Here is a 57,671-nt window from a genome sequence, read left to right as displayed (position 1 = left end):
AAGCTACACCTGATTGGGTAGCACCTATTACACCAGACTATTCTGCTACGGCTAACGGTCAAGAATCATCAGGGTTTTATTACCTACTTCTCGATGATCAATATCACGCAGGCGAAGAGGCTTATTATGAAAGATACGCCTATAAAATCACTGCAAAAGCAGGGATACAAGAAATGAGTGACATCTCTATAGAGTTTGATCCCGAATATCAACGAGTTATAGTTCATAAGCTCAATGTCATACGTAATGGTAAAATCATCAATAAGCTTATCATAGATGACTTTAAGATTATTCAAAGGGAAGAAGATCTTGAACGCCACCTTTATAATGGTCGTGTTACTGCCATAAATCATCTCTATGACATACGAGAAGGAGATATAATCGACTATGCATACACCACAATAGGCCGCAACCCAATACACAAAGGTAATTTTGGGACTACATTTTACTTGCAACATACAGTACCTATTGCTCAAATTCACTTAGCCATTTTTAAACCCAAAGATTATTTTTTGGATTATAAAACTAAAAATGGCGCTCCACAGCCAAAGATCAATCAAATTAAGGATCATACTCGATATAGCTGGTCTGCAACCAATACTGAAGCTATTTTATATGAATCTAATACACCTATATGGTATTTTCCTGCAGCAACAGTTGAGTTATCTACCTTTAAAAGCTGGGCGGCTGTTGCAAAGCACTACAATAGTTTTTATAAAATTTCTTCGCAAGAACGTTCTAACATTAAAAGAGAAGCAAATCACTTAATTAAGGATGCTCAAACTAGATCTGATAGCCTAACAGCTTTAATCCGATTTGTGCAGGATGATATTCGTTATTTAGGGTTTGAGAATGGCCTCAATTCATTTAAACCAAGTAAACCCATTGAAGTTCTCAAACGGCGTTTTGGTGATTGTAAAGACAAAGCCCTTTTGTTATCAACATTATTGCAGAGCTATGGCATAGCCGCTAATCCCATTTTAGTCAACAGCACTTATGGAAAAAATATTGATGAAAAATTACCTTCGCCCTTTGCATTTGATCACTGCATAGTACAATACAAAACTGAACAAGGTAAGTACGCTTATATTGACCCTACTATAAGTGATCAAGGAGGCGATCTACAAACCATCTATTATCCAAACTATTACTATGGCTTAGTATTAGACGAAAGCACAACAACCCTCACTAAACTAGAAAAAGCTAAAAAACCTAAAACCTCACTTATCGAAACATTCTCCCTAGACCAAATAGGAGGCGGCGCAGTACTCGATATAGAAACCGTTTATTATGGGGGCGATGCTGATGATATGCGCCCTTATCTATCTACGAATAGCACGGCATCGATACAGAAAGATTACACCGAATTTTACAGTAAACTCTATCCAAATATTAAAGTAAATAAAGAAGTAGAAATCTTTGACGATCGTAAAAACAATATGATTAAGGTTGTCGAAAACTACAAAATAGATAGCCTATGGCAACCCTTACTAGATAACGAACAAATTATTTCTACGAGCTTTTATCCATCAACTCTCGAGAATATGCTCTATCCGGTGACTACATCAAATCGTACAATGCCTTATCTAGTTAATGAAACAGCCAATTTTGAGCACAAGACAAAAGTCTATTTTCCAGAATCTTGGAATATTAAAAATGAATCTTTTAATATACACAACCCAGGTTTCAGTTATTCTTATGATATAAAATATAAAAATGCTGCTTTAGAGATCATTCATAACTACGAGGGTAAAAAAGACTATCTAGAACCTAATCAAGTCTCAAAATACCTTGAAGCCCATAAAAAGATTCAAAATCAAATCAACTATCAACTTACCTATGACCGTTCGGCCTTAGACTTATCAAAAGTTGCCAATGCAGGGTACACTTTAACAATTTCAATAATAATTTTCGGAATTCTATTAAGTGCTATTGTATGCTGGTTTCTATTTAGCACTTATGATGTGCCCTGCAATGTAAAGGAACGCTGGCATCAACCTATTGGTGGATGGGTCGCCTTTTTTGGCATAGGAATAGTGCTTACACCAATAATTTTGCTAAGTACTTTAATTTTTAATCAGGACCTACATTTAACTTCATCCGAATGGGAATTACTATTCTCTAATAATTTGGGTTATGGAATACTTGGAGTTTTGGAAGTTCTTTATAATTCTATCTATTTTGTTTTCTCCCTTTTTGTAGCTATTCTCTTTTTTAAGAAGCGCAGTATTGCTCCACGCATGATCATAATTATGAATACCGTTGCAATAATATTCTTTGCTATAGACAGCCTCCTTATTTTAGAATTCAATGAAGAATTAGCTACTGCCCCTGCTAAACAGCAAGCTTTTCTTGAAATAGGCGTTAATGCAGTAAGAGGCTTGATTGTAATCTTATATTTTTCACTTTCAGAAAGGGTAAAACACACTTTTGTAAAAACGCTTCATCAACAAGAAAACAAACAAGAATTTGTTAACGTCTCTGAGCCAGAAATGAGTTCTTCTTAAGTAAGATTAAACTAAAAACCCGAAGCCTTACAGCTTCGGGTTTTGTATTAAATACAATAAACATAAGTATAGCTTGCGCTATAAATTATACTTCACCGAAAACATCACAATACGCGGCATCACAAAATACTCTGTAGTGGTGCTGAAGGTTTCATTAAAGCTGTCGTTATTCAAAGAATCTACATTGAATAAGTTGGTTCCATCCAATCTAAATTCCCATTTACTTTCCGGTTTTTGATAGCGCAAACTAGCCTCAAAAAAGGAATATTCGTTTTGCACCGTATCATCTTTGTCCTGATAATTGTAATAACTCCAATCTGCAGTAAACGTAAATCCGTTTAAGAATTTAACATCCATATTGGCAAACGGGCGGTCTGTATAGAACACACGATCGCTGTTTCCGTTTTGGTAATTATTAATGCTTCGGTTGTAACCTACTTCAAAATTGGGTGCGTTTTTAAAATTGGTTTCCACGCTTCCCTGATAATTCTGTGTGAAGTTTTGCGACAGGGTAGGTTGCGTATTGATGATGTTATTCAATTCGCTGTACGAAACATTCGCACTCAAGTTAGCCTTCCACTTTCTAAAGGTTTTTTGAAAACGCCCGTTAGCACTCAATACCTCATCTACAAAATTGCTATTGATAGGCGACGAAGCCTGATTGATCTGATCTATTGCAGTACTGGTTTTGATCGCATCTACCCGCTTGGTGTAACTCACGCCCCCGTTTAGGTTCGTGAAGTTGAACATATTAAAATTGAAATAATTCAACCGAGCGGTATGAAAGATCGCATTCTCAATATTTCGGTTACCGCGAAACATCTGATTGTAGTTGTTAAACACATAACCTTCAGCAAAATTATTCACGTCTGTATAATCTGCGGTCATCTGATAATTGAGGCGTAAACTTTCGCTTTGCTTAAACTCGGCGATCGCATAGAGATCAGGTAACAGCTTCCACTCATTCTCGCTGGTTTCAATCCCTAATTGCTCAGAAGCTACATTGTAATTATGCAAAGTCACTCCTGGTGTAAAGGTGAAAATACCAGTTTTAAACTTATAATGCGCTCCTAAAAACACATCGCTAAAGCGATAGACAACGTCGTTATTCAAGCTTGCATCGGTGAACGCATTTTGATTCCCGTTATCAAGAATCTGAAAGATAGCCGAGTTGAAATCCTGGCGACTTTGGGTAGTTCCTAAAGTTAAATTCAGATTGCTTTTGTCGTTGATCACATAGTAGTAATCAATCTTACTGTCCAATTTATTGGTCTCGATCATTTTATCCTGATTGATATTGAATCGATCCTGATTGATATCCAAAGGAAGAATCTGCGCAAAAGGTTGCTGCGTTACGATCGCCTGATAGAACGGATCTTCTTTTTGATACAAATGCTGCACAAAACCGGCAAAAATATTCTTCTCATTCAGCGTATAATACGCGTTAAGGTTTTGATTTAAACTGAACGGATTGTTGTCTTTATTCTCGTCGATCGGGTTGTTGGTCACGCCATTCTCATCAGTAAAAACAGAAAGTGCATCGGTCATTTCTTCTTGCTGCGATTTTTTTGCAAGCACATCATAATCCAACTGAAGCTTATCGCTAGGCTTGTATATGGCACTGAATTTTACCATCCCCAATTGATTGCTTTGATTGCTATTTTGAGTATTTACCTCGGTCGCACCGGTAGCAATATAGTTGCGTAAGCTACGCTGAATAAAATCGGTTGAATTATCGCTGAAGAGTAAAAACCCGCTTAAATCTAATGCGTCTGAAGCTTCATAACTGAAGTTTGCCGCGCCAAAATTGGTTTTGATCTCATTAGCTCTATTGTTTTGAGAAACCAAAAATCCGAGTCCGCTATCTGAAATATTAAACGAAGTTCCGCCACGCGAATTGAAATTTCTAAATCCACCAGTAAAATTGAAGTAATCTCTAAACGTAAACGGCACATCGCCGGTATTGTTGGAATTCCCGATCAAGTTGATGCTTCCTTTGGGGCTATAGTAAAACAATTTGGCACTACCCAGATAGCGCGTTTGTTCGCCATCTCCGATTCCGCCTTGCAGTTCTCCAAACCAGAAATTCTTTTTACCTTCTTTCAGCTTTAGGTTGATCGCGATATTATCCTGATCATTACCCAAACCGCGCATTTGATCTACTTCGTTGTAATTTTTAAGTACTTCAACCTTTTTTAGTGCGTCTGCAGGAATGTTTTTGGTTGCTAGTTTAGAATCGCCGTCAAAAAAGTCTTTCCCCTCGATCATTACTTTAGAAACGGTTTGCCCTTCAACTTCGATCTCGCCGTCATCGGTCACGGTAACGCCGGGAAGTTTTTTAAGAACGTCTCCTAATTTCTGCTCGGTTCCGTTAGTGAAACTATCGGTATTATAAACAATGGTATCGCCACGAACCACCACCGGCATTTCATAAACGATCTCTACATCATCCAACTGATTTTCTGCCGGAAGCAACACAAAGTCTAACGAAATATCGTCGGCTCCGGGTGCAACATCAAGTTCTTGCGTAGTAGGCGCCAGTCCTAAAAAACTCGCTACCAACGAATATTTTGCCCCTGTAGGAAGATTGAATTGATAACGCCCTTGTGTGTTGGAGATCGCATACGATTCCATCTCTCCGGTATCGGTACGGGTAGCGATCACATTGGCTAATTCAAGCGGCGTGCCAATACTGTCTTTGACCACACCGCTTACTTTTATACTCTGAGCAGTCGTAGCAAGACTGAAGAGTAAAAAAAGAACAAAAAGGTTTTTCATAAAATTTTAGTTGTTGGTTGTTTTAATGCAGAATGCCGCTGTAGACTTAGCCGCGACCGCCGGAACCACGACGTCTGCCGTTACCAAAGCGCTCTGCCATTTCTTTAGTTTTCTCGACCACGATCGCCTCGTATTCTTCACGAGAGACCTCATCCCCTTTTTTAGGCTTTTCAATCTCAAGACCTTCTTTAGGATTGATCACGATTTTATTACACAAGATTACCGTGCGGCCGGCACTTACTTCAAGTATTAAACCGGGTAGTCCCCAATATTCATCAGGACCTTGACTTACGGGAATTTGCGGCGTGTACCATGCGGTGATCACTTCTTCCTTTGGAGCTGCAACTGCGGAAGAATCGGCATCTTGATCACGGCGGCGACGCATAGCTTCAAATGGATTTTCATCTATTTTCCTGATGGCAGTAGCTTTAAAAGCTGCATACTGGCCTATCATTTTGCTTTCTTTCTCTAATTTCCAGTCCAGTTTATTTAAGGTATCTTTTACCAGAAAAGATTTTCCCATCAGGTCATTCTCACGGGCATAGGTATCTTCTGCTATATTTTTGTAGATTCCGCCTTGTGCAAAACCACCTCCCATAAAACGCATACCACCTCCAGCTCCGGGAGCATCGAGTTTTTCTTCTTCCTCGTAAATAGACTCGTCTTTAGTAAACGTAAGCGTGAAGGTTTTTTCCAGACGGCTTTTCATGCGCTCGGCAAACTGCTTTTTCATTTGCTCGCTCATCTCGCGACCACCGAAGTTTTCAAAATCGAATGAAGTTTTAGAAAAGTAGGTCGCTACTCCTCCATCAAATTGTTGCGCATTAACAACACAGGTACCAAAGCTTAACGCCAGAACCAGAAATAAAGATTGAAGTTTCATAAGTCAAATAGTTTATCGCTTTTTGACTTCACTGCGCTTCAAAGGTTTAACGGTCTTTAAAATATTATCCGCCTATTTTTATCGTAAAAGTTTGACCATCTTCCCGGTTGCTGCTGTTGCGCTCGATCCACTCTTTCATCTTCTCATCCTGAATGGTTTTCATTTCGGCTTCGCCCACTACTTTACCGTTTTCAGGAGCTTTGATCTCGATTTTTTCTTCAGGATTGAGCACGATTTGACTGCATAAAATTGTTTGATCTCCGTCTTGTACTTCTAAAATTAAGCCCGGCAATCCCCAGTTCATCCCGGGCCCGTGGCTTACCGGGATTTGTGGTGTATACCAAACCGTAACAGTTTTAGTAAACGCAGTGTCTACCGTTTTCATAGTCTCTGAAGAAAAGGTTTGTGATACCACGTCTTCAGTGCGCGTGGCTTTAAAACAGGTATAATCACCAATAGATTTTGTTTCTTTCTCCAGTTTCCATTCTGGTTTTGGCAAGCTATCTTTTACCAAAAATATTTTTCCCAGCACATCTTCCTGGCGTTCGTAACGTTGCGCTCCCGTGTTTTTGTAAAGAATGTCCCGACTCTGACTTATTTTGATCTGTATGCCACTAGAGGATGCAACATCTGGTGTGGCAAGTTTCTCATCTTCTTTATACAAGGACTCATTACGGTTAAAGGTAAGCGTGTAGGTTTTTTCAAATTGCTTTTTGAGTTGAGCGGCGATTTGCTCCCGCATCGCATCGGTCATATTCTCACTTTCCATTTTAAGATCGACCTTGCGTCTGCTTTTATACGTCGCAACACCTTGAAAGTCCTGTGCCATTACTGCTTCCGCGAAAGCGAGAAAAAAGACAACGATAGTTAAAAATTTAATGTTCATAACGGTTTGATTTGTGATTGATTAATCTTTATAGCTTTCAATAAATTGAACTAAGCTTTCTGTAACTTCTGAAATTCTTTTCTTTAAATCTTCGAGCTCTTTAGTGTTTCCTTTAAGAGATGCTGACATTCCTTTTAAAGTCTTCCCCTCTAATGATTTTTCCTCTACAAATTCTACAGAAAGTTGAATATCGCGTGCAAGTAAAGAGTCTTTCTCAAACTCCTGCAACATTAACTCCCAGTCTAAATTTCGTAATTCTTCCAGATCATCTGTTGAGATATCTAGTTTAGAGGTATGCACTTTCCACTTTGATTGGGTTGAATCTGAATATGATGCGGTTTTAATAGTCCAAGATGACTTTTGATTTTGACCGTAAGTAAACATGCAAATACTTAGAAAAATGGTAGTGAATAGAGTTTTCATCTTCAATTATTTAAATTCAACTCAAAATTGAATATTTGTTCATTTTAAAAGCGTTAACCACTGTTAACGAGTGTTAACCGTAGAAACTGTTCTGAGAATTTGAATTTACATTTGAATTATGAAAAATAGACGCTATAGTATACTCATCTATTTTATTAGTGCGGTAATACTCATTACACTTTCCATTCAGTTTTACTGGAATATCAAAAATTATGAAACTGAACGCTTTAGACTAATTGATGAAATGCAGGCAAGTCTTGATAATGCGGTTGATAACTACTACACTATCTTGGCTCAAAATAACACCGTTGGTTTTTTTCTAGATCAGAAAACCGCTCCTAAAAATGCATTAACAAATCAAATGGATAGTCTTATAAAACGTATTGACCTTAGCAGTCAAGGGTTTAAAGGCTTAGATAGTCTGGATTCAAAAAAGATAAAAGGGATCAAAGTTTTACGTGGGACTGCCATAGACAGCTTTATTCAGATAGAGGATTCAGTCTCAGAATTAGACAGTCAAAAAGCAATTGATTCTTTAATCATAACAGCCAAAAACTTACAAGCCAATGATAGTATTGAAAAAAATCCTTGGTCTATTTTCACCTCAAAAGTGGTCATCTCAATTACCGAAGATACCATTCAAATGAAAAAAATGGATAGTCTTCTCAATATTGAGTTAATGCGCAGAGACATCAATATTGACAAATCCCTTGAGTTTGTAAATTCCAACGGAAAAAAACAAACAACACTTGAGGATATAAAAAGTCGTTCAGGTCAAAGCACATACTCTACAAGTAGCCTACTCCCCAAAGGCAGTTCGCTAAATTTGTATTTTACAAATTACAAAAGTACTCTGTTCAAAAGGATTCTAGGTGGAATTATCTTATCGACAGTTTTAATCGCTTGCGTCATCGCGTGCCTCCTGTTTTTACTTAAGATCATCAACCGCCAAAAGCAACTTGCCGAAGTTAAAAATGATCTCATCAGCAACATCACACACGAGTTCAAAACGCCTATTGCAACCATTAGTGTCGCACTCGAGGGAATCAAAAATTTTAATCGTGAAAATGATCCCATTAAAACGGGTAATTATGTAAATACCTCCACCGCCCAACTCGACAAACTCACGATGATGGTCGAAAAACTTTTAGAAACCGCAACCTTAGACGGTGACGACCTTGCACTTAACAAGGAAGAGATCAACCTAAACGAGATCCTGGAAAATTTGGTTCAAAAGCATCAAACCCTTGCGCCTGAGAAAAGCATTCGTTTTACAGCGTTACGAGAAAACAATTGGATTTTGGGTGATGCTTTTCATCTGGATAACGCCTTGAACAATTTACTGGATAATGCCGTAAAATATGGCGGAGATACCATCGAAGTCACCCTGAATTCCCGCAACGGATCTTACCGTATTCTGGTTTCAGATTCCGGTACTTCGCTAAGCAAAGCTGAAGCAAAACAAATCTTTGAGAAATTCTATCGCGTTCCTAAAGGGAACACGCACGACGTGAAAGGCTTTGGGATCGGACTCTATTACACCCAGAAAATTATTGAAAAACACGGTGGAAGCATCGATGTTTCTGTAACTTCTCAAACCACTTTTAAAATCGAATTGCCCAATGCCTAATACAACTCATTTACTTTTAGCCGAAGACGAAGCTGCACTGGGACAAATCGTAAAAGAGAGTCTGGAAACGCGCAAATTCACAGTAGACCTTGCCGAAGATGGAGAAAAAGCGTTAAAACTTTTTGAGCAAAAAAGCTATGACGCGTTAGTACTCGATGTGATGATGCCCAAGAAAGATGGTTTTACGCTCGCAAAAGAGATCCGGGCAAAAGATGACAGCATTCCTATTATATTTCTCACAGCAAAATCACAGACCAGCGATGTTGTAGAAGGCTTTAGCATAGGCGGAAATGATTATCTTAAAAAACCCTTCAGTATGGAAGAATTGATCGTGCGCATTCACAATCTGGTCGCGCGTAAAAAACTCCAATCGCAATCTGAAGTGCTAAGCTTAGGTGATTATAAATTTAATTTCCCAAAACAAACTTTACAGTTTCAAGCCGAAGAAGCGATTTTACTAACCCACAGGGAAGCGCATTTGTTATTTCACCTTATTAAAAACAAAAATCAAGTACTCGATCGAAGTCTGATTCTCAACAAACTTTGGAATTCAGACGATTTCTTTGCGGCACGCAGTATGGATGTGTTCATCTCCAAACTGCGTAAAAAACTAGCAAAAGACGAGCATATTCAAATCATAAACGTGCGGGGTTTTGGATATAAACTTACCTGTTGAATTCCGAGTTATAGACCTTTCTAAAACGGCTTTATTTTGTATTTTTCAAGAATGCGAAGCCTTATACTTTTTATTTTCTTTTGCGCTTGTACGTTACAGGCTCAAGACAGTCTTAAGGTTTCAGCAGCACCTTTAGACACAGTCATATCGCTTAAAGCAGACACTTTTATTGGTGTTGATTCATATAACAACTTCTATTACGTAAAAGGCCGCGCGCTATATAAAAAGAGTCAAGACAAAACCATTCAGTTTAGTGATTTGCGATTGGGTGCGATCAGTTCGGTAGATCTTTTAAATCCGTTACGCATTACAGTTTTTTATGCCGAAACGAATACTGCTGTGATTCTTGACAACACCTTGAATGAAATTACCCGAGTTAATTTTAACGCCATCGAAAACTTCAGAAATGTAAGTCATGCGCGCACGGCAAGCGATCGCCGACTCTGGATCTTCAACACCGATTTGCAGCGTCTGGAGCTTTTTGATTATCAAAACAATCGTGTAGTCAGCAATTTTACTCCACAACCCGATATTGCTTTAGAACTTGCAAGTGATTTTAATACGTGTTGGGTACTTTCAGAAGACAATTTATATCACTACAATCAATACGGAAGTTTACTTGAAAAACTTCCGTCAGGAGCAATTGAAAGCCTTGCTGTATATGATGAAAAGCTCTTCAGCATTCAGAATGAAAAGCTTTATATAAAATCGAAAACCAAGCCCTTCTGGCAAGAGATAAAAAACATTCCGCAAGGCATTCAAGCGTTTTATTTGAAAGCAGGAAACCTGTATCTTTACCGTTCTGAATTAATCTCAATCTACAAATTAAAGCTACCTAAATCCTAATCTCATGCACATCGCGATTGCAGGCAATATTGGCGCCGGAAAAACCACACTTACAAAACTTCTAGCAAAGCATTATAACTGGCAACCGCAATATGAGGATGTAGTAGACAACCCTTATCTTGATGATTTCTACAACGCGATGGAGCGCTGGTCTTTTAACCTGCAAGTTTACTTTTTAAACAGCCGATTTAGACAGCTTTTAGAGATTCAGGAAAGTGGTAAAGACATCATTCAAGATCGTACGATCTATGAAGACGCCCACATTTTTGCTCCTAACTTGCATGCGATGGGTTTACTTACCAATCGTGATTTTCACAACTACGCCTCGCTTTTTGAACTTATGGAAAGCGTAGTTCAAGGTCCGGATTTACTCATCTATTTACGCAGCAGTATACCTAATCTGGTAGCACAAATTCACAAACGCGGGAGAGAGTACGAGAACTCGATTTCTATCGATTATCTAAGCCGACTGAATGAACGTTATGAGGCCTGGATTCACGATTACAACAAAGGCAATTTGCTTATCATAGATGTAGACAACATCAATTTTGTAGATAATCCTGAAGATCTGGGAGGCATCATCAACAAGATCGATGCTGAGATCAATGGGCTTTTCTAAAATTCTGACAGCTTATTTCAGCCAACTTCGCTAAGGCGATGTTAAAGCACTATCGCATCCTGCCAAAGTTCTCTTAAACCTTGATGCATTCCTGCGCAAACGTTTGCTAGCCGTTCTTCTTTCTGCTAATTTGATGAGTCAAATGATGTAGAACGGAAAACATGATTGGTCAAACCGAAGAACTTTTAGCTGATTTAGAACCGGGTAAACGCACGATGAGCGACTTGCCACACGGCGGATTTTTAGTGCTTGAACATGATGTCCCTGCCTTGCTCATTTACCGTAAAAAACCAAACGACAAGGCCACCTTGCGCTTGGCACGAACAGGTGCTTCTTATCTGATTATTGGGGATTCTCATTTTGAGTATTTCCGGGAGTTTATCACTCAACTAACGACTAAAATGGCAGAACGTTTTGGTTCTTTTATTTTGGTCGAACTCTACAAAGGCGAACCGGGAAGTACCGATTTTATCATCAAAGGACCATCTCATAAATTACCGGCATCTCTTGAAACCCTTTCTGAAGAGCTTTCTGCAATAGACAGCCGCAGGTACAACCTCAAGCTAGGCGCAAACATTAAACATACCAAAAACAGACAAAAACCCGGTGATGAAACTTTGTTTGATCTTGATGACCTCAAAGCCGCCGGTGGAACACTTCTGGGGCTAGAATTGCCTCCGGTATATTGTAATAAAAGCGGTAAAATGTTTCCGCTGTATTTTAGAATGTTCCGAGATAAATTGGCAAAAGCCATTCAGAAAACGATTTATGAATTTATACGCGTACAGACCACTTCAGACATTCATAGTTACCACACTTTAGGCCGCCGCCGAATACACAAAGAGGTTTTAAAGATTGACCGACAGATCACCGAAATTCAGTCAAGATATCAATTTTTATTGTTGGTCGCTCCGGTAAATATTCAGGCATTACGGCACAAATTCTTTGAAACCAATTTTGAAGAAATCGACACCTATCACTATCGCTTGCTTCCGGTAGATCCAGATTTACTAAAGCGAGAACTCTATAATCTGCGCATTGATGAGATCGATGATCCTTCACTGTCGTATTTATATAACGAAAAGCGGGAAGAGTTAGATAAGGAACTCACCATGCTCAAAGAGCGAGGGTCAAAAAATTTCTTTTACAGCAGCATCAGATTGTATCAAGGGGTGCCCAGAAATGTTTTAGCCGAAGCAAAACTCATCCTAGAAACTATTCCTGAAAATCACGAAGAACACGCAGAAAAAACCATTGATGCACATCAATTTAAAGAACTTGCTGAGGTAGAATTTGAGTATTTCAAAGAGCAAGCGCCGCATTTTGAAAGCAGCATTCACATTCGTGAAGATGTAAATATTATTATGGTTTCTAACGGTGAATTGTATTTACCTGCAGATTATAAAATGACTGAAAATGAAGCGCAAGCATTGATTCAGCACGAACTGGGAACACACGCGCTCACGCATTTTAACGGTAGTCAGCAGCCTTTGAGTCAGCTCTCTGCAGGCTTTGCCGATTACGACGCCACTCAGGAAGGTATTGCTGTACTTTCAGAATATCTGGGAGGCGGTCTAACCGGTAACCGATTGAGAATATTGGCCGGTCGCGTAGTTGCCGGCGAAGATTTGATGAACGGTGCAGATTTTAAATCGGTCTTTCACCACCTCTACACCGATTATGGTTTTACTAAAGAGCGCGCTTTTAATATCACCTCAAGAATGTTTCAAGGTGGTGGTTTTCTAAAAGATATTATTTACCTCAAAGGTCTTGTTGAACTTAGGGATTATCTGGGAAGCGGCGGTGATCTGAAGCCCCTGCTTGCCGGGAAATTTGCGCTTAAACACGTAGATATCATTAATGATCTTACCCAGCGCGAACTGCTGAGTTCACCAAAAATCATCCCTAGATATTTTAACAACGACAATTTTACAACCAAACTGAACGCCTTTAAAGAAGGCATCACACTATCTAAAATGATCTAATCATGAAAATATGTTTTGTAATAAGTGATGTTGCTACTGAACCGGTAGGGACATCTGTAGTTTTAATGCGGAAAGCGCACCAGCGCGGCCACGAAGTTTACGTTATGAACGTAGGCGGTTTTAATTTTTATCAGGGCGGCCCAATCAAGCTTACCTGTAAAAAAATACCTGAAGATCTAAAGTATAAAACGCCTCAAGAATTCTGGGAACAGGTTCAAGATGAACAATTGGCTTGGACCAAAGCTGATTCTTCAAAAATTGATGTGGTATTCCTTAGAAATAATCCTACCGAAGAAACCGATGACAGGCATTGGGCAGAACATTCTGGTATTGCCTTTGGGCGTATGCTTCAAGAGCAAGGCGTTCTTGTCTTGAATGATGCCAATGCCATGTCTAATGCGTTTATAGACAAGCTATATTTTGAAGAACTGCCTCCTTCTATAAAACCTAAAAGTTTGATCACACGGGACAAAGACGAGCTATTAAAGTTCTGGAAAAAGTGTGATAAAAAGATGGTTCTCAAGCCACTTGAAGGTTCGGGAGGGCAAAATGTTTATTTAATCGATGAAGAAAAAAAGAACTTCAATCAGATCGTCACAAGCTTAACGGAACTGGGCTATGTTATCGCACAAGAATTCTTACCAGAAGTGAGTAAAGGTGATGTGCGTATCATTCTGGTAAATGGCCGCATTCTTGAAGAAAAAGGAGAGCTTGCGGTTATACGACGCGTTAATAAAGACAAGGCAGAATTTAGAAGTAACCTGTCTCTGGGTGCCACAGCTAAACCTGCCAAACTTACCAAAGCAATGGAGCGTATCGTAGAGATTACAGCACCTAAATTGATCAAAGACGGCTTCTTCTTTGTTGGTCTAGACGTCGTAGACGATAAACTCATTGAAATCAATGTCCTAAGCCCAGGAGGTCTGGATTATTGCGAAGCCATAGGCTTACCAGAATTTACAGATCCTGTGATCGAAGCTATTGAGCGAAAAGTAGCATACAAGCAGCATTACAACCACGGTTTTTCAAATCGTGAATTAGCTTCCATGCATTAAACTAAAATTATGTCTTTAGAAAAAAAATATCCCAGAATTCTGGGCCAATATACGTGCAACAAACCCGGACCATTACTTTTTATAAGTGGTGGAGTTCACGGTAATGAACCCAGCGGCGTTCAAGCCTTGCAAAAAGTGTTTGCCCAATTAGAATTAGAAAAACCAAACATAAAAGGTACCGTAGTAGGTGTTTCTGGAAATCATAAAGCATTACAGGAAGATGTGCGCTTTATTGATGAGGACCTCAACCGAACCTGGACGGAAGAAAACATAGCAAGCAAAAAACAAGACACGCACGAGAAGAAAGAAATGTTCTCGATCATCGAAGTTCTAAAAAAGTTTCCGGAAGCTGATTTTGAAAAACGCTATTTTCTCGATTGCCACACCACCTCCTCCGCCAGTAAACCTTATATTTCGGTACAAGAAGTTAACGATAATGACGCTTGGGCACACTGCTTCCCACCTTACATTATAAGAGGCTTTTCAGACATTGTTTATGGTTGTATCGATCATTATTTAAGCCGAATTGGCGTCACCGGTTTTGTTTTTGAAGGCGGTCAACATACCAGCCCCGATGCGGTAAAACATCACGAAGGAATGATCTGGCTTGCTTTGTCAAAGGCATGTGATTTAGATCTAAACGGTTTAAAACACTATCCCGAAGCGGCAACCTATATGGAAGCCATGCGTGATGAGCAAAAAACCTTTGAGATCGAATACCGACACGAAATTAAAGACGAAGATTCGTTTAAAATGGAACCCGGTTATGAGAACTTTCAGCCTATTAAAAAAGGGGAACTTCTAGCCACACACAACGGCTCTGAAATTAGAAGTGAATGGGATGCTTTTATTTTTATGCCGCTGTATCAAGATCAAGGTAATGACGGTTTCTTTGTGGTACGCGAAGTCTAAGTCTTATTTAATAAGTTCTAAAGCTCTGGCATGTTCTAATGCCGCAGCACTGTCTTTGACCAATAACGCAGGCGTTACTTCAAAACGCTCGAGTAAGCCACGTACGCGAAATGCGCGTTTCTCGTGGTTTACACTGCGTAAATAAATTGCTTTAATACGCTCGGGAAACTCTTCAGCAATTTCAATATAAATATCGGCATCGTGTTCTCCGCTATCGCCAATAAGTACAAATTGTAAATCTGGATAGGTCTTTAAAATATTACGTATTTCACGCTGCTTGTGTGGCTTTTCAGGTTTTGGAGTTCGGTCAAAAGGGGTTCTAAAATCCCGTAAAAGAATCGCTCCTTTAGGAAAGTTATTATGTTTAATGAAGGCTTGCAGGTAATGGTATAAATTCCACGGACTATTACTCACATAAAACATTGGGTTGGCGGCGGTTCCACTGCGTCCCAAATGCAATTTGTTGTAAAACGAAGACGCTCCTTTAAAAGGCGTTCGATTACCAACATTGGTAAACAGCGTATTAAAGATCACCCGCCATTTTAAAATTGAAGTAACTCCTGTTTTTAGAATCGTATCATCAATATCGCTAATAACGCCATATTCTGCTTTTTTTGAAGGAATCAACATTTGCCCAGAAAAGCGATTGTTGTTTTTAATGAAACGTTTTTGATTGGCATCGTCATAACCCAACTCGAGCTGCAACCAACCTTCGTCATTTGTTAATGCTTCAAGATTTTCTACGCGTTTATCGATCTTAAAATAGCCTTCCTTATCTGTTACTGCATAAAACACGCGATCATCCGGCAGCCGGATTTTCAATTTAGCGTCGGCCAGTTCATCGCTTTTAAATTGTTTGTATGCATTTTTAAAAGCACTGGCAAAACCCGTTTTATCAAGATCAACCCCTTCATCCTCGAGGGCTCGCCCCATCATATACAAATGATTTGAGGTGCCATAGGTCTGGTACCCGTGAATTTGTAACGGATCTTTAGGGTGTAATCTTAATTTTTGTAGAACGTCCTTCAGCATATCTTTAAATTAGAAAATCCCGATGAAGTCACCGGGATTTTAAATGATAAAGTTGTCTTAAGGATACGTTATTCTTTTTCTTCAAATTTTATCTCCTTGATGACATGTTTTTCTTCTGCGTTTTCAGAAGCATTATACTTTTCAAGTTCTTGTTTAACTTCTGCTTCAGTGCCTTCTAAACGCTTTTCAGTAACCTGAATTTTTCCATCTACAGTGGTGGTTTCAGTAACCAGAGCGCTGAAAAGTCCGTTAGACTCCTCTTGCATTTGCACTTCAAGCTTTATTTCTTGATTTGTAACCAAACCTTCAGAATGATCTCCCAAGATGGGCGCAATGACAAGACCAACCAAACACGTAAGTTTGATCAAAATATTCATAGAAGGTCCTGAAGTATCTTTAAATGGATCTCCCACGGTGTCACCTGTAACCGCTGCTTTGTGTGCATCGCTACCCTTGTATTCTACTTTTCCGTTAATTTCAACACCTGCTTCAAAAGACTTCTTTGCATTATCCCAGGCACCCCCGGCATTATTCTGAAAAATCGCCCACATCACACCAGAAACACAAACACCAGCCATATATCCGCCAAGAGGTTCAGCGCCAAAAAGGAGTCCGATGATGATGGGTACAATTATGGTGATCAATCCCGGCAGAATCATTTCACGTAAGGCCGCCTGAGTAGAAATCGCGACACATTTACCGTATTCGGGTTTACCGGTTCCTTCTAAAATTCCGGGAATTTCTTTAAACTGACGACGTACTTCCTGTACCATTTGCATCGCCGCTTTCCCCACAGATTGCATGGCCAATGCCGAAAAGATCACGGGGATCATTCCGCCCACAAAAAGCGCAGCAAGCACATCTGCTTTAAAAATATTGATTCCGTCAATTCCTGTAAATGTTACATAAGCTGCAAAAAGCGCTAAAGCCGTCAAAGCTGCTGAAGCAATCGCAAAACCTTTACCCACCGCAGCCGTTGTATTTCCTACAGAATCTAAAATATCGGTACGTTCGCGAACGTGATCTTCGAGTTCGCTCATTTCGGCAACACCTCCTGCGTTATCTGCGATGGGGCCAAAAGCGTCTATCGCCAACTGCATCGCGGTGGTTGCCATCATTGCCGAAGCAGCAAGCGCTACGCCGTAAAACCCTGCCAATTCATACGAACCGTAGATCGCCGCAGCAAATAATAAGACAGAAAGAAACGTTGATTTCATCCCTACGGCGAGACCGGCAATAATATTAGTCGCCGCCCCGGTTGAAGAGTTCTTTACAATATCAAGCACAGGACCTTTTCCTAAACTTGTATAGTGTGCGGTCACAACAGAAATAAGCGCTCCAACTGCTAGACCAATACAGGCCGACCAGAACACATTTATAGAAGCGATGTCTTTATAACCTTCTCCAAAAAATTGCATCGACATCACCTCGGGCAGCATCCAGTCGATGAGAAAATAACTCGCGATCAAAGTCAAAATGATCGCTACCCAATTCCCCATATCTAAGGCTTTTTGCACCTGTGACTCTTTGGCCTCATTATTTTTAATACTCACTAAAAAAGTCCCGATGATCGAAGCTAAAATACCAACCCCAGCAATAACCACAGGCAGCAAAATAGGCCCCATATTGTTAAACGCATCGGTAAATTGAGCTCCTTGAGACATATCTTGTACGAGGTAATTCCCCAGCACCATAGCTGCTAATACCGTTGCAACATAGCTTCCAAACAGATCAGCGCCCATACCGGCAACATCACCCACATTATCTCCAACATTATCTGCAATCGTGGCGGGGTTACGAGGGTCATCTTCCGGAATACCAGCTTCTACTTTCCCCACGAGGTCAGCGCCCACATCTGCAGCTTTAGTATAAATTCCACCGCCTACACGCGCAAATAAGGCAATAGATTCGGCTCCCAATGAGAAGCCAGCGAGCGTCTCGAGTACGATGGTCATTTCGTTATAAAAGTTTCCTCCTTCGGTAAGAAAACTTCCCATCAAAAACAGGAAGATCAAACTGAGTCCAAGAACGGCGAGCCCGGCCACACCGAGTCCCATTACAGTACCGCCACCAAAACTTACTTTGAGGGCATTAGGTAAACTCGTTTTTGCAGCTTCGGCGGTTCGTGCATTCGCATCTGTTGCGATACGCATACCGATGTTTCCGGCTAGCGCCGAAAAGAACGCTCCAATGATAAAAGCGGGAACGATTAACCAACTCGTCGTAGCTACAACGTTTGAGATAACATATAAAAGAACAGAAGCAATAACTACAAAAACAAGAAGTAACCTATATTCTGCAGCCAGAAAAGCCAATGCACCTTCTTTAATACTTTTTGAAATGCTTTGCATTTTATCGTTTCCGGCAGGTTGTTTCTTAACCCACGCCATTTTAATGAACATAAAAAGCAAGCCTAATACCGCCAGAACAATTGGCACATAAATAATGTTTGATTCCATAAAAAGTGAATTTTTTAAGTCGTACTAATGTACTGAAATTGATATGAATACAATTATATCCTCAAATTACAGAAAATAATCCATAAAAAAAGACTGCTCATTAGCAGTCTTTTAAATAATCTTTATAAACCTTATCAATTAGTCGATACTTACTTCCTCTTTAGGAACATCGCTATTGGTATAACGGTCGATACATTGTTTGATGATCTCTTTGGCTTCATTTACGTCACCAAAACCACCTACATCTACTTTTTTCTTTTCTAGATCTTTATAAACTTGGAAAAAATGACCGATCTCTTTGATCAAATGTGGATTTAATTCGCTTAGATCTGTAATTCTACTTGCAATAGGATCACTTACCGGCACACAGATAATTTTTTCATCTGGACCTTTCTCATCGGTCATATGGAAAACACCAATTGGTTTTACTTCCATAACACAACCCGGGAAAGTAGGCTCTGTAACCAATACCAAAACATCAAGAGGATCACCGTCAAGGGCTAAAGTTTCAGGAATGAACCCATAGTCTGCCGGGTACATCATTGAAGAAAAGATCATACGGTCGTATCTAATTTTCTTCAATTTAAAATCGTACTCATACTTATTACGACTTCCCTTTGGGATTTCAATTAAAACATCAAATGTTGAAATGCTATCTGCTGTCATAGTTGTTCTGGCTTTATATTTTCTATTGCTTTTTAACCTATTTTGGGCAACAAAAATACTCTAAATGTCAAGCTACCACAAGAAAAAGCATTGAAAAGAAGTAAACTACAAAACATATAACGTTTTCGTTTAATAATCTCTAATTTCAGTTAACAAACGAAATTAAATCCCTTAAAATGAAAACTCTAACGCGCCTGTGACTCCAAAACTTCTGGCGTCTGGGGTATCAAGGTAGTTTCCTCTGAAGTTAAAATCGATACGTAAGACTTTTAAAATGTTCCCCACACCAACACTATATTCATAATAAGGCTCTTCATTGGGCGCGATATAATCAATATTGGAAGCATTGATCAATTGGTTTTCTTCAGAAATTGAACCCCAAGCTCCGCGAAAGCCAATGATCTCTCTAAGATTGAGCTTTCTCAAGAATGGAATACGTCCAAAAAGTCGGCCGCCAAAATTATGCTCAAGATGCAAGGTCGCATACGTATCGGTCACAAACTCGTAGTAATTCAACTGCGGAAACGTACCATATATTGAAAATAAGTTTTGGTTCCCGGGAACGACACTCAACAATCCCAACGGCACTTCGCCAAAGGTTTTACCTGCTTCAATCGTTGAACTGAACGTACCCAGACCTCCCATACGCCACGGTTGACGGTAAGAAAACTGTAATTTCTCATAGTCAAAATCACTGTCAAACAAGCCTTCAACCCCTTTGGTATAGCCAAAATAAATCGTAGGAAACCACTCGTTAGTCACCGTGCGTTCTACCCCATAACCCGAAGTATGTTTTCCCGGCTCAAAAATTCCGCTTAAAACCAATTCGGTTTGCTTGATTTGAGATTTGACTTCGGTTTGTGTAAAATCGGTGTAATAATCTAAGTTGAACGTAGGAGAAGCCGATTCTAAGGTTCGATAAGAAATATCAGAACGGACTTTAAAGTTCTTGAAAAACTCTGCTTCGATAGCAAAATTTGCCAATTTAATGCTCGTAAGCTGGTCATTATTCCCCACTGTAACCAACGAGGAAGATGCTAAGTTACGACCTAACACATCTGTTGAAGTGGTTAAACTCGCAGCAATTTGTTCAACATCCTGACGATAACCTCCGGAAACGATCAAACGTGCTTTATGATCAAGTAACACTTTACCCGAAAGTCCAAACTTAAACTTTTTATCTTTAAAACCATAGGCTCCAAAACCTTCTAAACGCCAGGGATCGTTCTGATCAAAATAGGTACGCGCTCCTCCTCGTAACCGCAAGCCTTCAACATCATTAAAACCAAATGCCGAGAATAGTGGTCCAATATCTAAATTGGCTTTATCCCACTCATAATACCCGCTCACCATCGCTGAGCTCACATTGTAAAACGCTTGAAATTTGGGAACTTTCTGTAATGAGTCGAGCATTACATAAACGCCTTTTTCGTCTTTACTTAAAGGCTCCATTCGGTTTTCATCCCAGAAAGAATCAGGTTGTGTGTATACTTGCTCATTGTAGCGCGTTACGCGCTCATCATAAAAGTCTTCCTGCTTTGGTTGATCAAAAACATAGTTATCGTAAAGCGTGGTTCGCTTTCCATAAACGCCGCGACTTCCTTCTTTTTTCCGCAAAGCGAAATCTGATAAAAAGTAATCTCTGGTAATTAAGAAAACTGAATCGTTAAGAACGTCATATTCTTGCTCAATATAGATCTCTTTAACCCAGTTAATATTTGCGCTTTTATTAACCTGAAGATTGATCTCTTTGATCGCCCAAGTGGTGTCATTTACCCAAAAATCACCTTTAAATGTGAGTTCGTTAGAGCGTCTGGGATAATAAATAATGTTATAGCACCACTTATCTTTGATGTACGAACTGTCGGCAAGCACATAATTGTAGGTGTCTATTCCTGTAGTCGACAACGGACTCACAAAGCTTTTATCAAAAAACTTCAGGTAGTTATCATAAATATTAAACTCATTATACAACTCCTGAATAAACGCGATCAAGGTTTGATTGGTGCTAAAACCACTATTTCGGTTTCCTTTTAATTCTTCTTTCTCTTTGTCTAAAATATTATCCCCAAAAACCTCACTACTACGTTCATTGATAAAAATAGGTAAATAGGTTTTTCCGGTTATTCGCGAGGTATCCATCTGGTCAAAGATGAATTCCATCTTATTGAAGATCTTACTATTGATCAACGAACTATCGATCGTGTTTAGATCAAACTCAACCTTCTCATATTTATCGTATGCATATTGGTCAAATTGATTCAATCCGTTCGAGCGTTTATTGGCCCAAATCTTTCGAAGGATATCTATCGCAGGATTATTCTTTTTAGGTTGCTTCCCGCTATACACTACGACCTCGCTAAGACTTTCGGTTTCTTCTTCAAGCGTGATCTCAAGATCATAATTAACGCGTTGCGGAAGCGATACCTCTTTTGCCTTAAACCCAACGAAAGTTACTTTTAACGCATCGTACGTGTTCTCTGACTGCAAATAGAACCTTCCGTCTTCATTGGTGATCGTTCCTTCTGAAGAGCCTGCAAATACAACATTTGCAAAAGGAACCGGGTTACCTTGAGCGTCAAATACCAAACCACCTGCTTTGGTTTGACCTAAGACAATTATTGGGAAACAAATGAGAAAAAGTAGGAATAAGAATTGCCTCATATAAATAGATAACGATCTTGGCGCTTTTAATCTAACTCAAAATCTATTGAATTAGTATTGCTAGAACTGCGCAAACACGGTATTCGTCGCAAATAAAATGACTACTAACAAAAAAAAGCTTCATTAGTCAATTATTTAATGACCAATGAAGCTTCAAAGATAGTAGTATCTAGTTATCTGTACAGTACTTTTTTAACCGCTTTAACAACATCATTGCTGTTGGGTATCCATTCTTTTAAAAGAACTGGAGAATACGGTGCAGGAGTATCTGCAGTGTTTATTTTAATAATAGGAGCATCTAGATAATCAAAGGCTTTTTCTTGAACCTGGAACGTGATCTCTGTAGATACATTTCCAAAAGGCCAAGCCTCTTCAAGAATCACCAATCTGTTGGTTTTCTTTACAGATTCGATTACCGTATTAATATCTAAAGGTCTTACAGTACGTAAGTCGATGATCTCACAAGAAATCCCGTCTTTTTCTAATTCTTCAGCAGCAGCATAAGCTTCTTTGATGATTTTTCCGAAAGAAACAATAGTTACATCGCTTCCCTCACGCTTCACATCAGCCACACCAATCGGAATTAAATATTCTCCTTCTGGCACTTCTCCTTTATCACCATACATCTGCTCACTTTCCATAAAAATAACCGGATCGTCATCGCGTATTGCCGACTTTAATAAGCCTTTTGCATCAGCAGGATTTGAAGGTACAATTACTTTTAAACCGGGAGTATTAGCAAACCAGCTCTCAAATGCCTGCGAGTGCGTCGCACCCAACTGACCTGCAGAAGCGGTAGGCCCTCTAAATACAATAGGGCAGTTAAATTGGCCACCAGACATCTGACGGATTTTTGCCGCGTTATTTATAATTTGATCTATACCTACAAGTGAAAAGTTGAAGGTCATATACTCTACAATAGGACGGTTACCGTTCATAGCACTACCAATGGCAATACCGGCAAAACCTAATTCTGAAATAGGAGTATCGATTACACGATCGGGACCAAACTCATCAAGCATACCTTTTGACGCTTTGTAAGCCCCATTATATTCTGCAACTTCCTCACCCATAAGATAAATGGCCTCATCACGGCGCATTTCTTCACTCATAGCTTCACAAACCGCTTCCCTAAATTGTATTGTTTTCATAAATAAAAGTGGATGTACGTGTACTGTTAAATCAAGTAAAATCCCCAATTTTGCGGGGACAGCAAAAATAGGAATTAAATCTTCGCTAGGAAATCGGATTTAACTAAATTTTGTTATGCACGCATAGCAAATTTCCGATTTTAATGCTTATTTTCGTAACGAAAACGAAATAGTTCACAAGATAAAAGTTTGATATATGAAAATATTAGTATGCATCAGTCACGTACCTGATACGACTTCTAAAATCAATTTTACAGATAATGATACCAAATTTGACACCAACGGCGTTCAATTTGTGATCAACCCAAATGATGAATTTGGTCTTACCCGCGCAATGTGGTTCAAAGAAAAACAAGGCGCAACCGTAGACATTATAAATGTAGGTGGTCCTGAAACCGAACCTACACTTAGAAAAGCGCTTGCTATAGGAGCAGACTCTGCGATTCGCATCAACACTGAAGCGCTTGATGGTTTTCAAGTAGCCAAAGAACTGAGCGCAATTGCAAAAGAAGGAAACTACGATCTGATCATCGCCGGCCGTGAATCTATAGACTACAATGGAGGGATGGTTCCCGGGATGTTAGCAAGTTTATTAGGTGCTAGTTTTGTAAACACCTGTATAAGTCTGGAGGTTGATGGCGATACAGCTACCGCTGTTCGTGAAATTGACGGAGGTAAAGAAACCGTAACCGCAAAATTACCATTAGTGGTTGGAGGCCAAAAAGGAATCGTTGAAGAAAGCGATTTACGCATCCCAAATATGCGTGGTATTATGATGGCGCGCAAGAAGCCATTGGAAGTAAAAGAACCACAAGGCGCTTCTACCGAGACTAGTGCAGTTTCTTTTGAAAAACCGGCACCTAAAGGAGATGTAAAACTTATCTCTCCAGATAATTTAGATGAGCTGATTGACCTTTTGCATAACGAAGCAAAAGCAATCTAGAAAGCTCCTAAATTCAAGTTTAATTCTTTCGCATACGCGAAAATACAAAAGCAAAAAATATGTCAGTTTTAGTATATACAGAATCAGAAGAAGGAAAATTTAAAAAGACAGCTTACGAGGTGGTAAGCTATGCACGTGGTATTGCAGATATGATGAGTACCACTGTAACTGCCGTAGCCGTAAATGCTGAAGAAACCGCATCATTAGGCACTTATGGTGCAGATAAAGTAGTACACATAAAGAGTGATAAACTCAATGCATTTACAGCCAATGCTTATGCTGCTGCACTAACCGAGGTCGCAAAAAAAGAAGCTTCAAAAGTGTTGGTTTTAAGCAGTAGCGCAAACGCCAAATATTTAGCTCCGCTCCTCGCTGTTGATCTTGAAGCAGGTTACGCATCTAATGTGGTTGCTTTACCAGAAAGCGAAGCTCCATTTAAAGTAAAACGTACGGCTTTTACCAATAAAGCCTTTAATCATACTGAAATCACCACCGATGTAAAAATCATAGGTTTGTCTAAAAACAGTTTCGGTCTTAAAGAAGCTCAAAAAGATGCTACTGAAGAAACTTTTGAGCCTAGTCTTGATGATTCGCAGTTTAAAGTTGAAGTTCAATCTGTTGATAAAGTAAAGGATAAAGTTACCATCGCTGATGCAGAAATCGTAGTTAGTGGAGGTCGCGGATTAAAAGGACCAGAAAATTGGGGCATGGTTGAAGAAATGGCCGATATTCTTGGCGCTGCAACCGCTTGCTCAAAGCCGGTTTCTGATATGGGATGGAGACCGCATAGCGAACACGTAGGACAAACCGGTAAACCGGTAGCCTCAAATTTATACATCGCAATTGGTATTTCTGGAGCCATCCAGCACCTTGCAGGAATTAACGCTTCTAAGACCAAAGTGGTTATCAATACAGACCCGGAAGCACCTTTTTTCAAGGCCGCAGATTACGGTATTGTGGGGGATGCTTTTGAAGTTGTACCGAAGCTAAACGAAAAATTAAAAGAGTTTAAGGCGAATAACTCTTAAATTTAGTATTTTCGACCGCTCAAAGGGCTGTTTAAATTTGGATATCTGTCCTCTTTTAAACAGCCTTTTTATATTTTTACAGCTTATGAGTTTAGTGCGTTTGAATATTAAGGGAATATCGTATAGCCAGACACAAAATGGCGCATACGCTTTAATACTAAGTGAAGTTGATGGTGACCGCAAGCTACCCATAGTCATTGGTGCTTTTGAAGCACAATCTATAGCTATTGCTTTAGAAAAAGAAATCAAGCCACCTCGACCCCTTACTCACGATTTGTTTAAAAACTTCGCAGATCGTTTTGACATTCAGGTCAAGCAAGTGATCATCCATAAACTGGTTGACGGTGTTTTTTACAGTAGTATTATTTGTGAGCGCGATAGTATCGAAGAGATCATTGATGCCCGCACTAGTGACGCTATTTCTTTAGCCTTGCGTTTTAACGCTCCTATTTTCACCTACAAAAACATTCTGGATAAAGCTGGTATATACCTTAAAGGTACCGAGCAAAATCAGGAAGAGGATGAAGACCATGTAGATGATGTATTTGTAGATCAATTGGTTGTTGAAGAAGAGGAGGAACAAACCACATCAAGCACGAGTGATTACAAAAAACTATCCCTTGGAGAGCTTAATTCACTTTTAGAACAGGCCGTGGCTGCCGAAGATTACGAGGCTGCAGCCAAAATCAGAGACGAAATATCTAAACGCAATTAATATAGATGCGAAAATTACTCTTATTCCTAATTGTCACCCTATCTGCAAGCCTAAACACATTTGCTCAAAGTGCACAAGAAATTCTTCCTGTAGCAGCGAGTAAAACTATAATTCCTAACGCCGGTTTTTCTTTTGACAGCCTATGGCGCGGTGTTTTGGGAATGGTTTGTTTACTGGTAATTGCTTACCTGTGCAGCACAAACCGAAAAGCAATCAATTGGAAAACCATAGGGATAGGTCTTGGAGCCCAGCTCTTGTTGGCTATTGGCGTTTTAAAAGTTCCCTTTGTTCAAAAATCTTTTGAATTTGTAGGAAAAATCTTTGTCAAGATTCTTGATTTTACTGCTGCTGGTAGTGAATTTCTCTTAGGCGGAATGATGGATGTCGATAGCTATGGCTTCATTTTCATATTTCAGGTGTTACCAACTATCATTTTCTTCTCGGCTTTAACTTCGGTTTTATACTATTTAGGCATTGTACAAATCGTGGTTAAAGGTATGGCTTGGGTACTCACTAAACTTTTAGGGATTTCTGGTGCCGAAAGTTTATCGGTGGCAGGAAACATATTTTTGGGTCAAACTGAAGCACCATTGATGATTAAAGCCTATTTAGAACGTATGACGCGTTCTGAGATCCTTCTGGTTATGGTGGGCGGCATGGCAACCGTAGCCGGCGGAGTATTAGCAGCTTACATCGGGTTTCTAGGCGGTGACGATGCTGCACTTCGGCTTGAATTTGCCCGTCATTTATTGGCTGCATCTGTTATGGCAGCGCCGGGAGCCATTGTCATCTCAAAACTTTTGTATCCGCAGCAAATGCCTATCGACTCTAGCGTTGAAGTTTCTTCAGATAAAATAGGCTCTAATATTCTAGATGCTATTGCTACCGGTACTACCGAAGGTTTAAAACTTGCTGCCAACGTAGGCGCGATGCTTCTCGTATTTGTTGCGTTTATTGCAATGATCAACTACGGTCTTGGTAAAATAGGCGAAGTAACTGCTTTAAATGATGTTCTTGCCACTCACACTCCCTACTCTAGCTTTTCTTTAGAAGCGGTACTGGGAACCATTTTCGCACCACTCATGTGGCTCATAGGCGTTGCTTCAGAAGATATTATGCTTATGGGGCAATTGCTCGGTATTAAATTGGCTGCCAGTGAATTTGTAGGCTATATTCAGCTTGCTGAACTTAAAAATCCACTTAACGAGTTGAGTTTCACCTATCAAAAATCGGTGATAATGGCAACCTATTTATTATGTGGTTTTGCCAATTTTGCTTCGATAGGAATTCAAATTGGAGGAATAGGATCGTTAGCACCCGGACAAAGAAAAACACTTTCAGAGTTTGGCCTTAAAGCTGTTTTGGGAGGAACCCTTGCGTCATTACTTTCAGCAACAATCGCCGGAATGATTATTGGTTAAGAACTTTTATTCAAAAGTTAGCGCCCATTCTTCAGCAGCCTTATACGTTGTAAAAAAAGCAAAAGATCCTTTATAATAACCTTGCTCTATAATGAGTTCGTCACGACGCACTGTTCCCTCTGGCGAAACGACAGCAAGCCCCTGCATTTTAGAAAGGTTAAGCGATTTCATATTTATGGGGTTGAAACTTGTGTTAAGACCACGTTCTGAGATCACAACGTATTTTGCCCCGTCATAAAACGCTTCAATATCCTTAAACACCTGCTTAGAATACTCAAGCTTTACATCATCTAGATCTTCACGAAATTTAACATGTATGAAACTTGGATAATATTTGGCCTCTCCAAATGGATAAGGAATTGTTTTTAATAGCATCGAACTAAAATAAGCTTTTTTTTCTAAGGCGAAAGTAATCATAATTAGTTAATAAATTATTAATTAAAAAAATCATATTCACAATTTCGCTCTCCTGCAAACCCTTATTTTTACCAAAAATCGAATAAGCTGCTATGCAACAGTATCATGATCTCGTCAAACATATTTTAAACAACGGCGCACAAAAAGGCGACCGCACCGGAACAGGGACCTTAAGCGTTTTTGGGTATCAAATGCGTTTTGATCTAAGTGAAGGCTTCCCTATGGTCACCACCAAAAAACTACACTTAAAATCGATCATTTACGAATTGCTCTGGTTTTTAAAAGGTGATACCAATATTGAATACTTAAAAGAAAACGGCGTTCGTATCTGGAACGAGTGGGCAGATGAAGATGGAAACTTAGGTCCGGTTTATGGACATCAATGGCGCAATTGGAACAGTGAAGAAATCGACCAGATCAAAGAAGTAATCGAATCTTTAAAAAACAACCCTAACAGTAGACGTATGCTCGTAAGCGCCTGGAATCCCAGCGTTATGCCAGATACTTCCAAATCTTTTGCTGAAAACGTAGCCAATGGTAAAGCAGCATTACCCCCGTGTCACGCGTTTTTTCAATTTTATGTTGCTCCGGGAGATCCAGAGGCTGAGGATAAACGCCCCAAACTCTCATGCCAACTTTACCAGCGCAGTGCAGATGTGTTTTTAGGAGTACCTTTTAATATCGCATCCTATGCATTGTTTACCATGATGATGGCTCAAGTATGCGATTATGCACCTGGTGATTTTATTCACACCTTTGGTGACGCGCACATCTACAACAACCATATTGAACAATTAAATTTGCAATTGACCCGCGAAATACGCAAATTACCCTCAATGACACTTAACCCGGAGGTAAAGGACATTTTTAGTTTTTCATTTGATGATTTTAAACTAGAGAATTATGACCCACATCCTCATATTAAGGGTAAGGTCGCCATTTAAATTAATCCCCAAATCTTCAATTATTATGAAATCAATTCTATTCATTGCCGCCCTACTTTTAACCTCGATTACTTTTGCTCAAGAAGGAGTGACAGTTTCTGGCAATGCAATCTCCATCAAAGAAATACCACCTGTTTGGCCAGGCTGCGAAGGCTCAATTGCCGAAAAGAAAGCTTGCTTTAAAAAGCAATTGGTAAAGCACGTCGTATCTAATTTTAGATTTCCTGAAGGCTATACCAAAGGAAGTGTCAAAGAAAAAGTTATTGTAGACTTCGTTATTAATGAAGAAGGAAAACCCCAAATTCTTGGCGTAAAAGGTGGTACCAAAGTTTTGCAGGAAGAGGCAAAACGCAATATTATGGCTATCCCTGAAATGACTCCCGGAATGGCTGGAGGCAAACCAAGAGCCATTAAATACAGCATGCCTTTTACCTTTTAACTAGGGCTTAACGTATTGCAAGCTAAAGCGTAGCAGGAATTCTCGTAAATTTGAGAATAACCACTGGTTATATCTCATTATTATGATTGCTACTTCTACTACGCTTCTAGACTTTTTAAAAGAAACTCGTGCGCATTCTGAAACTATTTGTAAGTCTCTACAGATAGAGGATTATGTTGTGCAACCTATTGTTGATGTCTCTCCACCAAAATGGCATTTAGGGCACACTACATGGTTTTTTGAGGATTTTATTTTAAAAAAGCACAAGTCAGACTATCAAGAGTACAATTCTAATTTCTCTTTTGTTTTTAATAGTTATTACGAAAGCATGGGCGCCAGAGTGGTGCGCACCGATCGCGGGAATCTCTCACGCCCCACTGTAGCTGAAGTTTATGCATATCGCAAATATGTAACTCATCATCTTACAGAATTATTGGAGCAAACTGAAGCTTCAGAAGAACTGCAGTCTCTTATAGAAATAGGAATACATCACGAGAAACAGCACCAAGAATTGTTACTCACAGACATCAAGTACATTCTTGGAAACAATCCGCTGCAACCGATGTACACTTCAGATTTTTCAGAATACACCCCTTCAGAAAATAAGCAAGAGTGGATTTATAAAGCAGAGGGCATTTATGAAATTGGTCATCAAGACGATTCTTTTTGTTATGACAATGAGTTGGGAAGGCACAAAGTATATCTCAATGCTTTTAAAATTTCAAACCAACTCGTTACTAATAAAGAATATCTAGAATTTATTGAAGACGGTGGTTACGAGCAGGTGTTGCTGTGGCATAGTGAAGGCTGGGAATGGGTAAAAAGTCTTGCTACCAAAGCGCCCCAATACTGGCAGAAACAGGAAGGCAATTGGTTTTATTACGGCTTAGACGGTGTAAAGCCTTTAGATTTAAAAGCCCCCGCAACACACTTATCATATTACGAGGCTTTTGCTTATGCACAATGGAAAGGTTGCCGTCTCCCTACCGAATTTGAGTGGGAAGCTTCACAAGATCAGTTTAACTGGGGACAGCGCTGGGAATGGACAGAAAGCGCTTACCTTCCTTACCCTAATTATCAAAAAGCTCCCGGTGCCTTGGGCGAATATAATGGCAAATTTATGGTGAGCCAAAAAGTCCTGAGAGGTGGTTCTGTTGCCACATCAGACAGACACACCAGACCCACTTATCGCAACTTTTTTCACCCACAGCTTCGCTGGCAATTTACAGGAATTCGTCTAGCGCAATAACACCACTATGAAAACTACTACCAAGATTGAATTTCAAAATACCTTTGAAAAAGAAGTTTATGAGGGCCTTACAGCTTTTCCTAAGCGCTTGTCTTCAAAATGGTTCTACGATAAAAAGGGAGATAAGTTGTTTCAGAAAATCATGGAGCTTCCGGAGTACTATCTAACCTCTTGCGAATACAACATCATAAAAAAGCATCAGGAAGAAATCGCTAAGTTGTTTGATGAACCACAGGGATTTGATCTGGTCGAATTAGGCGCTGGTGACGGTAAAAAGACAAAAATTCTTCTGGAAAAATTTTATGAGGAAAGATTAGATTTTACCTATCGGCCCATCGACATTAGTGCAAGTGTACTTGAAGAACTGGAGGAAAGCATTCAGGAAAAATGGCCACAACTCGACATTCAAACTGAACAAGGAATGTACTTTGACGTGCTCAAAAAGCTAGGGAATCGCGATACAGCACGCAAAATGGTGATTATGGTGTTAGGTTCAAACATTGGTAATCTCACACATCCTCAGGCTATAGATTTTCTAGTAAATATTAGAAAATCGATGCAACCGGAAGATTTACTGTTTATGGGACTAGATCAGAAAAAAGACCCTCAACAAATACTAAATGCTTACAACGACACCCAGGAGATTACAGCAGAATTCAATAAGAACATCCTAAGACGCATCAATACCGAATTAGACAGTAACTTCAATACGGAAGCCTTTAAACATTGGCCTGTTTATGATCCTGAAACAGGAACTGCAAAGAGCTTCCTAGTAAGCACAACCCAACAAAAAGTCACACTCAAAAAACTCAACATTGAGGTTAATTTTGCCCCTTGGGAAAGCATACATACTGAAATTTCCCAGAAATACGATGATGATGTCGTGCAATGGCTCGCGCAGGAGGCTGGACTAGAGATCACAGCTCAATTCAGCGATACGCAAAAGCAGTTTACAGACTATGCTTTTAAACGAAAAGCCGAGTAAAATAAGCCGCCTCTAAAATTATTAAAGCGTAAGCACACTGTTATCGGCACCTGCAAAGTCATTCCATTGGTAACCGTCTGCTTCCGGCTCGTTCATCCACTCCCCGTCTACGGCATATTTGAATTCATAAGAAGCTTCAACAGGAATATTTATAGCACCTTTAAAAGAACCGTTTTTCAGTTTTTTTAATTCTACTTTTTCCCATTCGTTAAAGTCACCGGCCACAGCTACCGAATTAGCATCGATATCTAAAACAGTGAACGTTACTTTACATTCTGGTTTTGACTTTAAAAATTGTTTGGTGATAGGCATAACGATTTTCTTTTCGATTTAAACAAATTTAAGACTGAACATCCGATAAAATTCATTAAACCAGCATTTTAGCTTAATTTTTTTTGAATATCCAGTTTTATAAGCTTTTGAAAATCAATACTTAAACACGAAAACGATTTCAATTTAAATAATCGCACATAATTAACAACCTGAACGATTGGTTTAATGCTAAATTAACTTCAGAAGCTTCTCCAAATCACTTTCCGTATTAAAATAATGGAAACTTACACGAATACCTGATCCACGTTGTGAACAAATGACATCGTGTGACCGAAGCTTTTCAAATAATTTTTGATCTCCCGTAATGTTAAAGATCGATGAATGTATTTTACGCTCAAGCACCACATCATCTAATAAATTGCGGCTAGAAAATTCTTCTATGGCTCTTCGTTTCAAAAGCTCAATCTGTGTTGAAATAGTGTCATACCCCACTTTTTTAACCAACTGAAGCGCCGCCTGCAAGCTACCTAAGTTAAGCGTATCAATGTGACCCGGTTCAAATTTACCAATCAAAGAGTGCTCATTTTCTTTGTACAAGCCGCGTACCGAACCAAAACCTACAGCTTTTGGTTTTAGCACTTGTTCCACACCTTCTTTAAACAAAAAGAAACCATTACCATAACCCGCATTCAACCATTTATAAGCACTTGCCCCCAAAATATCTAGTCCGTTAGCTTCAAAATCAAAAGGCTCCACGCCGCAATACTGGGTTCCATCACCACAAATCAATAAATCTGGATACTGCTTTTTTAAGGCTTTAAGAAATTCAAAATCCACTTGCACACCACTCACATACTGCACAAGACTCAGACAAAAAACATCAGGCTTATGCTTGGCTACTGCTTCTAAAATATTTTCCTCAAGATTAGTATTGATCTCAGCATAACACACTTCAAAATCACGCGCTTCAACAGGCCAGTTGATCGAAGGATAATCTTCAGCAAGCAATAAAATCTTGCTTTTTGCAGGTAAAGCTTCAAGCATCATATTAAAACCCATAGAGAAACTTGAAACCAGTGCCACACGAGCTGGATCACACTTAAAAAAAGCACCTACATCTTTCCGTACGCTCGTAATAAACTTATCTTGATTATCTTTTAAAAGACTTCCCATCACGAGATAATCTAGATCGTGATTCTGTCTAAAATCCAGTAGTGTTTCTGAGAGCAAGCCTGAACCTGCAGTATTGAGATGTGTGTAATTTGCCGTAACCGGAAATTCCTTTTTTAAGTTTTTCATAAGGGAGTATAGCGATTAAATCTTGTAAATTTGATTCTCACACAATTTACTTTTTCTTATGTTCTCAAAAAAGCAGGAAACGACAAAAATAGACCGCGAGCAGCGAGAACTTATTGAATATGCTCAATATAGGATCAAACAAAAAAAGAATCTTTTCAGACATTTTATTGTCTTTCTTGCCGGTGCTGTACTGTTTATCATTCTGAATAAATTTCTCGATTTTGGTGTCAATTTTAGACCTGCACAGGTAGATTGGTTTGTGTGGGCGACGCTCATTTGGTTTTTCTTCTTTTTAATTCATTTTTTGAATGTATTTCTGTTCAGCAGTTTTATGAATAAAAAATGGGAAAATGAACAGCTTGACAAACTTGTAGCCAAACAGCAAGCAAAAATTGAAAAATTAAAAACAAAAGTTGAAAAAGAACATCCTTTACCTACAGCCTCAAAACCTGAAATCACCAGACCTAATACGCCCTTAGAACCATAAATGATGAGAATAACCTTGATCGCTGCTGCCGCAGAAAATAATGCTTTAGGAAAGGATAATGACTTAGTCTGGCACTTGCCTGATGATTTTAAACGCTTTAAAAAATTGACTTCGCACCATCATATCATTATGGGAAGAAAGACGTTTGAATCATTTCCTAAACCTTTACCTAATAGAACGCACATCGTTATCACGAGAAAAAGCGATTATGATGCTGGAGAACCTATTATCGTAGTTAATAGCATCGAGGAAGCTATTAAAACTGTGGTTGATGATGAGAATCCGTACATTATTGGCGGCGGCGAAATTTACAAGCTTGGGATAAAATATGCCACGCATATAGAACTCACTCGCGTTCACGGCACGTTTGAAGCTGATGCATTTTTCCCGGAAATTGATGCTGATACTTGGGAGTTGCTTGAAGAATCTTATCACCCAAAGGACGAAAAACACGACTATGCTTTTACTTATCTAACATATGCTAAACGCTGATTTTAAAGCCCATCTTGAATCTATACTAAACACCACCCTAACCGAAATACATCCTTTATCAGGTGGCGATATTAACGATGTTTACCTTTTAAAAACCGAAAAAAAGCGCTTTGTCATCAAAGTCAATGATGCAAAACGCTATCCCAATATGTTCGACCTTGAAGCAAAAGGTCTTCAGGAACTTCGACAAGCTGAAAGCTTCCAGATCCCGAAAGTTATACAAGTTGGAAACTTCGGCACAGATAGCTTTTTAATTCTTGAGTATATTGATGCCAAACCGAAACATCCAAAGTTTGCAGAAATTTTTGGCAATAGCTTGGCAAAAATGCATCAAGCTACTGCTCCTTTTGGGTTTGCTGAAGATAATTACATCGGGAGCCTACCTCAATACAATACGCAAAAAACGGATGCAGCGAGTTTTTATATAGAGCAACGTTTGCTGCCACAGTTTGAAATGGCTTCCGAGCAAGGTTATTCTTTCAAAAATCTAGATGGCTTTTATAACACGATAACCGATCTCATCCCGCTTGAGCCGGCTTCCCTGATTCACGGTGATTTATGGGGAGGCAATTATATCATTAATGAACAAGGTTTCCCGGCACTTATAGACCCCGCGACCTGTTACGCGCCCCGGGAGATGGATCTTGCAATGATGCAACTTTTTGGCGGTTTTGAAGCTGAAATTTTTAACGTGTACAATGAAGCATTTCCGCTGGCTGAAGACTGGCAAAGCCGAATAAAACTCTGGCAACTTTATTACATTCTGGTTCACGTGAACCTTTTTGGGGGGCATTACTACAACACAGCAATATCGATTCTAAAGATCTACAGCTAATCTTCAACGGTTTGTGTGGTTATCAAAATAAGCATTCGTCTACGGTGAGAGGGATATCCCATAACACTGTCTATTCTTTTTACAAAATTGATGGCACGAGCTTGCTTCAATATGCTTTCTTTATATTCTTTAAAATCATTTACAGGTAAAACCTGACCATCAACAATGTAGATGTAGTTTTCAGCATCTTTCTGTTTTAAATAAAAATCAACCTGCATTTTAGCCTCTTTTATAGAAGCCCTTTTGCTTTCATTAGCCCATTGATATGCAGGATTTTGCTTGAGTGGAAGATTACTGATCGCATCATATTGCGCATACATAGCAGTAGTTGAAAAAACCCAGACTAAAAAAACGAGTATTTTAAAATATTGATTGTGTTTCATCATTAAGATCATTTCCTATATCATTCAAAATAAGCAACTTTACAAGAATAAATACCGCACTTTGTATTTATAATTTCTGAATCCATATGTGTATGTGTATTTTTGCAGCACTATTTAGAAAAATCTATTTATGAAAGCATATGTTTTTCCCGGTCAGGGAGCGCAGTTTACCGGAATGGGTAAAGATGTTTATGAAGCCTCAGCCACTGCTCGCGAATTGTTTGAGCGTGCCAATGAGATCCTTGGCTTTGATATAACCAAAATTATGTTTGAAGGCACTGCCGAAGAACTGAAAGAGACCAAAGTAACACAACCGGCGATTTTCTTGCATTCGGTTGCTTTATTTAAAGCTTTGGGAGCGGAAGCGGTACCCCAAATGGTTGCAGGACATTCTTTAGGTGAAATTTCTGCACTTGTAGCTAATGGTGTATTGAGTTTTGAAGACGGTCTTCGCTTAGTCTCGCAGCGTGCACAAGCGATGCAAAAAGCTTGTGACCATGAGCCTTCTACAATGGCTGCTATTTTAGGGCTTGAAGACGAACTTGTAGAATCGGTTTGTGCAGATGTTGATGGTGTGGTGGTTGCAGCAAACTACAATTGCCCGGGACAATTGATCATTTCTGGAGCAATTGATGCGGTAAATGAAGCTTGCGAGCGTTTGAAAGAGCGTGGTGCAAAGCGCGCTTTAGTACTTCCTGTGGGTGGAGCATTTCACTCCCCTCTTATGGAACCTGCTCGAGAGGAGCTTGCTGCCGCAATTGAGAAAACCACTTTTAGTGAACCTACCTGTCCTATTTATCAAAACGTAAGTACCACTGCTGTAACAGATCCTGCTGAAATTAAAAAGAATCTTCTTTTTCAATTGACAGCACCGGTAAAATGGACGCAAAGTGTGAAAAATATGCTAGCCGATGGTGCTTCAGAATTTATTGAAGTGGGTCCCGGAAAAGTATTACAAGGCTTGGTTAAAAAAGTTGACCGCCAAGCTGCAACAAGTAGCGCCAGCGTTTAACCTATAGTATTACAAATCATAAAAAAAGCCCCGAATTTTCATTCGGGGCTTTCTTATATAAATCTCAATTTGAGATTACATGTCGTCGTTTCCTTCAACTTCGTCCTCAACTTCTTGAGCACCTTCTTCAACTGCTGCTTCAGTATCTTCTGCAGCTTCTTCTACAGCATCACCTGCATCTTCCATAGCATCACCCATATCGTCAGCAGCGCTTTCCATAGCGTCTTCAGTTTTTTCTTCGGTAGTTTCGCGACAAGCAGAAACAGAAACCATTAATAAAAGTGCAAATGCACTAAACATAAATTTTTTCATAATTGATGTAATTTTAATTAGCGTTAATTAGTGTCAAATGTATATAAATTAACATCGCTTATTCTTAAATTTTATTAAATATTTTGTCATTTTACGTTTTTGCTAAAAATAACGCAACCCACACAACAAATTGATTATCAATATCTCTTCAATTTTTGGATTTTTCAAAAAAAAAAAGTACAGAGACCTATAAATAATCTAACCCGGATAAGTTCTTGAAGCATTCGCTAGCAAAAATTCAATTTAGATGCATCCCGACGGCTATAGAAACAAATTATCAAAGTCTATGTCGATACCAATAAACTAACTCAGGGAAAGCCTCGGAATATTAAACCCTTTGGCGGAGCCAATAAAAAAGCATCTTAAAATTTCTTTTAAAATGCTTTAGCGATATTCGATTGAAATTCTATTTAGTTATCGTCGTTCCCTTGAATCTCGTCATTGAGTTCATCTGCTCCCTCTTGAATGGCCTCACCTGCCTCTTCTGCCGCATCTTCAATATCTTCTCCCATCGCTTCTACAGCTTCTTCTGTTTTTTCTTGCGTGGTCTCTCTACACGAATAAACACTACCTACTAAAGCGATCATTGCTAAACTTAAAAAAATACGTTTCATCTTTGGATTTTTATTGGTTACATAATTAAAAATAATCATTTAATCCTAAAGCGGATTTTTTTCATTCAAGTATTTCCAATACCGTTTGGGAACGTGTTGTAAGTGCAATTTTTTATTGATTCTATTTTTAATCCCTGTACTTACAAAATAATCCTGCCACATTTTATCGTAGTGTTTTTCTTCTTGATGTAATGCCTCTTTTAACTGCTGATCATCAAAATCTAAAGTAACAAACTCAACCCGTTCCAGATCATAGAAAATACCATAGCTACGTTTTTGATCAAAAATTAAAAACTGTTGATCTGCGTATCTGCTTTTAAAATGTTTAGCAATAAGCGGAAGCACATTAAAATCTGGTTCGATCAAGGCAACATACAAATCGTCTTTGGTGCGCTTAAAACGTACAAAAGCTTCCATACGGTGTTTTTCACGGCCTACTTGTTTGGTCAATTGTGCCAATTTGAGAACTGAAGGCTGACCATAATCTTTATCGTTTTTGGTTTTAAGCACATACCGTACCGCATCAAGAATATAGATTTCTTTATCGGGCAGCTCTGTTAAAAACGAGCGGTAAACCGAAGCACTAAACTGCGGAAATTTTCTTAACCCCTCCCATACGCGTGTAGCTTTAGTATCATCGGTATAAACCTGTTGCGCTTCAGCAAAAAAATCGGGCTCATAAAAACGTTCTTCTAGAATTTCGGCATCATCAAGTTGCTCTTGATAAACTATAAAAATAGCGTTGAGCAAGCCTTCAAAACTTCCATCATAAATGAGTTTTTGTAAAGCCATCTTAAAATAAACGCAATTGATCGTTGTACATTTTTTGATACTTACTCTGCGAACTTTGAAGTATTAAACTTTTGATCCTGTGTGGCTCGAGGTCACGCTTTTCCCAGGTTTTAGAATCGCAAATCATAAAATACCTGGCTCGATTGAGTGCTACGCCAATGGTTTTAAGGTGTTCCCAATTGAGTTTTCTGTATTTGCGCGCATTTAGAATCTTGTACATTGACTTCATCCCCAATCCCGGAATACGTGCAAGCATTCGTTTATCTGCAGTATTAACATCAACCGGAAACAAATGCATATTACGCAAAGCCCAACTCAATTTAGGATCGATATCTACATCGAGATTGGGATACTCCTTATTTAAAATTTCGCGTACATCAAAGCCATAAAATCGAAGTAGCCAATCGGTTTGATACAATCTGTTTTCACGCAACATAGGCACTTCGGTTCCCAAAGCCGGTAGTCGCTCATCCTGAAGAACCGGGACATAACCCGAGTAATATACCCGCTTCATATTATAGGTGCTATAATAATGCACTGCAGAATACATAATATCTTTATCGCTTTCGCCGGTAGCTCCCACGATCATTTGCGTACTCTGACCTGCCGGGGCATACACCGGTGTTTTTCTAGAAACTTTTCTATCAGCTTTAAACTGCAGGATCTCATTCTTCACCTTTTCCATCGGCTTGATAAAATCTTTATGATCTTTTTCTGGTGCTAAAAGCTTGAGTCCGGATACAGTAGGAATTTCAATATTTATAGACAGTCGATCTGCGTACAAACCGGCTTCCCGCATCAATTCATCACTGCAACCGGGGATTGATTTTAAGTGAATGTAGCCATTAAAGTTTTCCTCAAGTCTTAACTTTTTTGCCACGGCGATCAAACGCTCCATCGTATAATCTGGACTTGAAAAAATCCCGCTGCTTAAAAATAAACCTTCGATATAATTACGTCTATAGAAATTGATAGTCAAGTCTACCACCTCTTGAATTTTAAAGCCGGCACGCTTGATATCATTACTTTTTCGGCTAACACAATAAGCACAGTCAAAAATGCAATGATTTGTAAGTAAGATCTTGAGCAACGAGATACACCGGCCATCTTCGGTATAACTATGACAGATTCCCATACCACTGCTGTCGCCCAGACCTTTGCCGGTATTAGATCGCTTGCTGCCACTACTGGAACACGAAACATCATATTTGGCAGCATCGGCCAGGATATTTAATTTTTCTCGAATACGCTCAAAATTCATAGTTGGAATTTTTACAAAAATATGTAATTTTTCCGATTAGTGGATTTTTTCCTATCTTTAAATCGGATTTATTCCGAATTATATTACATTTACGCTATGGGAATCAATGATGTATCTGGCGATATTCGCCGTTTTAAACAAATACGGGAAGAGCAAAATCTCACACAATCTGAGTTTGCCGAAGCTTTAGGTATTAAAAATTCTACTGCTGATATTGAACGCGGGCGCACCAAATTATCGGGGCAAATCGTAACCGAACTTTTGCGACTTTACAATGTTAACCCGTTATGGTTATTTGGTTACAGCAATCAAAAATTATTGCACGCCGGTAAAGGCGACGTTAGTCCTAAGGTAGTTACTGTAGATATAGCCGACAATGAGAATCTTGTAATGGTAAATCAAAAGGCTGCAGCAGGATATCCTCATAATGTACAAGATGTAGAGTGGTATCAACAACTTCCTGCTTTTGATCTTCCTTTACCGCAATACCGAAACGCTACTTATCGTGGATTTCAGATTGAAGGAGACAGTATGCTCCCTAATTTTATGCCTGACGATTGGGTTTTAGGAAAAGCCATTGCAAGTATGGATGAAGCCTACAACAACAAAGTGTATGTTGTGGTTCTTCCTGATGCGGTAGTGGTTAAAAAACTTCAGAAATTACCAGATCCTTCTAAAGTGTTACTTATTTCTTTAAATCAAGAATATTTACCTTTTGAAGTTCAAGTGAGTGACATTCAAGAATTATGGCAAGTAAATAGTAAGCTTACTTTTCATTTAGATTCGCCTTCAGAAAGCAATTTATTAAAAGAGCTTCAACAAGGAATGGAAGAATTGAAGAGTCAAATGCGCACCTTGAGAGACTAAAATTTTTCAGCTTATTATAAAAATAAAGCCACCATTTTTAATGGTGGCTTTTGCTTTTTATGGGCACCGCTCAAAGAGTATTATACTCCAAGACTTGCCGAAGGTATTTATTTAAGAAACGCTCTAGTTATCAACCTTTATTTTGGTATTGCCATCAGCGTCTTCTTTGATTTTAACTTCTTTTTCTTCAGTCTCCATCTTCATTTTATAATTTCCGTCATCATCTGTTTTGGTTTCTATTTCAGCACCTTCTTCTTTCATTTCTTCTACCAACTTTTCTTTCTCGCTCTTTTCGCGACAAGAAGTAAATGAGACAGATACTACGAGTAATAGACTCGCAATGATACTTAGCTTTTTCATAATTTTCTATTTATTATCGTCTCCGATATTTTCAATTTCTTCGTCAATTTCTTTATTGACCTCTTGATCTACTTTTTTTGCGGTACGCTCTAAAATGCCCTCACGATCATCTTCGACTTCTACTTCTTTTACCACAACGGTCTCTTTCTCTTCCTGCTCTCTACATGAGTAGGTATTAAACGCTAAAAGACCTAAAACAACTATTCCAATTACTTTTTTCATAATTTAATGATTTGGTTGAAGGACAAAACTAGATAGAATTCCCATTGCTTTCTTTTCTGAATGTATAAATCATTGCTAAAAATTCTAAACAAGGCGTTAAAACCTAGGAAACTAGCGGTACTATAACCGTACAAATGTAACTTTAGGCTAAAAAATGAGCTTTACAGGTTTATATGAATTTCTCAGAGCATTACAGAAAAACAATTCTAAAGAATGGATGGATGACAACCGAAAATGGTATCATGAAGTACGCGACTTTTACATAGACTGGCTCAATCAAATGGATTTAAAACTTGCTGAAATAGATCCTGATTACACGCATACCACGGGTAAAAAAGCCATTAACCGCATTAATAATAATTTACTTTATCATCCTGACCGACCTGTCTATAAAGATCATTTTGGAGCCGGTCTAGACCAAGAAACCAAACAGGGAGATTTCTACATTCACCTGGGTACTTCTGAAAGTTTTATTGCCGGTGGATTTTATAAGCCAAAATCATCGCTGCTTAAAAGTATAAGACAAGCGATTGATTATAACGGTGAAGAATTTGTTGATATACTAGAGAAACCAAGTTTAAAAAAAATGTTTGGCGGCTTAATCGATGATGGTGAGAGCTTGCAAACAGCGCCTAAAGGATTTTCTCAAGACCACAGATTCATAGAACTACTACGTAAAAAGACATTCGCCGTGCAACATGATTTGACTCAAAAATTGGTTACAAGCAGTGACTTTGATGACCACGTAGTAGAAGTTTATAAAGAATTACTTCCGTTTAGGCAGTATCTCAATCAAGCGGTAAGCGTTTGATTTTTGAGATAGTCACAAATTTGCTGGGTAGCTCCTGTATTTTCTGAAATGAAATGACCTGCAATCATTCCTGTTTTTTCACGGAAACTTTTATCTATTACCAGTTGGTTTAAGATTTCGTGAGCTTCCTCGTGAGAAGAAACGGTAAACAAACCTGCAAGCTTTCTTAAATCCTGAGCTTCTGGAAATTTGGAAATTTGAGAACCGGTAATTATAGGAACTCCAAAAGTTGCCGGTTCTAAAATATTATGCAATCCGGTGGTTCCGGCAGCTCCGCCTACGTAGGCAAGATCTGCATACGCATAAATTTTAGTCAAAAATCCGATGGCGTCAATAATTAAGACATCTACATCAAGTGTTGCTCCTTTTTGATATTCAGAATATAAAACACTTTTATTTGTGATCGCATTTTGCAATACCTCAATACGCTCCTTATCGATTTTATGCGGTGCGATGACTGTTTTCATTTGGTTAGAACTATTGATAAAGTCAGCCAATAAGTCAATATCCTCAGGCCACGTGCTACCACACACGAGCAACGTTTCTTGCTTTTTAAATTCAGTTATAAATGGAAGTGTATTATCATACGAAAGTTGTCGGCTTACGCGATCAAATCGGGTATCTCCACTTACAATAGCATTATCAAAGCCCAGCTTTTTTAAATTTTCTAACGAACTGTAGTTCTGTAAAAAAAAATGGTTGAATGCCTCGAGCGATTTTTTCATCCAGCTTCCATAAAATTTGAAAAATGGCTGACTTGTTCTAAACACGCCTGAAATCAAAACGGTATGCACCTTTGATTTTTTTAATACGTAAAGGTAATTGGGCCAAAATTCATACTTTACAAAAATGGCCAACTCCGGTTTTACAATACCGATGAATTGCTTGGCATTGCGCTGCGTATCTAGAGGCAAATAAGTAACAACGTCTGCTAAAGGAGTATTTTTCTTGATCTCATAACCTGAAGGTGAAAAAAAAGTGAGTAGGATTTTGTGCGCTTTATAATCTGTTCGTAGTTGTTCTAAAATCGGTACCGCTTGCTCATATTCCCCTAGAGAAGCTGCATGAAGCCAAATCACCCGATCACCGTTAGCCATTTCTGATTTTAGTACATCAAATACACCGCGACGTGCCACCCTGAATGTCTTCAGCTTGGAGCTGAAAATTCCCAAAACAGGCAGTATAAAATTAAAAAACGCAATATAAAAGGAGTACAGATGTCGCATAGCCTCGCAAAAATAGCCTTTTCCCGGTTAAAAAATACATTGGCGATAGCGGGTAGATTTCGTACTTTCGTACTACCGAAAAAGGATGCTTTTAAACCTAAAACAACTTCAACTTTTTTGGTTTATCAGAACGATTTCGGCATAAAAAATTCTTATGAAAAAAATTCAAATGGTTGACCTTAAAGGTCAGTACCAACCTATAAAAGAGCAAGTAAATCAAAGTATTCAAGAGGTTATTGATACCACCGCCTTCATCAACGGGCCTCAAGTTCACGAATTTCAAAAAGAACTTGAAGAATACCTCAATGTAAAACACGTGATCCCTTGTGCAAACGGTACCGATGCTTTGCAAATTGCAATGATGGGGCTAGGCCTAAAACCTGGAGACGAAGTGATTACTGCAGATTTCACCTTTGCTGCAACTGTAGAGGTCATTGCACTTTTACAACTTACACCGGTACTTGTAGATGTTGATCCTATTGACTTTAATATCGATATTGAAGCGATCAAAAAAGCAATCACTCCTAAGACTAAGGCAATCGTTCCTGTACATTTATTCGGAAAAGCGGCCAATATGGATGCAATTCTTGAAATTGCAGAAGAACATGACCTTTTTGTGATTGAAGATAATGCGCAAGCTATTGGTGCAAATTACACCCATAAAGACGGTAAAAAGGTAAAAACGGGAGCTATTGGCCACGTGGGAAGCACCTCATTCTTTCCTTCTAAAAATTTAGGTTGTTATGGAGATGGTGGGGCCATTTTCACTAACGACGATGCTCTTGCACATACCATTAGAGGGATTGTAAATCACGGAATGTACGAGCGCTACCATCACGATGTCGTGGGGGTGAATTCACGGTTAGATGCGATTCAAGCCGCTGTTTTACGTGCAAAGCTTCCGCATCTTGATGATTATAATGCGCGCAGAAGAGCTTCAGCTTTAAAATACACCGAAAAGCTCCAGGATCATCCTAAAATTATAACACCTACGATTTGTGGTACAGCTTGCGATTGCCACGTATTCCATCAATATACTCTTAGACTCAAGGACGTTGACCGCGATGCTCTGGTAAAACACCTCAATGCCAACGAGATTCCTTGCGGTGTGTATTATCCTATCCCGTTACATAAGCAAAAAGCTTATGCAGATGATAGATACAACGAAGCAGATTTTCCTATTACCAACAAACTGGTACAAGAAGTTATCTCATTACCAATGCATAGCGAGCTTGATGACGAACAAATTGAGTATATTGTAACTAAAATCTTAGAATTTATAGACTAAACAACTACCGACATGCGCACCACTCTTCTCTCACTGATCTTGGCGATCGTTAGCCTTTCTGCTTTTGCTCAAAAAACGTATTTACAAGTAGGCAAACTAGTAGACACCAAAAACGGAAAAATTTTAACTGAAAAAACGATCATAGTATCAGGAGATGAGATTGAAGATGTCGTGGATGGTTACCAATCGGGAGATGGTGAAATTATTGATTTAAAAGATAAAGTTATCCTTCCCGGCTTTGCCGATTTGCACGTTCATATTGAAGGGGAAACCAGCCCCACTCAGTATCTAGAGGAATTCACGCTCAATGAAGCTGATGTTGCATACAAAGCTCAAGAAATTGCGTTTCGCACACTTATGGCGGGCTTCACCACCGTACGCGACCTTGGAGGTAGCGGCGTAAACGTATCCTTACGAAATGCTATCAATACGGGGAAAGTAATAGGGCCTCGTATTTACACTGCAGAAAAAGCCATTGGAACCACCGGTGGTCATGCAGATCCTACTAACGGATACCGAAAAGATCTTATGGGTGATCCGGGACCTAAAGAAGGTGTTGTTAATAATGTTGACGATGCTCGTAAAGCAGTAAGACAACGCTATAAAAATGGTGCAGACTGGATAAAGATTACGGCTACCGGCGGAGTTTTAAGTGTTGCTAAAAATGGTCAAAATCCACAATTTACAGAGGAAGAGATCGAAGCCATCGTAACCACCGGAAAAGATTATGATTTACAAGTTGCTGCACACGCTCACGGAGATGACGGAATGCAACGCGCTGTAAAAGCAGGTGTAAAAACCATTGAACACGGGACGCTTATGAGTGAAGCAACTGCAGATCTGATGGTTGAACACGGTACGTACTACGTACCAACGCTTAGCGCCGGAAAATATGTTGCAGAAAAAGCAAAAATAAAAGATTATTATCCTGCTATAATTGTACCTAAAGCTTTAGAAATAGGGCCACAATTGCAAAAAACCTTTGCGATGGCCTATAAAAAAGGCGTGAATATAGCATTTGGTACCGATGCCGGAGTATTCCCTCATGGAGATAATGCCAAAGAATTTGGATATATGGTGGAAGCAGGAATGCCGGCTATGAAAGCCATTCAATCTGCAACCATTGAAAGTGCCAAAGTTTTAAAAGCTGAAGACAAACTTGGTCAGGTCGCTCCCGGATTTAAAGCCGATATTATCGCGGTGAACGAAGATCCTATCAAAAATATAGACACGCTTAATGAGGTGATTTTTGTAATGAAATCAGGACAAGTGGTAAAAGAATAGTCTTTTACCACGTAAAAGCTCGTTTTAGAACCAAGTGACTTTTTCTTCAATATCGTCGCGCTCGCCTGGTAAAGGTTCGTCTTCAAATGCACCCAAATAGAAAAAGCCTAAACAGCGCTCGCCGTCGGCAAGTTTTAGATCAGAATGCATTTCAGAAATATAGCCTGGTGTGCTCCAGTAACCTCCAAGCCCTAACTCTGCGGTCATCAACCATAAATTTTGCACAGCCATTGCCGTGGCTGCTATTTCCTCCCATTCTGGCACGCTTTCTTTAGGATCACGTTGCATACAAATCACGATAACGGCAGCACTTGAAGTTACCTTTTCTAAGGTTTTTTTGAGTTTGAAGGCTGAAAATTTAGCCTCAGGAGTAACCTTTGTGTATGCTTTAGTAACATAGTCTGCCAGCAAATCTAAAGACTCTTCTCTAAAAACTTTAAAACGCCAAGGTTGGGTTTTTCTGTGTGTTGGCGCCCAATTAGCAGCTTCTAATAGTGTTTTTATTGCTTCTACACTTACCGGTTTTTCTGAAAATTGATTAGGAAAAACAGATCTTCTGTTTTTTATGTGATCGCTTAGCATATATTTCATTTTATTCAAAAGTATAAAGTTAACCCGCTCAAGACAAGAAACACTTCCTTTAGTGGAAAATTCTATTGAGAGTTCAGAAATTAACTCACTTTCTTATACAAGTACTTTTTCAACATACGATTTCTCAATTGTTTATCTAAAAAAAGGGGATTTATCCCCTGCTAATTTTTTATAAATCAGTGAGATTAGACGTTTTACAGCTCTTATTTTAGTTATATTTACAGCCCCTAAATCCTAATTTCAAACTTTTACTTACAAGCTATGCAATCAATTATAGGCAAGCGGTTTCTTCAATTTATATTTCTATTCACGTTTACTTTTTCATTTGCTCAGGAGAAAGAACTTGATAAAGCAGCCAAGAAATTTGAGAGTTATGCATTTATAGATGCTCAAAAGATCTACCTGCGTCTTGCCGGCGAAGGCTATGAATCTGCAGAACTTTTTAAAAAATTAGGCGACAGCTATTATTTTAACGGATTGTATGAAGACAGCGCAAAATGGTATCAAAAACTATTTGATAAGTATGCTGAAACCCTCACTCCAGAAGACCTTTTCAGATATGCACAATCTCTAAAAGGCATTCAAAAATACAGTGAGTCTGATAGAATTATGGAGCGCTTTCGCCAGCTAAAAGGTGGTGACTCACGTGCCGAATTGTTTGAAGAAAAACCAGATTACCTAGAAGAAATAAGCTATAGCGAAAGCGAATATGAAGTAGAAAATCTACGCAGAACCAACTCAAGACTCTCTGATTTTGGGCCTATGTTTTATGAGAACAAACTCATTTTCTCCTCTGCCAGAGATACGGGCTCTACATCAAAATACATCCATAAATGGAACAACGAACCTTTTTTAGATTTCTATGCTGCACCCATAGATGCTGAAACCGGTGAGCTTGGCGTTGTTGAAAAATTTGGCGGGGATGCTATCAATACGCGCTACCACGAGTCTTCTCCAACCTTTACCAGTGATGGCAACACGATGTATTTTACCCGAAATAACTTCAGCAATGGTGTAAAACGCACCGATAAAAACGGAACCGTACGTCTAAAAATCTTCAAATCGGTTAAGAAAGGAGGAAGCTGGGGAGCTCCTGTTGAACTACCATTTAATGACAACAGCTATTCTGTTTCACATCCTGCCTTGAGTCCTGACAACAAACAACTCTATTTCGCCTCAGATATGCCGGGAACTGTAGGATTTTCTGACATTTGGGTGGTCGATATTATAGGTGATAATGAATATAGCGAACCAAAAAATTTAGGACCCATTATCAATACGGAAGGACGTGAAAACTTTCCCTTTATAAGCAAAAAAGGAAATCTTTATTTTTCTTCAGATGGTCGCCCGGGATTGGGTGGACTCGACATCTACGTGGTTGCTACAAAGAAGAATGGCGATGTAGCTTATGTGATCAATTTAGGCGAGCCGGTGAACAGTCCGCAGGATGATTTTGCCTTTATCGTAGATGACTACCTCAATATTGGCTATTTTTCAACAAACCGGTATTTTGGAATGGGAAGCGATGACATCTTTAGATTTTCACGCAAACCTGTTGTGATTCCCGTGTGTACGTCATTGGTTACAGGTACCATTCGCGATAAAGAAACCAATTTACCAATACCTACAGCCACTGTGAGTGTTATTGATCTTGAAGGCAATGTTCTAGAAACAACGCAAGTGAATGAAAATGGAGAATACAGTCTTCGCCCTATTTGTGGTCAGGAAATACTCATACGTGCCGATGAACCCGAATACTACTCTTCTGAATCCCTGATCACCACACCTAAAGGTGGTGGAGACCAAGTGGTAGACTTGTATTTAGAGCCGCGTATCACAAAAATTAATGAAGGCGATGACCTTGCTGATCTTCTTAAGTTAAAGCCTATCTATTTTGATTTTGATCGCTTTAATATCAGACCTGACGCTGCTGAAGAACTTACAAAGGTATTAGCCGTTATGGAGTCTAACCCTTCCCTGGTAGTTGAGATACGATCACACACAGATAGTCGCGGTAATGATGCTTACAACCTCAGCCTTTCTGATAAACGTGCAAAATCTACAGCAGACTGGATCGTAAACCGAGGTATAGAACCCTCTCGAATTTCCGGAGAAGGTTTTGGGGAAACCCAATTAATAAACGATTGTGGTAATGGTGCCGATTGCACCGAAGAACAACACCAACTTAACAGACGATCTGAGTTTATTGTAATAAGCTTTTAATAATTAGATCATTATGATGTAAACCATTTCGGAGCAAGCCGTGGGGCATCGTTTGGAAACGAATGTTCAATTTCGAGGCAAGCCTCGAAGTATTTGACCCTTTGGCGGTGCCAATAAAAAAGAGCGCTACCTGCGCTCTTTTTTATTGGTGTTTCGCAAAGATCAATTATTCGTTTTGGTAGTGTCTGCAGCTTTCTTCTTACCAAACAATCCACCCAGAACATCCTTAACTACTTTTTCTGTCGTTGATTGATTGGTCGTTGATGTAGAATCTTTTGCAGTTTGGGTAGCTGTAGAATCTGTAGTTGTTTTATTCCCTCCTAAAAGACCTCCTAGTACATCTCGTACTTTATCTTCCCCTTGTTGCTTCAATTTATCCTTTTGCGTTGCTACTATTTGTTGTGTCAAATTGGTCACTGCCTGTTGCGTATTTAAAGAAACCTGCGGATTTGTAAAATCACCGGTTAAGTTAATAGGCAAATCGACAGTGTATTTTTCAAGATCGGCATTGCTAAGATTGGCTAAAGTACTCCCTACTTTAGACCCAAGATACGATCCCGGCACTTTTAAATTGAGGGTATAATTCATACTGTTTTCAAGACTATGCGTACCGCTCACCCCTACATTAATCCCTTTGATATTGAAATCAAAAGGTTTTACCGTCACCAGACCATTGTCAAAACTCAGCTGGGTTTTTAAGTTACTAAGATCTAGATTTTGTAAATCGATAAAATCTAATTTACTATCTAAAGCGCTTAGCAATTTCATTTGCTGCGGATTCACCTCTGCTGTAAGCAATTGTGCCAAAGCATTACCCGCTAAAGAGGATAACACCGGAGTTAAGTCATCCGTAAGATTTCCTTTAAGCTGAATATTGGTATTCAGTTTTCCTTGAAGAGCTTTAGCAATTGGAGTGAGCTGCTGAAGCATTTCCAATCCATTGAACGACTCACTAATATCAACACTGCTCAAGTCGAGCGCCATTTCAAAAGTTGGAGTTGTATTCTTTGTACTCACATTTCCGTTAAGACCGATGGCTCCACCAAATATATCGGAACTTATATTATTTAAGCTTGCAGTCTCATTTTGAACCGTAACATTTCCTTTTACGTTGCTCAGTGTGATATTATCGTAAATCACCTTTCCGGCAGAAAAATCTAGAGCCGCATCCAGAAAAGAAGGAATCTTAATCGCCGCATTACCTGAACTTGAAGCTGAAGTTGTAGCTGTTTCTTCATCTTGAGTTACTGTTGCATCTTCAACAACACTAAAATCAGCAAGATTAATCAAATTAGAATTTACCGTAAACCGGCCTTTTAAATCTTCTTTAGACAGCACAAACGGAATCAAATTTTCAATGCTTCCTTTAGCCGAAATATCAGTTTGTCCGGTTTGAGCTTCCAAGGTATTTAAAGTAATTGTCCCCGGATTAAAAGTCACATTAGCCTGAGCCATATTCAGCGCATTAGGTAACTCCGGAGATACATATTTAAAATCTTTCAAACTTGCCGTTCCCGAACTTTTGATATTTTGGTAACGCTCTTGCTCCACACTTTCCATATCAAAATTTGCAGTCATATCAACGCTAAGCAATCCATTAATATCTTGATCTAATTCTAACGGATACGCCTGTTCAAGATTCGCCAGATTCAGCTTTCCTTTTAACGCAAGATCTACAAGAGGATTTGTGGTTAAGCGATCTATTCTACCTTTTGCATTAAAAACATCCTGATCAATCCTAAAATTCAAATTCCCCAAGCGTAAGTAGGTATCGTCAACATTTCCGGTTTCATTTACTATTTGTGCATCGATGATAATATCTTCTACAGATTTTGGTAACTCAGGATATTTAAACGAGGCATTATTTGAGTTGATCGCGATATCAAGCATTGGTATATGCGTCTCATCTACGATCCCTTTAATGCTCCCCATAACTTTAAAATCACCTGTGGTGGTCACACCATCTAGGTTCTTTGCGTAGACTTCTGGTATTACTCCTAAGAAATTTTTGAAATCACTCGTAGGTGTTTCAAAAGACAAATCGAGCTCATTATTAGCTTCGTTGATTTGAACAAAACCTTCAAAAACAAGCGGCAATTGATTGACCAAAGCTTCATTTTCTTTAAACGTATACCGCTGCTCATCAAGATTCATCTCGATAACAGCATCGAGTGATAATTTGTTATTGTTTAAATAATTCACCCCGTCTAAATCGAAAGAAGCAAGTGCTTCCGTTTTTGTATTCAGGTTAGAAATCGCTGCAGAAAAGTCACCGTCACCCTCGTGATTAACTTCAGAAAGACGCAAGAAAGTCTGCGTACTTTCATCTAAATAATTGATGCGTGAATTATTCAGCTCATAATGCTGCACTGCAAAACGGAATCCGCCTGAACTATCGGCTAGCGTATCTGCCGTTGCAGTAGCATTGGGATTTTCTTTTGCAATATCATAATTGGCATTTCCTAAACTGTCTACTTTTATATTTACATAAGCATCATCAAGTCGAATCGCATCTATCGCAATGGGCTCTCCTGAAGAAGTCTTAAACAACTGCATCACCCCCATATCAAGTTGTAAAACAGCCCCACTGGCAAGCGTATCGCCGGCAAAAGGCGCATTATTTACAACAGTAAAATTATTCACCTTAACAGCCGCATCAGGAAAACTACTAAAAAGCGTAAGATCAAAATCTTCCCAAGCTACTGTTGCGTTAATATTTTCGTTAATAGAGCGCTTTAGCAAATCTTCTAACGGCCCCCTAAATAAAAAAGGCGCAGCGATGAGTCCTACAATAAGTACCAGCAGTACTATTCCTATAATTTTAAATATCTTTTTCATCTTTCTTTTTTAAATTTTTTCTTCTTTCTGAAAGGCATTCAATCCTGGACCTAATTCTTCTCCGGGAGCCAGCTTAAAGCGTTTTCTAAAAAGAAAAACACCTAAATACAAAAAGGGTGTATCGCAAAATGCGACCAGCACTTTAAACAAAAATCCGCTCAAAAGCAGCGTACCAAACAAATCCCATTCGATCTTATTGAATGTGCATAACAATAGCAAAACGGTTGCCGTATCTACAAACTGACTAAAAAACGTAGAGAAATTGTTTCGTATCCAGAGGTGTTTCCCTTTAGTAAGACGTTTCCAGAAATGAAAGAGTTGAATGTCTATGTATTGCGCAAACAAATAGGCCATCATCGATGCCATTACCGCCACTACAGTTGCTCCAAAAACCTTTTCAAAAAGCGCGTCGTCTACGGGTGACCATTCGGTTGCAGGAACAAGCGCCGACGTGTACACAATAAGTAACGAAAATACTGAGGCAAATATCCCGGCAGTAACCACCTGATTGGCTTTTTTCTTTCCATAGATTTCACTGATCAAGTCGGTGATTAAGAACGTGATGGGATACGGCAATATCCCCACAGAAATTTCAAAGGTGTAAATTCCAAAAAAATCCCAGTAAAAAAACTTCTGAAAGATCAAATTAGAAACAACAAGAGAGCATATAAATAATGCTCCCAAAATAAAATAGATGCGATAGGCTGCCAGCGCATCTCTCTGGCTCATTGTGGCTTGCGACAAACTGTAGTTGTTATTAGGGTTCTTTTACTCAAAATTAGCAGAATACACGGGGCTTTTACTTAAATTGCTCTTAAAATATTTAACACCAATCTCGTATTAAACCGCTACAAAACATATACTTATCTCTTGGAAGCAATCAAGGAGATTCTTTTGAAAACCTTCAGGAAGCCGTTAATCGCATTTTTGAAAAAGTAGGCGCAATAAAACAGATCTCACCGGTTTACAAAACGAAAGCCTGGGGATTTGAAGGTGCCGATTTTCTAAACTGCGCAGTAAGTATTACTTCAAGATTTGATGCTGAAGAAGTACTGAAGCTTCTTTTAAAAATCGAACAAGACTTAGGGAGAATTCGTCAAAATCGCTCAGGCTATTCAGACCGCCCGATTGACATCGATATTTTATTTTATGGCGAAACGCAAATCACTTCTGAAAAACTAACGGTGCCGCACCCGCAATTGCACAAACGCAATTTTGTTTTGTTTCCGCTTTGCGATATTGCACCTCAACTGAAGCATCCCAGGTTTAATAAAGATCTTGAAGAATTAAAGCAAGAAACACCAGATACCGAAATTCCTGAGAAACACTCCCGATGGTTGAAAAACCCCCAACAGGAATTTGCCTTAAATACGAACAACTACATCGCAATTGAAGGAAATATTGGAGCCGGAAAAACCACATTAGCTTCAATGATCGCTGAAGATTTTAACGCAAAACTCATCTTAGAGCGTTTTAAAGACAATCCTTTTCTACCCAAGTTTTATGAAGATAAATCCCGGTATGCCTTCCCATTAGAAATGTCTTTTTTAGCCGACAGATATCAGCAACTTTTAGACGACATTGGGCAATATGACCTTTTTAAAGACTTTATGATCGCTGATTATGACAGTCAAAAATCTCTGATTTTTGCAAAAGTCACCTTGAGCGAAGAAGAGTATAGTCTTTATCAAAAACTACACCGTATTATGTATCGGGAGATCGCACGACCCGATCTTTATATTTATCTCTATCAGAACACCGATCGTTTGCTGGATAACATCAAGAAACGTGGTCGCTCTTATGAACAAGATATTTCTGAAGATTATCTTGTAGAGATCAATCAGGGTTATTTAAATATGATCAAAAATAAAAGGGGAAGTAATGTCAAAGTGATTGACATTTCAGAATTAGATTTTGTAAAAAACCGGAAGGATTATATTCAGCTTTTAAACGAAATTAGCGCGATTAGCTAAAATAGATCACGCTCAAAACGGCGATCATAATAGCAACGCCGATTAATACACCGAGGGTGACTCCAAATTTGCGACCATCTTTTATTCCTCGTAGGTAAGAGGCATAATCAAAATGATTTGTTTTCATAATAAGTTGGGATTGTTTCATTTCTAAAACGTAAAGATTCTGGAAATAATTGTACCTCAATGTCAATTTAGAAAACATTAGCAAAGGTTTATGATTTTAAATAATATTAAAGCCCCTAAATGTTAAAACTAACGCTTACTTATTATTTTTGAATATAAATCCCAAAGTACAATCCCCACACTTACCGATATGTTAAACGAGTGCTTTGTACCTACTTGCGGGATCTCGAGCACGATATCTGAAGCATCAACAACCTTTTGTTTTACACCTTTTACTTCATTACCAAAAATAATAGCATACGATGTTTCAGCGTTTACCTCAAAGTCGTTTAACATCACTGCCTTTTCTGCCTGTTCTACTGAAGCAATTGTAAATCCTTCTTTTTTCAACGCATCTACGGCGTCTAACGTATTTTCAAAATACTTCCAGTTTACAGATTCGGTGGCGCCTAAAGCGGTTTTTGCAATATCCTTATGCGGCGGCTGTGCACAAATTCCGCAGAGATAAATCGCTTCGATCAAAAATGCATCTGCTGTTCTAAAAACCGAACCTATATTATTAAGACTTCTGACATTATCTAAAACCACAACGATCGGAGTTTTTGCCGCAGTTTTAAATTCGTCTACTGATTTTCGGTCAAGTTCGCTGTTTTTTAACTTTCTGTTCATAGCGCAAAAGTAAACATAAAGCTTATGCACACCATAGTTTTAAAACAGCTTCAAGCCATTTTAATTGTTGAAAAAAATGGATAACTGCCAGGACTTAATGCAAAGCAAACCCAAGGTATTTTCTAAATTTATCCCCGAGCATTCTGAATAGTTTGTAAGGACAAGTTCAGTTAATAATCCAGATCCCAAAAAGGCACAAAATTGCCTTTCAAAATACAGAAATAGAGCCCACATTTATGGCAAAAACAACCAAAAAGAAAAGCGTAACACCACTGATGAAGCAGTATAACAGCATCAAAGCCAAATATCCTGATGCGTTATTGCTGTTTAGAGTTGGTGATTTTTATGAGACTTTTGGTGAAGATGCCGTAAAAGCTGCAGGTATTTTGGGCATTATTCTTACCAACAGGAATAACGGTAGTGAACGCACGGAACTTGCAGGGTTTCCACACCACTCCTTAAATACGTATTTACCCAAATTGGTAAAAGCCGGATGTCGGGTGGCGATTTGCGATCAACTTGAAGATCCTAAACAAACAAAGAGCATCGTAAAGCGTGGCGTCACCGAACTTGTGACGCCGGGAGTTTCCCTCAATGACGAAGTTTTACATTCTAAAAGCAATAATTTCCTGGGTGCTATTCACTACGGAAAACGCTTACTTGGCCTTTCTTTTTTAGATGTTTCTACTGGCGAATTTTTAACGACGCAAGGAGATGTAGCGTATATAGATAAGTTGCTTCAGAACTTTAACCCTAGCGAACTTCTCGTAAGCAAAAGTCAGAAGACTGCCTTTAAAGAAGATTTTGGCACAGACTTTCATCTGTTTTTTCAGGAGGATTGGGTGTTTAAACCCGACTATGCGCACGAAAGCCTTAACAAACATTTTGATACCAAATCACTCAAAGGTTTTGGCATTGAACATCTTGAAGAAGGAATCATTGCTGCGGGTGCCGCATTGCACTATTTAAGTGAAACACAACACAACAAGCTTCAGCATATTTCAAGCATAGGTCGTATTGCAGAGGATGCTTATGTTTGGCTAGATCGCTTTACCATTCGCAATCTGGAGTTGTATCAGGGCACTTCGGCAAAGGCTATTACGCTGCTAGATGTTATAGACAAAACGATCTCTCCAATGGGTGGTCGCCTTTTAAAACGTTGGTTGGCTCTTCCGCTAAAAACTTTAGAAACGATTAAAGAGCGTCATGCGATTGTAGAATTTATCATCAATCATACTGACTTTCACGAAAAAATAGCCACTCACATCAAAAAAATTGGAGATGTAGAACGTCTGATCTCTAAAGTAGCAACAGGCAAAGTTTCTCCTAGAGAAATTATCTTACTTAAGAATTCGCTCGAAGCGATGATCCCCGTTAAAAGTCTTGCTGAAAATGCCGATAATAAAGCCTTGCAAATCCTTGGGGAAAAAATCAACAATCTGGAGCATCTTAGAACCAAGATCAAGGAAACTATAAATGAAGACGCGCCGGTTAATGTTTTAAAAGGAAACAGTATTGCTTCCGGTTTTAATCAAGAGCTTGACGAACTAAGAAACTTAGCGACTTCAGGTAAAGATTACCTTGACAAAATGCTTGAGCGTGAGACCGAACAAACCGGAATCACTTCCTTAAAAATCGCTTCAAACAATGTATTTGGCTATTATATTGAAGTGCGCAATACGCATAAAGATAAGGTTCCTGAAAGCTGGATAAGAAAACAAACGCTGGTCAACGCCGAGCGTTATATCACTGACGAACTCAAAGAATACGAAGCAAAAATATTAGGAGCAGAAGAGCGTATTCTAACCATAGAACAACAATTATTTGCAGAACTAGTCACCTGGATCACCCAATTTATAGAACCTGTTCAAACCAATGCTTACATTATCGCACAACTTGATTGCCTACGTTCTTATGCTACGCTCGCTCAAGAAAACAACTATTGCCGCCCTGAACTAGACGACTCTTTCGAACTTGAAATCACTGAAGGACGTCACCCGGTAATAGAAAAACAATTACCTATAAGCGAGCCCTACATTGCAAACGACACCTATCTTGACCGAGACAGCCAGCAAATGATCATGATCACCGGTCCAAACATGTCGGGTAAATCGGCTATTTTGAGGCAAACCGCGCTTATCGTGCTTCTGGCTCAAATGGGAAGTTTTGTTCCGGCACAAGCTGCACGCATAGGTATTGTTGATCGCATTTTTACACGCGTTGGCGCAAGTGACAACATCTCGATGGGTGAATCAACTTTTATGGTTGAGATGAACGAAACTGCGAGCATTTTGAACAATATTTCAGAACGAAGCCTGGTGCTTCTGGATGAAATAGGCCGTGGAACAAGCACCTATGATGGTATTTCTATCGCTTGGGCCATAAGTGAATATCTACACGAACACCCCGCGAGACCCAAAACATTGTTTGCCACGCATTATCATGAACTCAACGATATGGGGGAAACATTCTCGCGTATTAAAAACTACAATGTTTCGGTAAAAGAACTCAAAGACAACGTTTTATTCTTAAGAAAACTCATTCCCGGAGGAAGCGCCCATAGCTTTGGAATTCACGTTGCAAAAATGGCCGGGATGCCGCAACAAGTACTGCACCGCGCCAATAAAATGCTTGCACAGTTAGAAAAATCAAACCGAAAAGAAGAACAAAAAGCAGCCCTTAATCAGGCCGAAGATGATGAAATGCAACTGAGTTTCTTCAATCTTGACGACCCGCTTTTGGAAGAAATCAAAGAGGAAATCATTCATACTGATATAGATACACTCACTCCCGTTGAAGCTCTAATGAAGCTCAACGAGATCAAACGTATGCTGGTACGCAACACGAAAAACAAGGTGAATTAAGGCTTTTTATTTTTTTAAAGAAAATGCTTTGCAGATTAAAGAAATCTTGTAAATTTGCATCCGCATTAGACAATAGGGTCTGTTGCAAAAGGCGAAAGTAGCTCAGGGGTAGAGCATCACCTTGCCAAGGTGAGGGTCGCGGGTTCAAATCCCGTCTTTCGCTCAAAGTAATACTCCATTTAACAATGGGGTTTTTTATTGACAACCCAAGCTCGGGTGGTGGAATTGGTAGACACGTTGGACTTAAAATCCAATGAACATTAGTTCGTACGGGTTCAAGTCCCGTCCCGAGTACAAAAGCCTCTAGACTTCTAGAGGCTTTTTTTTATCTCTAAATGCAAGGTATATTTTTATTAAAAATACAGTATGTTAAATAATATTCAACCGCTTGCTTTCCTCTTTATGTTAACTATCTTTGCATGCATTTTTAATCTCATCCTTGACACGATTTAGCTCACCTCCCTACACTTAGAGTTGAATCGACCCAATTTAGGCATAGCCTTTGATAATACGTAATCGATTACGGTTAATCACTGTCATTGATAAATTAAAATTTTAATAATTGCCCCTATTTACTAGAGAATGATTTTTTCAAAATTTTTTAATAAATCGAATAAACTCGATAAGGAACTTGAACGCAATTTACTTTTCGCCCCCAACTACCTTATAAGAGAGCAAAAAGTAAATGATAATACACAATATATTTTTGGAGGTCACTCCGTAGTTACCATAGAACAAACGAAAGGAAAAAATATTGGTCTTTATTTCAATCGTTCTCGAACCTCAAAATCAAATAAGCTTAATGTTGACCCCAAAGATGAGTTACATTTAGGCTTTCAAACTATTAGAGATCAAAACTACCTTATCCTCGGTACGCGTAAACACCTATCAAAAGTAAAACCTGGCGACACGCTAAGTATTCATTTTAAAGATGATTCAGAAATTAGTTTAACCCTTGAAGCTTCAGCAGAACAAGCAACTTCAAATAAAGGTTATGCTTGTAATGTACGCGCATTAATAGACAAAAAGCAATTGCAATTCTTTCAAAAGAAATCTATTCGCGACTATAAAATCAAAACCGCTAAAGAACATTTTGAAGGTTCATTTGATAAAGAATTCAGCAGGAAATTTAGAGAAGTTGCCCAAACATATGTCTTCTGCTTAGAAAATTATTATTAATGAGTCGTCCTAAAATAGGTTGACAGTTTTTAAAAGTTTAAATCAATCCGGTGAAGCTAGCTTCACCGGATTTTTTG

General features: G+C 39.0%; 53 protein-coding genes and 2 tRNA genes (1 of these 55 running past the window's edge). 30 read left to right on the top strand and 25 right to left on the bottom strand.

The genetic code is table 11. The features are described from left to right. On the top strand, positions 1–2,507 hold the 3' portion of the coding sequence (locus WA338_RS01985; RefSeq protein ID WP_009778797.1) for a DUF3857 domain-containing protein. It extends 76 nt beyond the left edge of the window; only the last 2,507 of its 2,583 coding nucleotides appear in the window; its start codon lies beyond the left edge, outside the window; its stop codon occupies positions 2,505–2,507. A gap of 78 nt (positions 2,508–2,585) precedes the next feature. Here WA338_RS01985 and WA338_RS01980 read toward each other — a convergent pair whose 3' ends face one another. The 4 genes from WA338_RS01980 to WA338_RS01965 form a co-directional block, all read right to left on the bottom strand. Then, positions 2,586–5,285, bottom strand: coding sequence for a carboxypeptidase-like regulatory domain-containing protein (locus tag WA338_RS01980; protein ID WP_272985459.1), 2,700 nt, complete (start codon positions 5,283–5,285; stop codon positions 2,586–2,588). Positions 5,286–5,331: 46 nt separating this feature from the next. Next, positions 5,332–6,168 carry a GLPGLI family protein gene (locus tag WA338_RS01975; RefSeq protein ID WP_272985461.1) on the bottom strand — a complete coding sequence of 279 codons (837 nt, stop codon included), beginning with the start codon at positions 6,166–6,168 and terminating at the stop codon, positions 5,332–5,334. Between the two features lie 64 nt (positions 6,169–6,232). Then, positions 6,233–7,054, bottom strand: a complete 822-nt coding sequence (locus tag WA338_RS01970; RefSeq protein ID WP_272985462.1) for a GLPGLI family protein — start codon at positions 7,052–7,054, stop codon at positions 6,233–6,235. Positions 7,055–7,075: 21 nt separating this feature from the next. Continuing rightward, complete coding sequence (locus WA338_RS01965) at positions 7,076–7,477, bottom strand: hypothetical protein (RefSeq protein ID WP_272985464.1); 402 nt, start codon at positions 7,475–7,477, stop codon at positions 7,076–7,078. Between the two features lie 118 nt (positions 7,478–7,595). Between WA338_RS01965 and WA338_RS01960 the strand changes: the two genes are divergently transcribed. The 7 genes from WA338_RS01960 (at position 7,596) to WA338_RS01930 (ending at position 15,200) form a co-directional block, all read left to right on the top strand. Further along, complete coding sequence (locus WA338_RS01960; protein ID WP_272985466.1) at positions 7,596–9,107, top strand: sensor histidine kinase; 1,512 nt, start codon at positions 7,596–7,598, stop codon at positions 9,105–9,107. Then, positions 9,100–9,783 carry a response regulator transcription factor gene (locus WA338_RS01955; RefSeq protein WP_272985468.1) on the top strand — a complete coding sequence of 228 codons (684 nt, stop codon included), beginning with the start codon at positions 9,100–9,102 and terminating at the stop codon, positions 9,781–9,783. Before WA338_RS01960 ends, WA338_RS01955 begins: the two co-directional genes overlap by 8 nt. A gap of 36 nt (positions 9,784–9,819) precedes the next feature. After that, positions 9,820–10,629, top strand: a complete 810-nt coding sequence (locus WA338_RS01950; protein ID WP_272985469.1) for a hypothetical protein — start codon at positions 9,820–9,822, stop codon at positions 10,627–10,629. A 4-nt stretch (positions 10,630–10,633) separates the two neighbouring features. Next, entirely contained in the window at positions 10,634–11,248 is a 615-nt protein-coding gene (locus tag WA338_RS01945; protein WP_272985471.1) for a deoxynucleoside kinase, read from the top strand. 161 nt (positions 11,249–11,409) lie between these two features. Beyond that, a complete protein-coding gene (locus tag WA338_RS01940) occupies positions 11,410–13,233 on the top strand; it encodes a flavohemoglobin expression-modulating QEGLA motif protein (protein WP_272985473.1) in 1,824 nt (607 codons plus the stop codon). Between the two features lie 2 nt (positions 13,234–13,235). After that, complete coding sequence (locus WA338_RS01935; RefSeq protein WP_272985475.1) at positions 13,236–14,288, top strand: glutathione synthase; 1,053 nt, start codon at positions 13,236–13,238, stop codon at positions 14,286–14,288. 9 nt (positions 14,289–14,297) lie between these two features. Beyond that, the gene (locus WA338_RS01930; RefSeq protein WP_272985476.1) at positions 14,298–15,200 is read left to right on the top strand and encodes a succinylglutamate desuccinylase/aspartoacylase domain-containing protein; all 903 of its coding nucleotides are present in this window, start codon (positions 14,298–14,300) and stop codon (positions 15,198–15,200) included. Positions 15,201–15,203: 3 nt separating this feature from the next. On the opposite strand, the gene WA338_RS01925 is transcribed toward WA338_RS01930, so the two are convergent. The 5 genes from WA338_RS01925 to WA338_RS01905 all read right to left on the bottom strand — a co-directional run bounded on the left by WA338_RS01925 (position 15,204) and on the right by WA338_RS01905 (position 23,172). Further along, positions 15,204–16,232 carry an App1 family protein gene (locus WA338_RS01925; protein WP_272985478.1) on the bottom strand — a complete coding sequence of 343 codons (1,029 nt, stop codon included), beginning with the start codon at positions 16,230–16,232 and terminating at the stop codon, positions 15,204–15,206. A 68-nt stretch (positions 16,233–16,300) separates the two neighbouring features. Beyond that, on the bottom strand, positions 16,301–18,691 hold the full coding sequence (locus WA338_RS01920; protein ID WP_272985479.1) for a sodium-translocating pyrophosphatase: 2,391 nt from the start codon (positions 18,689–18,691) through the stop codon (positions 16,301–16,303). A 138-nt stretch (positions 18,692–18,829) separates the two neighbouring features. Further along, entirely contained in the window at positions 18,830–19,357 is a 528-nt protein-coding gene (locus WA338_RS01915; RefSeq protein ID WP_009778783.1) for an inorganic diphosphatase, read from the bottom strand. A gap of 171 nt (positions 19,358–19,528) precedes the next feature. After that, entirely contained in the window at positions 19,529–22,021 is a 2,493-nt protein-coding gene (locus tag WA338_RS01910) for a DUF5686 family protein (RefSeq protein ID WP_272985481.1), read from the bottom strand. A 173-nt stretch (positions 22,022–22,194) separates the two neighbouring features. After that, entirely contained in the window at positions 22,195–23,172 is a 978-nt protein-coding gene (locus WA338_RS01905; protein ID WP_040532517.1) for a pyruvate dehydrogenase complex E1 component subunit beta, read from the bottom strand. Positions 23,173–23,368: 196 nt separating this feature from the next. Between WA338_RS01905 and WA338_RS01900 the strand changes: the two genes are divergently transcribed. The 4 genes from WA338_RS01900 to WA338_RS01885 all read left to right on the top strand — a co-directional run bounded on the left by WA338_RS01900 (position 23,369) and on the right by WA338_RS01885 (position 27,279). Next, positions 23,369–24,115, top strand: a complete 747-nt coding sequence (locus WA338_RS01900) for an electron transfer flavoprotein subunit beta/FixA family protein (RefSeq protein WP_272985483.1) — start codon at positions 23,369–23,371, stop codon at positions 24,113–24,115. Positions 24,116–24,174: 59 nt separating this feature from the next. After that, complete coding sequence (locus WA338_RS01895) at positions 24,175–25,143, top strand: electron transfer flavoprotein subunit alpha/FixB family protein (RefSeq protein WP_272985485.1); 969 nt, start codon at positions 24,175–24,177, stop codon at positions 25,141–25,143. 85 nt (positions 25,144–25,228) lie between these two features. Further along, on the top strand, positions 25,229–25,858 hold the full coding sequence (locus tag WA338_RS01890; protein WP_272985487.1) for a bifunctional nuclease family protein: 630 nt from the start codon (positions 25,229–25,231) through the stop codon (positions 25,856–25,858). Positions 25,859–25,863: 5 nt separating this feature from the next. Beyond that, complete coding sequence (locus WA338_RS01885) at positions 25,864–27,279, top strand: NupC/NupG family nucleoside CNT transporter (protein WP_272985489.1); 1,416 nt, start codon at positions 25,864–25,866, stop codon at positions 27,277–27,279. A 6-nt stretch (positions 27,280–27,285) separates the two neighbouring features. Here WA338_RS01885 and WA338_RS01880 read toward each other — a convergent pair whose 3' ends face one another. Continuing rightward, complete coding sequence (locus WA338_RS01880; RefSeq protein WP_272985490.1) at positions 27,286–27,696, bottom strand: hypothetical protein; 411 nt, start codon at positions 27,694–27,696, stop codon at positions 27,286–27,288. A 92-nt stretch (positions 27,697–27,788) separates the two neighbouring features. Here WA338_RS01880 and WA338_RS01875 point away from each other — a divergent pair, with 92 nt between their 5' ends. The 4 genes from WA338_RS01875 to egtD all read left to right on the top strand — a co-directional run bounded on the left by WA338_RS01875 (position 27,789) and on the right by egtD (position 31,313). Further along, positions 27,789–28,640, top strand: coding sequence for a thymidylate synthase (locus tag WA338_RS01875; RefSeq protein ID WP_272985491.1), 852 nt, complete (start codon positions 27,789–27,791; stop codon positions 28,638–28,640). Between the two features lie 25 nt (positions 28,641–28,665). Beyond that, positions 28,666–29,079, top strand: coding sequence for an energy transducer TonB (locus WA338_RS01870; RefSeq protein WP_272985492.1), 414 nt, complete (start codon positions 28,666–28,668; stop codon positions 29,077–29,079). 82 nt (positions 29,080–29,161) lie between these two features. Continuing rightward, positions 29,162–30,328 carry an ergothioneine biosynthesis protein EgtB gene (egtB, locus tag WA338_RS01865; RefSeq protein ID WP_272985494.1) on the top strand — a complete coding sequence of 389 codons (1,167 nt, stop codon included), beginning with the start codon at positions 29,162–29,164 and terminating at the stop codon, positions 30,326–30,328. Positions 30,329–30,335: 7 nt separating this feature from the next. Beyond that, positions 30,336–31,313 carry an L-histidine N(alpha)-methyltransferase gene (gene egtD / locus WA338_RS01860; RefSeq protein WP_272985496.1) on the top strand — a complete coding sequence of 326 codons (978 nt, stop codon included), beginning with the start codon at positions 30,336–30,338 and terminating at the stop codon, positions 31,311–31,313. 21 nt (positions 31,314–31,334) lie between these two features. Here the strand turns inward: egtD and WA338_RS01855 are convergent, their stop codons facing one another. Both WA338_RS01855 and WA338_RS01850 read right to left on the bottom strand, forming a co-directional pair. Next, positions 31,335–31,625 carry an isoamylase early set domain-containing protein gene (locus WA338_RS01855; RefSeq protein WP_009778771.1) on the bottom strand — a complete coding sequence of 97 codons (291 nt, stop codon included), beginning with the start codon at positions 31,623–31,625 and terminating at the stop codon, positions 31,335–31,337. Between the two features lie 189 nt (positions 31,626–31,814). Continuing rightward, positions 31,815–32,885, bottom strand: a complete 1,071-nt coding sequence (locus tag WA338_RS01850; RefSeq protein WP_336091772.1) for an aminotransferase class V-fold PLP-dependent enzyme — start codon at positions 32,883–32,885, stop codon at positions 31,815–31,817. A 58-nt stretch (positions 32,886–32,943) separates the two neighbouring features. On the opposite strand from WA338_RS01850, the gene WA338_RS01845 reads away from it, so the two are divergent. Genes WA338_RS01845 through WA338_RS01835 form a run of 3 tightly spaced genes read left to right on the top strand, consistent with a single transcriptional unit; the run spans position 32,944 to position 34,699 of the window. Further along, on the top strand, positions 32,944–33,372 hold the full coding sequence (locus tag WA338_RS01845) for a 2TM domain-containing protein (RefSeq protein ID WP_273015941.1): 429 nt from the start codon (positions 32,944–32,946) through the stop codon (positions 33,370–33,372). A gap of 3 nt (positions 33,373–33,375) precedes the next feature. Next, positions 33,376–33,864, top strand: a complete 489-nt coding sequence (locus WA338_RS01840) for a dihydrofolate reductase (protein ID WP_273015951.1) — start codon at positions 33,376–33,378, stop codon at positions 33,862–33,864. Beyond that, complete coding sequence (locus WA338_RS01835; protein ID WP_273015939.1) at positions 33,851–34,699, top strand: fructosamine kinase family protein; 849 nt, start codon at positions 33,851–33,853, stop codon at positions 34,697–34,699. Before WA338_RS01840 ends, WA338_RS01835 begins: the two co-directional genes overlap by 14 nt. Here the strand turns inward: WA338_RS01835 and WA338_RS01830 are convergent. Further along, positions 34,696–35,085, bottom strand: a complete 390-nt coding sequence (locus WA338_RS01830) for a hypothetical protein (RefSeq protein WP_154648889.1) — start codon at positions 35,083–35,085, stop codon at positions 34,696–34,698. The genes WA338_RS01835 and WA338_RS01830 overlap by 4 nt on opposite strands. 127 nt (positions 35,086–35,212) lie before the next feature. Here WA338_RS01830 and fabD point away from each other — a divergent pair, with 127 nt between their 5' ends. Further along, positions 35,213–36,094: an ACP S-malonyltransferase gene (gene fabD / locus WA338_RS01825; RefSeq protein ID WP_009778765.1), complete on the top strand. Its 882-nt coding sequence runs from the start codon at positions 35,213–35,215 to the stop codon at positions 36,092–36,094. Positions 36,095–36,169: 75 nt separating this feature from the next. Here the strand turns inward: fabD and WA338_RS01820 are convergent, their stop codons facing one another. The 4 genes from WA338_RS01820 to WA338_RS01805 form a co-directional block, all read right to left on the bottom strand. After that, positions 36,170–36,406 carry a hypothetical protein gene (locus WA338_RS01820; RefSeq protein WP_009778764.1) on the bottom strand — a complete coding sequence of 79 codons (237 nt, stop codon included), beginning with the start codon at positions 36,404–36,406 and terminating at the stop codon, positions 36,170–36,172. A gap of 410 nt (positions 36,407–36,816) precedes the next feature. Then, positions 36,817–37,020: a hypothetical protein gene (locus tag WA338_RS01815; RefSeq protein WP_040533129.1), complete on the bottom strand. Its 204-nt coding sequence runs from the start codon at positions 37,018–37,020 to the stop codon at positions 36,817–36,819. 45 nt (positions 37,021–37,065) lie between these two features. Beyond that, on the bottom strand, positions 37,066–37,812 hold the full coding sequence (locus WA338_RS01810; protein WP_009778762.1) for a TIGR03915 family putative DNA repair protein: 747 nt from the start codon (positions 37,810–37,812) through the stop codon (positions 37,066–37,068). A gap of 1 nt (position 37,813) precedes the next feature. Continuing rightward, complete coding sequence (locus WA338_RS01805; protein ID WP_009778761.1) at positions 37,814–39,073, bottom strand: putative DNA modification/repair radical SAM protein; 1,260 nt, start codon at positions 39,071–39,073, stop codon at positions 37,814–37,816. 96 nt (positions 39,074–39,169) lie between these two features. Between WA338_RS01805 and WA338_RS01800 the strand changes: the two genes are divergently transcribed. After that, a complete protein-coding gene (locus WA338_RS01800; RefSeq protein WP_009778760.1) occupies positions 39,170–39,940 on the top strand; it encodes a LexA family transcriptional regulator in 771 nt (256 codons plus the stop codon). A 123-nt stretch (positions 39,941–40,063) separates the two neighbouring features. Here the strand turns inward: WA338_RS01800 and WA338_RS01795 are convergent, their stop codons facing one another. Both WA338_RS01795 and WA338_RS01790 read right to left on the bottom strand, forming a co-directional pair. Further along, on the bottom strand, positions 40,064–40,300 hold the full coding sequence (locus WA338_RS01795) for a hypothetical protein (protein WP_009778759.1): 237 nt from the start codon (positions 40,298–40,300) through the stop codon (positions 40,064–40,066). A gap of 6 nt (positions 40,301–40,306) precedes the next feature. After that, positions 40,307–40,522: a hypothetical protein gene (locus WA338_RS01790; protein ID WP_009778758.1), complete on the bottom strand. Its 216-nt coding sequence runs from the start codon at positions 40,520–40,522 to the stop codon at positions 40,307–40,309. 154 nt (positions 40,523–40,676) lie between these two features. Here WA338_RS01790 and WA338_RS01785 point away from each other — a divergent pair, with 154 nt between their 5' ends. Continuing rightward, on the top strand, positions 40,677–41,333 hold the full coding sequence (locus WA338_RS01785; protein ID WP_272985500.1) for a DUF2461 domain-containing protein: 657 nt from the start codon (positions 40,677–40,679) through the stop codon (positions 41,331–41,333). On the opposite strand, the gene WA338_RS01780 is transcribed toward WA338_RS01785, so the two are convergent. After that, on the bottom strand, positions 41,315–42,505 hold the full coding sequence (locus WA338_RS01780) for a 3-deoxy-D-manno-octulosonic acid transferase (protein ID WP_230199226.1): 1,191 nt from the start codon (positions 42,503–42,505) through the stop codon (positions 41,315–41,317). The genes WA338_RS01785 and WA338_RS01780 overlap by 19 nt on opposite strands. A 208-nt stretch (positions 42,506–42,713) precedes the next feature. Between WA338_RS01780 and WA338_RS01775 the strand changes: the two genes are divergently transcribed. Together WA338_RS01775 and WA338_RS01770 are read left to right on the top strand one after the other, a co-directional pair. Further along, a complete protein-coding gene (locus tag WA338_RS01775; protein ID WP_009778754.1) occupies positions 42,714–43,847 on the top strand; it encodes a DegT/DnrJ/EryC1/StrS family aminotransferase in 1,134 nt (377 codons plus the stop codon). A 12-nt stretch (positions 43,848–43,859) separates the two neighbouring features. Beyond that, positions 43,860–45,131, top strand: coding sequence for a metal-dependent hydrolase family protein (locus WA338_RS01770; protein WP_009778753.1), 1,272 nt, complete (start codon positions 43,860–43,862; stop codon positions 45,129–45,131). A 24-nt stretch (positions 45,132–45,155) separates the two neighbouring features. Here WA338_RS01770 and WA338_RS01765 read toward each other — a convergent pair whose 3' ends face one another. After that, a complete protein-coding gene (locus WA338_RS01765; protein WP_272985506.1) occupies positions 45,156–45,722 on the bottom strand; it encodes a nitroreductase family protein in 567 nt (188 codons plus the stop codon). 261 nt (positions 45,723–45,983) lie between these two features. Between WA338_RS01765 and WA338_RS01760 the strand changes: the two genes are divergently transcribed. Next, a complete protein-coding gene (locus tag WA338_RS01760) occupies positions 45,984–47,945 on the top strand; it encodes an OmpA family protein (RefSeq protein WP_009778751.1) in 1,962 nt (653 codons plus the stop codon). 162 nt (positions 47,946–48,107) lie between these two features. Here the strand turns inward: WA338_RS01760 and WA338_RS01755 are convergent, their stop codons facing one another. Beyond that, positions 48,108–50,783 carry an AsmA-like C-terminal region-containing protein gene (locus WA338_RS01755; RefSeq protein WP_009778750.1) on the bottom strand — a complete coding sequence of 892 codons (2,676 nt, stop codon included), beginning with the start codon at positions 50,781–50,783 and terminating at the stop codon, positions 48,108–48,110. A 9-nt stretch (positions 50,784–50,792) separates the two neighbouring features. Next, entirely contained in the window at positions 50,793–51,512 is a 720-nt protein-coding gene (locus WA338_RS01750; RefSeq protein WP_009778749.1) for a queuosine precursor transporter, read from the bottom strand. Between the two features lie 110 nt (positions 51,513–51,622). Here WA338_RS01750 and folK point away from each other — a divergent pair, with 110 nt between their 5' ends. Next, positions 51,623–52,756, top strand: a complete 1,134-nt coding sequence (gene folK, locus WA338_RS01745) for a 2-amino-4-hydroxy-6-hydroxymethyldihydropteridine diphosphokinase (protein ID WP_040532509.1) — start codon at positions 51,623–51,625, stop codon at positions 52,754–52,756. Here folK and WA338_RS01740 read toward each other — a convergent pair. Then, the gene (locus WA338_RS01740) at positions 52,749–52,904 is read right to left on the bottom strand and encodes a hypothetical protein (RefSeq protein ID WP_272985502.1); all 156 of its coding nucleotides are present in this window, start codon (positions 52,902–52,904) and stop codon (positions 52,749–52,751) included. The genes folK and WA338_RS01740 overlap by 8 nt on opposite strands. Positions 52,905–53,011: 107 nt before the next feature. Then, positions 53,012–53,551: a TrmH family RNA methyltransferase gene (locus WA338_RS01735; protein ID WP_009778746.1), complete on the bottom strand. Its 540-nt coding sequence runs from the start codon at positions 53,549–53,551 to the stop codon at positions 53,012–53,014. Positions 53,552–53,787: 236 nt separating this feature from the next. On the opposite strand from WA338_RS01735, the gene mutS reads away from it, so the two are divergent. The 4 genes from mutS (at position 53,788) to WA338_RS01715 (ending at position 57,594) form a co-directional block, all read left to right on the top strand. Next, positions 53,788–56,415 (top strand): DNA mismatch repair protein MutS, encoded by a 2,628-nt coding sequence (mutS, locus tag WA338_RS01730; protein WP_009778745.1) that lies wholly within the window; start codon positions 53,788–53,790, stop codon positions 56,413–56,415. A gap of 91 nt (positions 56,416–56,506) precedes the next feature. After that, positions 56,507–56,578: transfer RNA gene (locus WA338_RS01725), tRNA-Gly, on the top strand. Positions 56,579–56,625: 47 nt separating this feature from the next. Beyond that, positions 56,626–56,709 (top strand) — tRNA-Leu (locus tag WA338_RS01720). Between the two features lie 288 nt (positions 56,710–56,997). Further along, on the top strand, positions 56,998–57,594 hold the full coding sequence (locus WA338_RS01715; protein WP_009778744.1) for a hypothetical protein: 597 nt from the start codon (positions 56,998–57,000) through the stop codon (positions 57,592–57,594). Positions 57,595–57,671 lie beyond the last annotated feature (77 nt).

The sequence above is a fragment of the Leeuwenhoekiella sp. CH_XMU1409-2 genome, assembly GCF_037029365.1.
GTDB classification, from domain to species: domain Bacteria; phylum Bacteroidota; class Bacteroidia; order Flavobacteriales; family Flavobacteriaceae; genus Leeuwenhoekiella; species Leeuwenhoekiella blandensis.
Note: the sequence above shows the minus strand (reverse complement) of the source record. Positions and strands in the feature narration are given on the sequence as shown.

Excerpts from the sequence above, each read along its gene's own strand:
- WA338_RS01975 (WP_272985461.1), bottom strand. The coding sequence starts at position 6,168 with ATGAAACTTCAATCTTTATTTCTGGTTCTGGCGTTAAGCTTTGGTACC.
- WA338_RS01790 (WP_009778758.1), bottom strand. The coding sequence starts at position 40,522 with ATGAAAAAAGTAATTGGAATAGTTGTTTTAGGTCTTTTAGCGTTTAAT.
- WA338_RS01930 (WP_272985476.1), top strand. The coding sequence starts at position 14,298 with ATGTCTTTAGAAAAAAAATATCCCAGAATTCTGGGCCAATATACGTGC.
- WA338_RS01870 (WP_272985492.1), top strand. The coding sequence starts at position 28,666 with ATGAAATCAATTCTATTCATTGCCGCCCTACTTTTAACCTCGATTACT.
- WA338_RS01855 (WP_009778771.1), bottom strand. The coding sequence starts at position 31,625 with ATGCCTATCACCAAACAATTTTTAAAGTCAAAACCAGAATGTAAAGTA.
- WA338_RS01815 (WP_040533129.1), bottom strand. The coding sequence starts at position 37,020 with ATGAAACGTATTTTTTTAAGTTTAGCAATGATCGCTTTAGTAGGTAGT.
- WA338_RS01945 (WP_272985471.1), top strand. The coding sequence starts at position 10,634 with ATGCACATCGCGATTGCAGGCAATATTGGCGCCGGAAAAACCACACTT.
- WA338_RS01960 (WP_272985466.1), top strand. The coding sequence starts at position 7,596 with ATGAAAAATAGACGCTATAGTATACTCATCTATTTTATTAGTGCGGTA.
- fabD (WP_009778765.1), top strand. The coding sequence starts at position 35,213 with ATGAAAGCATATGTTTTTCCCGGTCAGGGAGCGCAGTTTACCGGAATG.
- WA338_RS01850 (WP_336091772.1), bottom strand. The coding sequence starts at position 32,885 with ATGAAAAACTTAAAAAAGGAATTTCCGGTTACGGCAAATTACACACAT.
- WA338_RS01925 (WP_272985478.1), bottom strand. The coding sequence starts at position 16,232 with ATGCTGAAGGACGTTCTACAAAAATTAAGATTACACCCTAAAGATCCG.
- WA338_RS01965 (WP_272985464.1), bottom strand. The coding sequence starts at position 7,477 with ATGAAAACTCTATTCACTACCATTTTTCTAAGTATTTGCATGTTTACT.
- egtD (WP_272985496.1), top strand. The coding sequence starts at position 30,336 with ATGAAAACTACTACCAAGATTGAATTTCAAAATACCTTTGAAAAAGAA.
- WA338_RS01795 (WP_009778759.1), bottom strand. The coding sequence starts at position 40,300 with ATGAAAAAGCTAAGTATCATTGCGAGTCTATTACTCGTAGTATCTGTC.
- mutS (WP_009778745.1), top strand. The coding sequence starts at position 53,788 with ATGGCAAAAACAACCAAAAAGAAAAGCGTAACACCACTGATGAAGCAG.
- WA338_RS01760 (WP_009778751.1), top strand. The coding sequence starts at position 45,984 with ATGCAATCAATTATAGGCAAGCGGTTTCTTCAATTTATATTTCTATTC.
- WA338_RS01910 (WP_272985481.1), bottom strand. The coding sequence starts at position 22,021 with ATGAGGCAATTCTTATTCCTACTTTTTCTCATTTGTTTCCCAATAATT.
- WA338_RS01740 (WP_272985502.1), bottom strand. The coding sequence starts at position 52,904 with ATGAAACAATCCCAACTTATTATGAAAACAAATCATTTTGATTATGCC.
- WA338_RS01755 (WP_009778750.1), bottom strand. The coding sequence starts at position 50,783 with ATGAAAAAGATATTTAAAATTATAGGAATAGTACTGCTGGTACTTATT.
- WA338_RS01875 (WP_272985491.1), top strand. The coding sequence starts at position 27,789 with ATGCAACAGTATCATGATCTCGTCAAACATATTTTAAACAACGGCGCA.
- WA338_RS01750 (WP_009778749.1), bottom strand. The coding sequence starts at position 51,512 with ATGAGCCAGAGAGATGCGCTGGCAGCCTATCGCATCTATTTTATTTTG.
- WA338_RS01880 (WP_272985490.1), bottom strand. The coding sequence starts at position 27,696 with ATGATTACTTTCGCCTTAGAAAAAAAAGCTTATTTTAGTTCGATGCTA.
- egtB (WP_272985494.1), top strand. The coding sequence starts at position 29,162 with ATGATTGCTACTTCTACTACGCTTCTAGACTTTTTAAAAGAAACTCGT.
- WA338_RS01920 (WP_272985479.1), bottom strand. The coding sequence starts at position 18,691 with ATGGAATCAAACATTATTTATGTGCCAATTGTTCTGGCGGTATTAGGC.
- WA338_RS01895 (WP_272985485.1), top strand. The coding sequence starts at position 24,175 with ATGTCAGTTTTAGTATATACAGAATCAGAAGAAGGAAAATTTAAAAAG.
- WA338_RS01980 (WP_272985459.1), bottom strand. The coding sequence starts at position 5,285 with ATGAAAAACCTTTTTGTTCTTTTTTTACTCTTCAGTCTTGCTACGACT.
- WA338_RS01810 (WP_009778762.1), bottom strand. The coding sequence starts at position 37,812 with ATGGCTTTACAAAAACTCATTTATGATGGAAGTTTTGAAGGCTTGCTC.
- WA338_RS01805 (WP_009778761.1), bottom strand. The coding sequence starts at position 39,073 with ATGAATTTTGAGCGTATTCGAGAAAAATTAAATATCCTGGCCGATGCT.
- WA338_RS01775 (WP_009778754.1), top strand. The coding sequence starts at position 42,714 with ATGAAAAAAATTCAAATGGTTGACCTTAAAGGTCAGTACCAACCTATA.
- WA338_RS01970 (WP_272985462.1), bottom strand. The coding sequence starts at position 7,054 with ATGAACATTAAATTTTTAACTATCGTTGTCTTTTTTCTCGCTTTCGCG.
- WA338_RS01890 (WP_272985487.1), top strand. The coding sequence starts at position 25,229 with ATGAGTTTAGTGCGTTTGAATATTAAGGGAATATCGTATAGCCAGACA.
- WA338_RS01885 (WP_272985489.1), top strand. The coding sequence starts at position 25,864 with ATGCGAAAATTACTCTTATTCCTAATTGTCACCCTATCTGCAAGCCTA.
- WA338_RS01735 (WP_009778746.1), bottom strand. The coding sequence starts at position 53,551 with ATGAACAGAAAGTTAAAAAACAGCGAACTTGACCGAAAATCAGTAGAC.
- WA338_RS01830 (WP_154648889.1), bottom strand. The coding sequence starts at position 35,085 with ATGATGAAACACAATCAATATTTTAAAATACTCGTTTTTTTAGTCTGG.
- WA338_RS01770 (WP_009778753.1), top strand. The coding sequence starts at position 43,860 with ATGCGCACCACTCTTCTCTCACTGATCTTGGCGATCGTTAGCCTTTCT.
- WA338_RS01820 (WP_009778764.1), bottom strand. The coding sequence starts at position 36,406 with ATGAAAAAATTTATGTTTAGTGCATTTGCACTTTTATTAATGGTTTCT.
- WA338_RS01955 (WP_272985468.1), top strand. The coding sequence starts at position 9,100 with ATGCCTAATACAACTCATTTACTTTTAGCCGAAGACGAAGCTGCACTG.
- WA338_RS01840 (WP_273015951.1), top strand. The coding sequence starts at position 33,376 with ATGAGAATAACCTTGATCGCTGCTGCCGCAGAAAATAATGCTTTAGGA.
- WA338_RS01845 (WP_273015941.1), top strand. The coding sequence starts at position 32,944 with ATGTTCTCAAAAAAGCAGGAAACGACAAAAATAGACCGCGAGCAGCGA.
- WA338_RS01915 (WP_009778783.1), bottom strand. The coding sequence starts at position 19,357 with ATGACAGCAGATAGCATTTCAACATTTGATGTTTTAATTGAAATCCCA.
- WA338_RS01905 (WP_040532517.1), bottom strand. The coding sequence starts at position 23,172 with ATGAAAACAATACAATTTAGGGAAGCGGTTTGTGAAGCTATGAGTGAA.
- WA338_RS01900 (WP_272985483.1), top strand. The coding sequence starts at position 23,369 with ATGAAAATATTAGTATGCATCAGTCACGTACCTGATACGACTTCTAAA.
- WA338_RS01715 (WP_009778744.1), top strand. The coding sequence starts at position 56,998 with ATGATTTTTTCAAAATTTTTTAATAAATCGAATAAACTCGATAAGGAA.
- WA338_RS01765 (WP_272985506.1), bottom strand. The coding sequence starts at position 45,722 with ATGAAATATATGCTAAGCGATCACATAAAAAACAGAAGATCTGTTTTT.
- WA338_RS01800 (WP_009778760.1), top strand. The coding sequence starts at position 39,170 with ATGGGAATCAATGATGTATCTGGCGATATTCGCCGTTTTAAACAAATA.
- WA338_RS01940 (WP_272985473.1), top strand. The coding sequence starts at position 11,410 with ATGATTGGTCAAACCGAAGAACTTTTAGCTGATTTAGAACCGGGTAAA.
- WA338_RS01935 (WP_272985475.1), top strand. The coding sequence starts at position 13,236 with ATGAAAATATGTTTTGTAATAAGTGATGTTGCTACTGAACCGGTAGGG.
- WA338_RS01785 (WP_272985500.1), top strand. The coding sequence starts at position 40,677 with ATGAGCTTTACAGGTTTATATGAATTTCTCAGAGCATTACAGAAAAAC.
- WA338_RS01835 (WP_273015939.1), top strand. The coding sequence starts at position 33,851 with ATGCTAAACGCTGATTTTAAAGCCCATCTTGAATCTATACTAAACACC.